This window comes from Methylobacterium sp. 285MFTsu5.1, assembly GCF_000383455.1.
GTDB lineage: Bacteria > Pseudomonadota > Alphaproteobacteria > Rhizobiales > Beijerinckiaceae > Methylobacterium.
This window is the reverse complement of the sequence record NZ_KB911292.1, coordinates 1-56,757: the sequence shown is the minus strand read 5'-3', so window position 1 is coordinate 56,757 and position 56,757 is coordinate 1. Positions and strand designations below refer to the sequence as shown.

Sequence of the window (56,757 nt, the reverse complement as noted above, 5' to 3'; positions counted from 1 at the left end):
CTGGTCGCCCGCGAGGGCTTCTCCGTCGTCCACCGCGACGTGGTCGACCGGCCGCGGCTGACGGGGGTGTCCAATTACGGCCTGTTCGACCGCCTCTGGGTCGGGCTCCTCGACCTCGCCGGCGTCTGGTGGCTGATCCGGCGCAAGCGCGCGGACCCGCGGCCCGAGGAGATCGCCGGCCCGGCCGGCGCGCCGGCGGAGCCGCCGGCCGGCCAACCCGCGGACCAGGACGTCGGATGCTGATCCAGCTCGCCCACGATCTGCCGGCCTATTTCTACGACGTGTTCGTCACCCGGCTCGACTTCTGGCTGGTGTTCGGAATCGTCGCCCAGGTGGTGTTCGGATCGCGCTTCATCCTGCAGTGGATCGCGAGCGAGCGGGCCGGGCGGAGCGTGATGCCGCTGTCGTTCTGGTTCCTGTCGATCCTCGGCGGGATGATGACGCTGGTCTACGGGTTCGTGCGCCGCGAGCCGGTGATCATCATCGGCCAGAGCCTCTCCACCGGCATCTACCTGCGCAACCTCGCGCTGATCTTCCGCGAGCGGCGGAGGAAGCGGGGCGCCGCATGACACGGACGCCGCTGCCCGCCTTCTACGACGACCTCGACGCCACCTTCGCGGAACTCTGGCGGCTGCTGGCGGACGGGGCCGCCCATGGCCGTGGCGGCGTCCACCTGCCGACCCTGGCGACGCTCGGGGCCGATGGCGGGCCGCGGCTGCGCACCGTGGTCCTGCGCGCCGCCGACCCGGGAGAGGGAACGCTCCGGTTCCACTGCGACCGCCGCTCCGACAAGGCCGCCGAGATCCTGGCCGCCCCCGCCTGCGCCCTCGCCGCCTACGACGCGGCCGCGAAGATCCAGATCCGCGTCGAGGGCCGCGCCGCGCTGCACACCGACGACGCTCTGGCCGAGGCGGCCTGGACCGGGTCCCGGGCGATGAGCCGGGTCTGCTACGGGGCCGAGCCCGGCCCCGGCACGTCGCTTCCGGCGGGGGACGCCTACAGCCTGCCGGACGAGACCGCGGCCGCGACGCTCGGCCGGCCGCACTTCGCCGCCGTTCTGGTTCGGGCCGAGCGGCTGGATTTCCTCTATCTCGACCGCCGCGGACACCGCCGGGCCGCCTGGCATCGGCTGGCCGGCGGGTGGTCCGGTGGCTGGATCGCGCCGTAGCCGGAGCGCCGTCCGCGAGCCGGGCCGCCCGGGGTCGGCTCGCCGGTCCAGATGGCAGCCCTGCACCGCCCGGCCTGTCGCGATCGGGCCGTCCGGGCTAAAGCCCGCGGACCCGGCCGCCCATCCGGGTCGACCGGGAGGACTCCGTGGGCCTCGTCTACGCGCTCGCCGCCTATCTGAGCTGGGGCCTCGTGGTCCCGGTGCATTTCCGGATGCTCGGGGCCTACACGCCGTACCACATCCTGTCGGAGCGGATCGTCTGGTCGAGCGTGTTCGCCGGCGCGCTGGCGCTGATCCTCGCGGCCCGCCACCGCCTCAACCTGCCGCTGCCGCTCCGGAAGCGCCACGCGCTGCTGGTGCTCTCGGCGGCGATGATCGGCGTGAACTGGCTGCTCTACCTCTACGCCGTCAGCGGCGGGCACCTGCTCGACGCGAGCCTCGGCTACTACATCAATCCCCTCGTGAGCGTGGCGTTTGGCCGGGTGGTGCTGGGCGAGCGCCTGCGGCCGGCGCAGGCCGTCGCGATCGGTATCGCCGCGACGGGCGTCGCCGTCGCGGTGGTGTGGGCCGGGGAACTGCCGCTGATGTCACTGTCGCTGGCGGTGAGCTTCGCCCTCTACGGGCTCGCCCGGAAGATCGTCGGCGTCGACGCGCTGGTCGGGTTCCTGGCCGAGACCCTGCTGCTGCTGCCGGCGGCGATCGTCTGGCTCGTCCTGTCGCCCGAGCCGTTCCTGCCGGCCGCGCCGGGGGACCGTGCCCTGCTGATGCTCACGGGGCTGACCACCGCGCTGCCGCTGATCTGGTTCGCCGCCGCGGCGGTGCGCCTGCGGCTCACGACCCTGGGCCTCCTGCAGTACGTGGCGCCGACCTGCCTGCTCGTTCTGAGCGTCCTCGTCTACGGCGAGCGCGTCGAGCCGCATCGGGCGCTGATGCTCGCGCTGATCTGGGTGGCGCTCGCGCTCTACACGATCGACGCCCTGCGGTTTCGCCGGCCGCCGGCCCCCGCGGCCCCGCGGTCGGATCCGGACGCGATGCGTGTATAAGGAATACTGGTTCAAGCCGCCGCGGGGCGGGTGACGGGACAGCGTCGGGTCGATGAGCGAGACTGAGAGCGGCCCAGGGTCCGTCACGGATGCCGATTACCGCAACCTCGCCGAGACGCTGCCGCAGCTCGCCTGGATCGCCGAGGCCGACGGCACCATCGTCTGGTACAATCAGCGCTGGTACGACTACACGGGCACCTCCCTCGACGAGATGCGGGGCTGGGGCTGGCGCACGGTCCACCACCCGGACCACGTCGCGTCGGTGACCGAGCGCTACCGCGCCGCGATCACGCTGGGCCGGTCCTGGGAAGACACGTTCCCGCTGCGCGGCCGCGACGGAAGCTACCGCTGGTTCCTGTCGAAGGCGCTGCCCTACCGGGACGAATCCGGGCGGATCCTGCGCTGGTACGGGACCAACACCGACATCACCGTCCGCCGCGCGGTCGAGGAGCGCCTGCGCCATTCCGAGCAGCGCTTCCGGGCGCTGGTGGACGCCTCGGCGGCTGTGATCTGGAACACGGATGCGGCGGGCGAGCTGATGCCGCCGCAGGTCCGGTGGAGCACCTATACCGGCCAGACCGAGGAGGCCTACCAGGGCTGGGGCTGGCTGGACGCCGTCCATCCCGACGACCGGGGTCACGCGGCCGATGCCTGGGCCGCCTGCGTGGAGGCGCGCGCGACCTACGAGGTCGAGTACAGGCTGCGCCGGCACGACGGGGCTTGGCGCGCCATGGAGGTGCGCGGCGTGCCGGTTCTCGCCGAGGACGGCTCCCTGCGGGAATGGGTTGGTACCTGCGTCGACGTCACCGAGCGCAAGGAGGCCGAGGAGGCGGTGGAGCGCGCCCGACAGGCCGCCGAGGCGGCCAACCGGGCCAAGAGCCAGTTCATCGCCAACATGAGCCACGAGCTGCGCACCCCGCTCTCGGCGGTGATCGGCTACTCCGAGATGCTCGGCGAGGAGCTGGAGGATATCGGCCAGGCCGCCCTGCTGCCGGACCTGCGCAAGATCGAGGCGGCCGCCCGTCACCTGCTGTCGCTGATCAACGACGTCCTCGACATCTCGAAGATCGAGGCCGGCCGCATGACCGCCTCGGCCGAGACCTTCACGGTGGCCGACCTGCTCCGGGACGTCACCGACTCCACCGGCTCCCTGGTCGAGAAGAAGGGCAACCGCTTCGTCCTCGACGCCGGCGCGGCGGGCGAGGCCGGCCTGGGCTCCATGCACCAGGACCAGACCAAGATCCGCCAGTGCCTGCTGAACCTGATCGGCAACGCCGCGAAGTTCACCGAGCGGGGGACGATCACCCTGACGGTGCGGCGGCACCGCGAGGCTGGGGCCGACTGGCTGTCCTTCGCGGTCGCCGACACCGGCATCGGCCTGACCGAGGCCCAGATCGACCGCCTGTTCGAGCGCTTCGTCCAGGCCGACGATTCGACCACCCGGCAGTTCGGGGGGACGGGCCTCGGGCTCGCCATCACCCGCGCGTTCTGCCGGACGATGGGCGGCGATATCGGCGTCGCCAGCACCCCGGGCGCGGGCGCGATCTTCACGATCCGCCTGCCCGCGACCCTGCGCCCGGAGGACGCGCCGCCGACCGAGGCCGAGGCGCACACGCCGGTGGAGCCGCACGAGGAGCACGAGACGGTGCTGCTGGTCGACGACGACCCGGCCGCCCGCGAGCTGCTCCAGCGCTTTTTGGAGCGCGAGGGCTTCCACGTCCGCAGCGCCAACGACGGCCGCGCCGGCCTGACGCTCGCCAGGGCCCTGAAGCCGCGGGCGATCCTGCTCGACGTCGAGATGCCGCGCATGGACGGCTGGGCGGTCCTGCACGCGGTCCGCAACGACCCCGACCTCGCCGGGACGCCGGTGATCATGACCTCGGTGGTGGCCGAGCAGGGGCTCGGCCAGGCGCTCGGCGCCACCGACTACTTCGTCAAGCCGATCGACTGGGACCGGCTCAAGGGCCTGATGGAGCGCTACCGGCCCGCGGCGCCGAACGAGGCGCGGGTCCTCGTAGTCGACGACGACGCGGATGCCCGGGAGCGCCTGCGCCGCTCGCTCGGCCGCGAGGGCTGGACCGTCGACGAGGCGGAGAACGGCCGGATCGCCCTGGAGCGGGTCAGCCAGGCGCGGCCGAGCCTGATCCTGCTCGACCTGATGATGCCCGAGATGGACGGGTTCGGCTTCCTGCGGGCGCTGCGGTCACGGCCCGACGGCGACGTGCCCGTGGTGGTGCTCACCGCCAAGGAGGTCACGGCGGCCGAGAAGGAGAGCCTGAACCGGCAGGCCGACCGGGTGATCGCCAAGGGCTCCATGAGCCTCGCGGAGATCGGCCGGCAACTGCGCGTCCTCTACGCGCGTTCGGCGACCGAGCCGGTGCCGGGGCAGCTCCAGGGATTGCTGGATCGGCTGGCCGAGAAGGACGCGGGAGAACCACGATGAGCGCGGACGGGATCGATCCGGAGAAGGCGGTGGCCATCCGGCTGCGGGCGCGGCTCGCGGTGGTGGAGCGGGCGGCGTGGTTCGGCTTCGTCCACGCGATGAAGACCCGGCCGGTCGAGACCGAGGCCTACATCGCCTCGGAGCGGGCGCGCTGCACGGACGGGTTCGGCAGCGGCGCCTGGGCCAAGGACCTCACCGACGCCGAGCGGACGATGCTCGCCGAGGAGGTCGACAGCGGGCTGGCGCAGCTGCTGGAGGATGCCCGCGCCGAGCTGTGAGGCTCGGCCGGCGGCGCGGAGCTGGTCCGCGCGTCCCGATGGCAACGAAAGACGATCTCCCGCTTTGACGGCGTGACGTCGACGGGACGACGTCGCCGAGGCGCCCATGCTGTACGAACTCGCGACCCTCTCGTGCCCGCTGCTCGCGGTGGGTCAGGTCTCGGCCGGCGTCGAGGCCTGGCTGGACGATCCCGACGCCAAGGGCGAGCTGGTCGGCTGCTGGCGCACCGAGATCGGGACGCTGGGGCGCCTGATCGTGCTGCGCGGCTTCGCGGCGCCCGAGGACATGACCGCCGAGCGCCGGCGCGCCCTGCTCAGCGCCAACCCGTTCAACGCCGGGCACGTGATCACCGCGCTGGAGATGGACAGCTACGCCCCGTTCCCCTTCCTGCCGCCGATCCGGACGGGCGACCGGGGCGGGGTGTACGAGATCCGGACCTATCGCCAGAAGCCGGGGGGCCTGCCGCCGACCCTCGCGGCCTGGGAGGCCGCGATCGAGCCGGCACGCGCCTACACGCAGCACCTCGTCGTCAACATGTACGCCCTCGACGGCGCGCCGCGCATCACGCACATCTGGGGTTTCCCGAGCCTCGAGGAGCGGGCCGCGCTGCGGTCCCGCGCCTACGAGGCGGGAATCTGGCCGCCGAAGGGCGGCCCGGACCAGATCGCCGAGGCGACCGCGACGATCGCGCTCCCCCAGGGGCGCTCGCCCCTGCGCTGACCGCCATCCCTCGAGAGCCGCAACCCGCGCTGGCGCCACCCCAGGGGGCGGCGCCAGCGCCGTCACTCAGCGGCGGCAGACGCCCCGCGGGCCGCGATAGAGGCCGGGCGGGCAGCCGCGGGGAGCGCCGGTGACGGCGCGGCGGATCGCACCGCGCGGGCCGCGATTCAGGCGGCAGCCGCCGTAGGCCCCGCGATGGGCGCCGAACCCGCAGCCGCCGCGGACGAGGGTGACGGCGGCGTCGCCGCCGGTCAGCGGTGCCACGGGCATCGCCTGGGCTCCGCCGGCGAACAGGGCGACGGACGCGGCGACGATCAGGCCGGTCATTCTCATGAGATTCTCTCCCGCTAAGCACAGGGCGCGGCCCGGTGCGATCCGGGCCGCGTCGCGGCCTCCGGCCGCGGCCAGTAACCCCGGGCCTGCGGCATCGTTCCGCGCGCGGGCGGGGCCGCCGATCAGGCGCCGAACAGGTCGCGCCAGGCCGGTGGAAGCCCTGTACCGGCCAGGGGCAATGACGGCGCGTGTCCGGGCAGGCTCGTCGCCGAGAACACGCCGCGGGCCACCGCCCGGGCCAGGACGCGCGCGGCGACGTCGCCGAGGCGGGCGAGGTCGACCACCGGTTCGGCGAGGGGCACGGCGCCGGTCGCCGCGGCGAAGACTAGGTCGCCGTCGAGGGGCGTGTGCGCCGGCACGAGCGCGCGGGCGAGGCCGTCCTGCGCGGCTACCGCGAGGCGCCGGCACTGCGCCTTGGTCAGCGCCGCGTCGGTCGCCACCACGGCCAGCGTCGTGGCGGCGCCCGGCAGCGCCCGGGCCGGGAAGGCGAGTGCCTCCGGCGGCACCCGGACCGGCGCGCCGAGACCACCGAACTCGTCGCCCTCTTCGAAGGGCGCCGCCCAGAAATGCGGCCCGGCGCCGATCGTCGCGTTGCCGAAGGCGTTCACGGCCGCGAGCGCCCCGACGCGGAAGCCCGTTCCCGGCACCTGCGCCGAGGCGGATCCGATCCCGCCCTTCAGTCGCCCGGTGCGCGCGCCCGTCCCGGCCCCGACCGAGCCCAGGGCGAAATCCTCCGCCGCGGCCGCGGCGGCCTCGAAGCCCAGCTCGCGATAGGGCGGATAGCGGCCCCAGGCCTTGTCCCCGCCGTTGGGGAGATCGAACAGGACCGCCCCGGGGACGATCGGCACCCGCATGGCGCCGACCGGGAAGCCGCGCCCGGCTTCGGCGAGCCACGCCGCCACGCCCGCCCCCGCGTCGAGGCCGAAGGCCGAGCCCCCGGAGAGCACGAAGGCGTCGACCCGCTCCACGGTGCGCTCGGGGTCGAGCAGGTCGGTCTCGCGGGTGCCCGGCCCGCCGCCGCGCACGTCGACCGCGGCGATGGCCGGCTCATCGAACACGATCGCGGTGACGCCGCTGGCGAGCCGCAGGTCGGTGGCGTGGCCGACCCGCAGGCCGGGAATGTCGGTGATGCGATTCTGCAGCATGGATCGAGCTTGCCACGCCGTGCGAGCGCCGCAAATCCGGCCGGGGCCGTTGACCGCCGGCCGGGATTTCCCAGTTGGCAGACGGCACAGCGCGTCGAGGAGCACGGCATGGACGTCGGATTCATCGGGATGGGGCGGATGGGTCGCGCCATGGCGGCCAATCTCGCCCGGGCCGGCCACACGGTGCGCGCCTGGAACCGCTCGCCGGAGGCCGCGCGCGGCATCGACGGCGTCACCCCCGTGGCGAGCGCCGCCGAGGCGTTCGCCGGGGACGCCGTGATCACCATGCTGGCCGACGACGCGGCACTCGAGGCCGTGATCGTGGCCGGCGGCCTCCTCGACCGGCCGGAGCGCCCCGGCCTGCATATCGGGATGAGCACGGTCTCGGTGGCCCTGGCGAAGCAGCTCGCCGCCGTCCACGCGCGGGCCGGCGTCCCCTACGTCTCGGCCCCGGTCTTCGGGCGGCCGGACGTGGCGGAGGCCGGGAAGCTCAACATCGTTGCGGCGGGAGAGGGAGCCCTTATCGACCGCGCCGGCCCACTCCTCGACGCGATGGGCGCCAGGACCTGGCGCTTCGGCGACGACCCGACGCGGGCGAACGCCGTCAAGCTCGCCGGCAACTTCATGCTGATCTCGGCGATCGAGGCCATGGCCGAGGCCTGCGCCCTGACGGAGGGCCACGGCGTCCCGGGCGCCGAGTTCCTCGACCTGATGACCAACACGCTGTTCGCCTCGCCGGTCTACAAGGGCTACGGCGCCTCGATCGCACAGAACCGCTACGAGCCGCCGGGCTTCATCCTCAGGCTCGGGGCCAAGGACGTGCGGCTCGCCCTGCAGGCGGCCGAGGGCGCCGGGGTGCCGATGCCCTTCGCCAGCGTGCTGCGGGACGGTCTCATCGAGGCGATCAGCCACGGCGACGGCGAGAAGGATCTGGCGGCGCTCGCCCGCGTCTCCGCCCGGCGCGCAGGGCAGGGTTGAAATCTGCGGCAATGGCTCGCCTTTCTGGCGAACCTTAACCCGTCATTTCAACCTCACGACAGAGTGTCCGGCCGGCTATAGGCACGGATACCAATAGATGCGCACACATTCCTATTCGCTGCGCAGGATGACTCTGTCGACGAAAGTCATCCTGCTGGCGATGCTCGCCGTGACACTCACCGCCGGCGCCATCTGGATTACGGTCTCGCGACAAACTTGGTCGCAGATGGAGGTGCGCCAGCGCACCAACGGCGAGCGCAACCTGAGAACTCTGGCGCTCGTCCTGGCGGCGCGGGTCGAGGGCGCGGCGGCGGATCTCGACGGCGCGCGCGTCGCCCGGGTGTCGACGCCGAGCCTGTCGGGCTTCGCCGATGCCCGCGTCGTGGACGACGCCGTCGCCTACTCGGGCGGCCTGGCGACGGTGTTCAGCTACGAGCCCGCCTCCGACAGCTTCGTACGGCGCCAGACCACCGTGCGCCGGGAGGACGGGACCCGCGCGGTCGGCACGGCGCTCGCCGCCGACAGCCCGGCCCAGGCCGCGATCCGCGCCGGGCGAACCTACGAGGGGCCGGCGACCCTGTTCGGGCGGCGCTACCACACGGTGTACCAGCCGACGGTCGACGCCGCCGGCAAGGTGAACGGCATCCTGTTCGTCGGCCTGCCGATCGAGATGTACTTCGACGCCCACGCCCAGACGATGACGAGCCTCAGCGTCGCCGCCCTGATCATCGCGGTGCTGGCCTGCGCCCTCGTGGGGCTGGCGGCGGCGCGACTGTTCCGGCCCTTCGCGACGATCGCCGCGCGGATCGAGGCCCTCGCGGCCGGCGACCTGGACTCGGCGATCCCCCACGCGGCGCGCGGCGACGAGATCGGCACGGTGGCGCGCGCCCTCGAAGTGCTGCGCGTCTCCGGCCTGCGGACCCGGGAACTCGAGAGCCTGCAGAGCGCGGGCGCGGCCGACGAGACGCGGCGGCGGGCCGCGCTCGACCGCGCCATCGAGGCGTTCCGGGGCCAGATCGTCCGCTTGAAGGACGCGCTGACCGCCAGCACCGGCGCGATGCGCGCCCGGGCCGGCGAGATGGCGGCCAGCTCCGCCGAGGCGGAGGCCGCCGTCGCCGAGACCGAGCGCGGCTCGCACGAGACCTCCGCCAGCGTCCAGACCGTCGCGAGCGCCGCCGAGGAGCTCTCCGCCTCCATCGCGGAGATCGGGACCCAGCTCGACCAGGCCGAGGCCCTGGTGGCCACGGCCGCCGCGGAGTCGGACGCCATGAACGCCGAGATCGGCGAGCTCGCCGAGGCCGCGGGGCGCATCGGCGCGGTGGTCGGGCTGATCCGCCAGATCGCCGAGCAGACCAACCTGCTGGCGCTCAACGCCACGATCGAGTCCGCCCGGGCGGGCGCCGCCGGCAAGGGCTTCGCCGTGGTGGCCGCGGAGGTGAAGGCGCTGGCGTCGCAGACCGCGCGGGCGACCGAGGAGATCGGCAGCCAGATCGCCGGCGTGCAGGCCTCGACGACGGCGGCCGTGGCGGCCATCGGCCGGATGGGCGAGCGGATGCGGGCGGTCAGCGCCACCACGGGCGGGATCGCGTCGGCGGTCTCGGCCCAGGGCGCGGCCACCGCCGAGATCTCCCGCAACGTCGCCGACACGGCCGGCGCCACCGAGGCCATCGCGGGCGGCCTGACCACGGTCGCCGGCGCCGCGCGGCGCTCGGCCCGCATGGCCGCCACGGTCACCGAGGCGGCTCAGACCGTCGACGCGGTCGCGGCCGACCTCGAGGGCGAGATCGAGCGCTTCCTCGGTCAGGTCGCGGCCTGAGCCCTCAGAGCCCGTAGCGGGCGAAGGCCGCGCGCTCCGCGAACGCGGCCATCGCCCCCTCGGCCAGGTCGATCCCGCCCGGCGCGCCGCCCCGGCGCAGGATGCGGGAGAGCAGGCCGCCGCGCGCCTCGGCGACGAGGCGCAGGTCGACCTTCTCGCCGAAGCGCGCGCGCATCGCGGTGCGCACGTCGCCCAGGGCGTCGACGAGGCCGAGGGGCAGCGCCTGCCGCCCGGTCCAGACCGCGCCGGTGAACAGGTTCTCGGACGTCGACAGGCCCGGGCGCCGGGCCGTGACGAGGCCGGTGAACAGGTCCTGCACGTCGGCCTGGATGCGCTTCAGGCGCTCCACGTCGGCGGGATCCTCCGGGCGGAACGGGTCGAGCATCGACTTCGCCTCGCCCTGCGTGTGCACCCGGCGCTCGACACCGAGCTTCTCCAGGAGGCCGTGGAAGCCGAACCCGGCCGAGACCACGCCGATCGAGCCGATGATCGAGGTCGGATCGGCGACGATCTCGTCGGCCGCGCAGGCGATCATGTAGCCGCCGGAGGCCGCGACATCCTCCACGAAGGCGATCACCGGCACGCCCTTCTCCTCGGCCAGCGCCCGGATGCGGCGGTGGATCAGGTGCGACTGCGCCGGCGAGCCGCCGGGCGAGTTGATCACCAGCGCCACCGCCTTCACCCCCGGCATCCCGAAGGCGCGCTCCAGGCTGCCCGCGACGCCCCCGATCGAGAGCCCCGGCCGGAGCGGCGAGACCGCCCCGATCGTGCCCGACAGCCGGACCACCGCGACCCGCGGGCGTCGGTCCCGGAAGCGGCGCGGGAGGAGGGCGCGGAATGTGTCGGGGAACGCGAACGCCATGGGAGTCTTACGCGGCTCGTCGGGAAGCCGGGCGGGAGACGGCCCGGAAGCGCCTGCTCCGGAAACTGGGCGCTTTCCGGCCCCGCGCAAGGGCGGTGCGCGAGGGTGGTGCGCGAGGGTGGTGCGCGAGGGCGGCGCGTCTGCGCAGTCGGAACGGATCGAACCGTTTGCCGACCTTGGCCGTTTCAGGCGACGGCGCGAGCCTCGTGCCGGCCCGGATCCGCTGGACTCGGACGGGCGCTCACACGGGAGAGAAACGATGCGACCCTGGCCGATCCTGGTCCTCCTCGCCGCGCTGCTCGGCGGGCTGGCGAGTGCGCCCGCGCGCGCGGCGCCCCTGCCGGTCCCCGCGAGCGCCGAGGCCGCCGCGCCCGCCCCCGCGGTGCAGCAGGCCCACTGGCGCCACCGCCGCCACTGGCACCGCCGCCACCACTGGCGCCGCCACTGGCACCACCGCCGCCACTACTGGCACCGTCGCCATCACTGGCACCGGCACCACCATTTCCGCCGGCACTGGCACCGCCACCACGTCTGGCATGGCCGCCCGTACGCCCGTCCGTACGGCCACCGGCACGTCACGTTCTACTGAGCGCAGCCCTGCGCGCCCCGGCCCGATCGGGCCGGGGCGCATAACTGCCGGGACGCGCGCCGGCAGCCGCGCTGCGACCTTGCGGGCGGCCTCGGAAAACCTTATTTAACCGTCTGATATCACTGCTCTTCCGAGAGGCCGTTCCGGCGCATCGCGCGCCACCCGGGAACGGCCGTGAGCACCGCCCGTCCGGGCTTCAGAACGGATACCGACTTGGCCGAGAACGATCCGACTGGCGCCGCCCCGCCCGCCAGCGACATCCGCCCCGTCTCCATCACCGACGAGATGCGCCGCTCCTACCTCGATTACGCGATGAGCGTGATCGTGAGCCGGGCGCTTCCCGACGCCCGCGACGGTCTCAAGCCGGTGCACCGGCGCATCCTCTACTCCGCCTTCGAATCCGGGCACCTGCCCGAGCGGAAATACGTCAAGTCGGCCCGCATCGTCGGCGACGTGATCGGTCTGTACCACCCGCACGGCGACCAATCGATCTACGACGCCCTCGTGCGGATGGCGCAGGACTTCTCCATGCGCCTCATGCTCATCGACGGGCAGGGCAATTTCGGCTCGGTGGACGGCGATCCGCCGGCCGCCATGCGCTACACCGAATCGCGGCTGGCCAAGCCCGCCACCGCGCTGCTCACCGATATCGACAAGAACACCGTCGATTTCGGACCGAACTACGACGAGTCGCGCGAGGAGCCGACCGTCCTGCCGGCCCGCTTCCCGAACCTGCTGGTCAACGGCGCGGGCGGCATCGCGGTCGGCATGGCGACCAACATCCCGCCGCACAATCTCGGCGAGCTGATCGACGCCTGCGTGGCGCTGATCGACGATCCGGGCCTGACCATCGAGCAGCTCACCGAGATCGTGCCCGGCCCGGACTTCCCGACCGGCGGCATGATCCTCGGCCGCGCCGGCACGCGGCAGGCCTACGCGACGGGCCGCGGCTCGGTGATCATGCGCGCGAAGTCGCATGTCGAGGAGCTGCGCAAGGAGCGCGAGGCGCTGATCTTCACCGAGATCCCCTATCAGGTGAACAAGGCGACGCTCGTCGAGAAGATCGCCGAGCTGGTGAAGGAGAAGCGCGTCGAGGGCATCTCGGACCTGCGCGACGAATCCGACCGGACGGGCATGCGCATCGTCGTCGAGATCAAGCGCGACGCGATGGCCGACGTGGTGCTGAACCAGCTCTACCGGTTCACGCCGCTGCAGAGCTCCTTCGGCTGCAACATGGTGGCGCTGAACGGCGGCCGCCCCGAGCTGATGAACCTGAAGGACCTGCTCCAGGCCTTCGTGGATTTCCGCGAGGAGGTCGTCTCCCGGCGGACCAAGTTCCTCCTCGGCAAGGCCCGCGAGCGCGCCCACGTCTTGTGCGGCCTCGCGATCGCGGTCGCCAACATCGACGAGGTGATCCGCCTGATCCGGACCTCGCCGGACCCGAACACGGCCCGCGAGGCCCTGATGGCCCGCGACTGGCCGGCCCACGACATCGCGCCGCTGATCGCGCTCGTGGACGACCCGCGCCACCGCGTCGCCGAGGACGGGACCTACCTCCTGTCCGAGACCCAGGCCCGCGCCATCCTCGACCTGCGCCTGCAGCGCCTCACGGCTCTCGGCCGCGACGAGGTCGGCGACGAGCTGAAGACGCTGGCCGACGAGATCGCCGACTACCTCGACATCCTGCGCTCGCGCGCCCGCATCCAGGGCATCGTCAAGGGCGAGCTAGCCGAGGTCCGCGAGCAGTTCGCCACCCCGCGCCGGACCGAGATCGTCGACTTCGACGGCAGCGTCGAGGACGAGGACCTGATCGCCCGCGAGGACATGGTGGTGACCGTGTCGCACGCCGGCTACGTGAAGCGCGTGCCGCTCTCGACCTACCGAGCCCAGCGCCGCGGCGGCAAGGGCCGCTCCGGCATGGCGACCCGCGACGAGGATTTCGTCACCCGCCTGTTCGTGGCCAACACCCACACGCCGGTGCTGTTCTTCTCCAGCCAGGGCCAGGCCTACAAGGAGAAGGTCTGGCGGCTGCCGATGGCCGCCCCGAACGCCCGCGGCAAGGCGCTGGTGAATATCCTGCAGTTGCAGGACACCTCCGAGCGCATCACCACGATCATGCCGCTGCCCGAGGACGAGGCGTCCTGGGAGACGCTCGACGTGATGTTCGCGACCGCGCGCGGCAACGTCCGGCGCAACAAGCTCTCGGACTTCACCACGGTGAACCGCAACGGCAAGATCGCCATGAAGCTCGACCCGGGCGACCACATCGTCCACGTCGAGATCTGCCGTCCGGACCAGAACGTGCTGCTGACCACGGCGCTCGGCCAGTGCATCCGCTTCCCCGTCGAGGACGTGCGCGTCTTCAAGGGCCGCGACTCCACGGGCGTGCGCGGCATCCTGCTGGCCAAGGACGACCGGGTCATCTCGATGACCATCCTGAACGCCTTCGACGCCAGCGCCGAGGAGCGGGCCGGCTACCTGAAGATGCGCCGCGCCGTGACCGGCGAGGCCGAGGAGAACGGCGACGCGGAGCCCGAGGACGGCGCCGAGGCGGCGGCGATCTCGCTCGACCGCTACAACGAGATGGGCGCGGCCGAGCAGTACGTGCTGACCCTGTCGGAGCGGGGCTTCGGCAAGCGCTCCTCGTCGTTCGAGTACCGGACCTCGGGACGCGGCGGGAAGGGCATCACGGCGATGCGGGTCAATGCCCGCAACGGCAGCCTCGTGGCGTCCTTCCCGGTCGAGGCCTCGGACCAGATCATGCTAGTCACCGACGGCGGCCAGCTGATCCGCGTGCCGGTGGACGACATCCGCATCGTCGGCCGCGCCTCGCAGGGCGTGACGGTGTTCAACACCGCCAAGGACGAGAAGGTCGTCTCGGTGGAGCACATCGAGGGCGAGGACGAGGGCGCCGAGGCCGGTCCCGAGGGCGGCGAGGAGGCCTGAGGCGCCGCCCGGTTCCGTCCGGCGCGAAAATGCTCTAGGTCGGGTCGCGATGACCCGCACTGCCCTCTACGCCGGCTCGTTCGATCCGGTCACGAACGGCCATCTCGACGTGGTCCGCCAGGCCTGCCGGCTGGTGGACCGCCTCGTGATCGCCATCGGCGTCCACCCCGGCAAGGCCCCGCTATTCTCCGCCGAGGAGCGGGCGGCGCTGCTGAGCGAGACCTGCGGGCCGGTGGCCCAGGCCGAGGGTGCGGCGCTGGAGATCGTCACCTTCAACGATCTCGCCGTCTCGGCCGCCCGGCGCTGCGGCGCCGCGATCTTCATCCGCGGCCTGCGCGACGGCACGGATCTCGACTACGAGATGCAGCTCGCCGGCATGAACGGCGCCATGGCGCCCGAGGTGCAGACCGTGTTCCTGCCCGCCTCGACGCAGGCCCGCCCGATCACCGCGACGCTGGTGCGCCAGATCGCCGGCATGGGGGGCGACGTCTCGCCCTTCGTGCCCGCGGCGGTCGCCGCGCGCCTCCGGCAGCGCTTCGCCGCCCATTCCTGACACCGGCCCGACCCTGGAAGGACTTCGATGAACCGACGCCACGCCCTCCTCGCGCTCGCCCTGACGCTCGGCACCGCTCAGGCGGCCCGGGCCGCCGACGCCAACACGGTCTATCTCCAGACCAAGGACGGGCGGATCACCATCGAGCTGCGGCCCGACATCGCGCCCAAGCACGTCAAGCAGATCAAGACCCTTGTCTCGCAGGGCTTCTACAACGGCCTCAAGTTCCACCGCGTCATCGACGGGTTCATGGCCCAGACCGGCGACCCGAAGGGCAACGGCACCGGCGGCTCCAGCCTGCCGAACATCCCGGCCGAGTTCACGCAGTCGGCCCAGTTCCGCCGCGGCACCGTGGGCATGGCCCGCTCGCAGGATCCGAACTCGGCGAACTCGCAGTTCTTCATCTGCCTCGGCGACGCGCCGTTCCTGAACGGCCAGTACACGATCGTCGGCAACGTCACGGACGGGCTCGACGTCCTCGACAAGATCAAGAAGGCCGCCCCGGGCGCGCCGGGCGGGGCCGTCCAGGATCCCGACAAGATCGTCAGCATGACGCTCGCCGAGAAGGCCAAGTAGCGGCCGCATGCCGGGCCGGCGCGCTGCCTCGATCCTCTTGCTGAGCTTGATCCCGGCGGCCGCCGCGGCCTATGACGGCGCGCCGTTCTACGGCTACGCCGAGGAGCCGGGGGGCGGCTACCCGCTGAGCCTGCCCCAGACCCTGCGCGCCACGGTCCCGGTCCCGGTCGCCCGGATGGCGACCAAGCCCGCCGACACCCTGGCCGAGCTCTACCCGGCGCTCGCCGCCTGCTGGCAGGCACCGGGCGGCCTCGGCCGCCCGAGCGGCGGGTCCGACGACATCGAGATCACCCTGCGGCTCGCGCTGCGGCGCGACGGCAGCCTGATCGGGCCGCCCCGCGTCACCTACGCGGCGGGGGTCGCGGGCGATCGGCGGAATACCCTGGTGCGCGGGACCCTCGACGCCCTCGCGCGCTGCACCCCGGTCCACATCACGCCGGGTCTGGGCCGGGCGATCGCGGGGCGGCCGGTGGCGCTCCGCTTCGTCTACCGCCCGCCGGCCTGAGCGCCGGCGAGACCGACACGGGCGCTGGCCGGATCCGGCACGCGCCGATACAGTTCCCCCAACCGGAAGGAAAGACTATGGCCGACAACGAGACCATCGTGCTGGAGACCACCAAGGGCCGCGTCGTGATCGCGCTGCGCCCCGACCTCGCCCCGGGCCACGTCGAGCGCATCAAGACGCTCGCCGCCCAGGGCTTCTACGACGGCGTGCCGTTCCACCGGGTGATCGACGGGTTCATGGCCCAGACCGGCGACCCGACCGGCACCGGCTCGGGCGGCTCCGACCTGCCGGACTTGAAGGCCGAGTTCAACGCCGAGCCGCACGTGCGCGGCACCTGCTCGATGGCGCGGACGAACTTCCCGCACTCGGCGAACTCGCAGTTCTTCATCTGCTTCGACGACGCCCGCTTCCTCGACAAGCAGTACACGGTGTGGGGCAAGGTCGTGGAAGGCATGGATGTGGTCGACACGATCAACAAGGGCGAGCCGCCGCGCTCGCCGGACAAGATCGTGAAGGCGACCGTCGCGGCGGCCTGAGCTCGGATCAAGCCTCACAGCCGAAGCCATCTCTCGATGGCTTCGGCTGTACCGTCTTTGCGAGCGGAGCGAAGCAATCCAGTAGCGCCGCGTCTTCACGCGTCGCGCTGCCCTGGGTCACTTCGCTTCGCTCGTGATGACGGCGGGCCGCATCACCCGCGGTCCAGGGCTTCCGCCGCCGCCAGATCCGCCGGCGAATTGATGTTGAGGAACGGGTCCACCGGCTCGATCGGCCAAGTCGCGACCGCGGCCCCGTGGCGCGCGATGAAGGCGCCGACGCGCCGCTCGCCGCGTTCGAGATAGTCCCGAAGCGCGTCGCTCAGAGCCGTCGGCCAGAGCGCGATCGTGTAGTGCTGCCGCTCCCCTGAGGCCGCGAGCGCGATGCCGGTCTCTGGTCCGGCCGCGCCGAGGCGCGCTACCAGATCCTCCGGCAGGAACGGCGCGTCGCCCGACACGCTCACCACCCGCGCGATACCCCGCGCGCCGGCGTGCTCCAGCCCGGCGAGGATGCCGGCGAGCGGGCCCGGCTGATCCGGCACGGGGTCCTGCAGGACCGGACCGGGAAAGCCGGAGAACCGCGCCGGGTCGCCGTTGGCGCTGAGCGCCAGTCCCGCCCCGCATTGCGGCCCGAGCCGCTCGACCACCCGCTCCAGCAGGGTCCGCCCCCCGAGCCGCAGCAGCGGCTTGTCGCCCCCGCCCATCCGCCGCGCCCGCCCACCGGCGAGGATCAGGCCCAGGACCGGCGGCGGAAGAGGCGGGGAGGGCACAGGATCACTCGAAGACGATCTTCGGCGCCGTCCGCCCGGCCGGAGCGCCGGACAGGTTCGCCCAGAGCTGAGCGGCGATGTCCCGGTAGACCTTGGCGTGCGGCCCCTCCGGATCGGTCGCCACCACCGGCCGACCGGCATCCGAGGTCTCGCGGATGGTCATGTTCAGCGGCACCTCGCCGAGGAACGGCACGCCGAGCCGCTGCGCCTCGTTCCGCGCGCCGCCGTGCCCGAAGATGTGCGAGGCGTGGCCGCAATTCGGGCAGACGAAGGTCGCCATGTTCTCGATCACGCCGAGGATCGGCACCGCGACCTTCTTGAACATGGTCACGCCGCGCCGCGCGTCGATCAGCGCGAGATCCTGCGGGGTGGAGACGATCACGGCGCCGGAGAGCGGCGTCGCCTGCGCCATGGTGAGCTGCGCGTCGCCGGTGCCGGGCGGCATGTCGACGAGCAGCACGTCGAGCTCGCCCCAGAGCACGTCGCGCAGCATCTGGGTGATGGCCGACTGCACCATCGGGCCGCGCCAGATCATCGCCGTCTCGGGCTCGATCAGGAAGCCGATCGACATGACCTTGAGGCCGTAGCCGACCATCGGCTCCATGGCCTTGTTGTCGACGACGTTAGGCTTGCCCGAGAGCCCGAACAGCTTCGGCACGGAGGGGCCGTAGATGTCGGCGTCGAGGAGGCCGACCTTCAGCCCCTGCGCCTGGAGCGCCAGGGCGAGGTTGCAGGCGGTGGTCGACTTGCCGACGCCGCCCTTGCCGGAGGCGACCGCCACGATGTGGCGCACGCCCGCGATCTGCGGGCCCTGGTTCGGCGGCGCGCCGGGCCGCGGCGGCGCGACCGGCGGCGGCGTCACGGGCCGGGGAGCGGCGCCGCTCTGGGCCGGGTGGCTCTGGTTCCGCTCGGAGGTGAGGCTCGCGAACACGCCCGAGACGCCCGGCATCTTCAGGACGCGCCCCTCGGCCTGGCGCCGCACCGGCTCGAACCGCTCGGCCTCGCTGGGATCGACGAGGATCGAGAACATCACGCGGCTGTTCGGATCGACCACGACCTGGGACAGCCGTCCCGAGCCGGGCAGGGTGGTGCCGGCGGCATCGACGGTGACGTCGGCGAGCGCCTTCAGCACGTCGTCGCGGGTGATCGCCAAAATCGTTCTCCACCGGGGCAAGCAGGTATGCCAGTGCATGTAACCGAGCGGGCCCAGAACACCAGACCCCGGGCCCGAGATCGGCGCGCGCCGGTGGCCCGCGTCCCCGCGGCCATCCCGCGCCGGAGCGGGGCGCCGCCTGGACCGTGCCGGCGTCAGTGCGGCCGGGCGATGAGGTTGCACGCCTCCATCGGGCCGCGCACCACGGTCCCGTCGCCGCGCCGGTAGAACCCATGCCGCAGGCGACGGCAGCCGAGGGGGCCGCGCAGGCGCTTCACGCGCTCGATGTGGACGCTGCCGTAGCGGCGGTTCGAGAAGTCGTGGCCGCCGATGCGCACGCCCGGGCCGAAGCGCACCTCGGCGCCGGCCGGCCGAGCGCCGAGACAGAGCGCGCCCAGCGCCAGCGCCGCGGCCGTACGCCCCAATCTCCGAACACCTCGCATCCGAACCTCCTCACCGCACGGGCAAGCTGAACCAACCGGAGACTGATCCGTTGTCGGGGCAGCCTTCGGGCGGGGCTCCCTCCGGAGACCCCGCCGGGACCGAAACGACGCGTAGGAGACCACTTTCATGCATCAGGGCAACCACCGCGACCACGAGGGCGCGAAGAAGCTGTTCGAGCTCATCAAGGACGTGAAGATCGCCATGATGACCACCGTCGACTCCGACGGCACGCTCAACAGCCGCCCGATGTGGAACAACGACGCCGACGAGAACGGCGACCTGTGGTTCTTCACCAAGCTGCACTCGCCCAAGACGGCCGAGATCAGCAAGGACAATCAGATCAACCTCGCCTATTCCGACCCGTCGAGCCAGAACTACGTCTCGGTAGCCGGCAAGGCGGAGATCGTCCGCGACCAGTCGATCATCGACGCGAAGTGGAATGAGAGCCTGAAGACCTGGTTCCCGAACGGGAAGAACGACCCGGAGGTCGCTCTGATCCGCGTCCACCCGGAGAAGGGCGAGTACTGGGACAGCCCCAACAGCACGATGCTGCACCTCTACGGCTACGTGAAGGCCTCGCTCACCGGCGAGAGCCCGAAGACCGAGATCAAGAAGGTCGACCTCGCCTGAGGATCGGTCGTCAGGATCGGCGCTTTCGCGGGCGGTCTCCGGGCGGAGGCCGCCCGTCTTCTTGACGTGTGCGGTCCCGGCATGCGCTCTGCGCGTTCCAAGCGCGGCAGAGTGCCTGACGAATGCTCGATCTGGCGAAACGGGTCTACGATCACAGTTTCCGCATCGACCCGATCGTGCGGTCGCTCCTCGACACCGATTTCTACAAGCTCCTGATGGCGCAGACGATCCTGCGCCGGCACCCCGACATCCAGACCACCTTCGGCATCACCAACCGCACCCGCCGGATCCGGATCGCCGACGAGGTCGATGCCGGGCTGCTGCGGGAACAGCTCGACCACGCCCGAACGCTGCGCCTCAGTAAGGGCGAGATCACGTGGCTGCGGGGCAACGTGTTCCGCGGCCAGGGACGCATCCTCGGCCCCGAATTCGTCTCCTGGTTCGAGACCTTCCAGCTCCCCGAATACGGGCTCGCCGTCCATGACGGCCAGTACGAGCTGACTTTCCACGGCCCCTGGGTCGAGACCACCATGTGGGAGGTCCCGGCGCTCGCGATCCTGAACGAGCTGCGGGCGCGGGCCGTGCTGCGGGGCCTCGGCAAGCTCGACCTGCAGGTGCTCTACGCCCGCGCCATGACCCGGGTCTGGGAGAAGATCGAGCGGCTGCAGAGGCTTCCGGACCTGTCGGTGGCGGATTTCGGCACGCGTCGGCGCCACGGATTCCTGTGGCAGGACTGGTGCGTCCAGGCCATGGCGGAGGGCCTGGACGGCGCGTTCCTCGGCACCTCCAACTGCCTGATCGCGGCCCGGCAGGAGGTCGAGCCGGTGGGGACGAACGCCCACGAATTGCCGATGGTCTACGCGGCGCTCGCCGAGGACGACGCGGCGCTCGCCGCCGCGCCCTACGCGGTGCTCGCCGACTGGCAGGAGGATTACGGCGGCAACCTGCTGGTGATCCTGCCCGATACCTACGGAACCACCGGATTCCTGGCGAACGCCCCCGACTGGGTCAGCGACTGGACCGGCATCCGCATCGACTCGAAGGACCCGATCGAGGGCGGCGAGGAGGTCATCCGCTTCTGGCAGGATCGCGGGCACGACCCGCGGGAGAAGCTCGCGATCTTCTCGGACGGCCTCGATATCGACGAGATCGAGCGCATCCACGCCCGGTTCCACGGGCGCATGCGCATCGGCTACGGCTGGGGCACGCTGCTCACCAACGATTTCCGCGGGCTCCTGCCGGACGGCAAGCTCGACCCGGTCTCCATCGTCTGCAAGGTCACGCAGGCCGACGGCCGGCCGACCGTGAAGCTCTCCGACAATCCCACCAAAGCGCAGGGCCCGGCCGACGAGGTCGCCCGGTACCGGCGCGTCTTCGGCGTGGGCGCGCAGGAGGCCCTCCCGGTAGTGGTGTGAAGGGGGTTCGTACCGTTTTCGGTTGATCAGATCGGTTCCGCCGTCCTTGCGAGCGGAGCGAAGCAATCCAGATAGCGCCACGCCCCCTGCTGTCCCGCAGCCCTGGGTTGCTTCGCTGCACTCGCAAAGACGGAGCGGGCCGCACCGACCGAAGCGTTCAACCGGAAACGGTATCAGACCCGCCGCGGTGAAACACGGAGGCCGCCGCCCCAGGGATGAATTCATTATCATGTCCGGCAATCGGGGCGCCTCGGGCGGCCCTGTCCGGGAGAACGCCATGTCGATGAATCGCCGCTCGCTCATCGGGGCCGCGGGCCTCGCCCTGACGGCGCCCGCCCTGCAGGGCGCGCAGGCGGCCGAGGCCGCGAAGCCGGCCGCGAAGGCAGCGCCGCCGCACGTCACGAAGATCCTCGCGCAGTGGATCCTGGGATCCTCCTACGACACCCTGCCGGAGCCCGTCCGCCGCGAGGGCGTGCGCAGCTTCCTCAACTGGGTCGGGGTGGCCATCGGCGGCTCGCACCACGAGACCGTCGACGTGGCGGTCTCGGCGCTGCAGCCCTTCTCCGGGCCGCCGCAGGCCGGGCTGTTCGGACGGACCGAGCGGTTCGACATCATGAACGCCGCCTTCCTCAACGGCGTGTCGAGCCACATCTTCGACTTCGACGACACCCACCTGAAGACGATCATCCACCCGGCCGGCCCGGTTGCCTCGGCGATCCTGGCCTACGCGGCGATGAAACCGGTCTCCGGCAAGGACTTCCTCGAAGCCCTGGTGGTCGGGATCGAGGCCGAATGCCGGATCGGCAACGCGGTCTACCCGAACCACTACGATGCCGGGTGGCACATCACCGGCACCGCGGGCGTGTTCGGATCGGCCGCCGCCGCCGGCAAGCTGATGGGCCTCACCGAGCAGCAGATGGTCTACGCCCTCGGGCTCGCCGCCTCGCAGCCGGTGGGCCTGCGCGAGTCGTTCGGCTCGATGAACAAGAGCTTCAACCCGGGCCGGGCCGCGTCCAACGGCCTGTTCGCCGCGATCCTGGCGGCCAAGGGCTTCACCTCGTCGGACGGCATGATCGAGGCCAAGCGCGGCTGGGCCAACACGATCTCCACCAAGCAGGACTGGTCGCAGATCACCGACGGCCTCGGCACCCGCTACGAGGCGCAGCTCAACACCTACAAGCCCTTCGCCTGCGGGATCGTCATGCACCCGACGATCGACGCGGCGATCCAGATCCGCGACCAGGACCACGTCAGGCCGGAGGACATCCAGCGCGTCGACCTGAAGGTCCACCCGCTCGTCCTGGAGCTGACCGGCAAGACCGCGCCGAAGACCGGCCTGGAGGGCAAGTTCAGCATCTACCACGCCGCCGCGGTGGCCTTCGTGGAGGGCGCGGGCGGCGAGAAGCAGTTCAGCGACCGGTCGGTGAACGATCCGCGGGTGGTGGCCCTGCGCCAGAAGGTGGTCCCGGTGATCACCCCCGGCGTCGATCCCGCGCAGGTCGACATGACCGTGACGCTGAACGACGGGCGGACCTTCCACCGGCATATCGAGCACGCCATCGGAAGCGTCGAGAAGCCGATGTCGGACGCGCAGCTGGAGGCGAAATTCACCGACCTCGCCGCCGGCATCCTGCCGGACGCGCAGGCCAGGAAGGTGATGCAGCTGTGCTGGTCTCTGCCCGAGCTGAAGGATGCGGGCGACGTGGCGCGGGCCGGCGTCGCGGGCGCCTAACATGAACGCGAAACCCTCGGGATCGATTTCGCGTCCTGTGCCGTTCCCCGTCCGCGAGGCTTCCGCCGCTCCCGGCGGCCGCCCGCGCGTGGCGTTCGGGACGTGGATCACGGTATGGGCACGAGAACCCCGGTCGGGGTCGAACCGGCAGTGCGGCCCGGGACTCCCCTGATCCCGCCGCGGCCGACCCGCGTCGCCGCGGCCGAGACGCCGCGGGCCGCCATGGCGTCGCCGGTCGTGGTCGGCGCCACCATCATCGCCGCCCTGTATTTCGGCCGCGAGATCTTCATCCCGATCGCGATCGCGCTGCTGCTGTCGTTCGTGCTGACGCCGCTGGTGAACCGCCTGCGGCGGCTGCGGCTGCCGCGGCTGGTGGCGGTGGGCGTCAGCGTGCTCCTGACCGTGGGCATCGTGGCCTCCCTGGCGACGCTGATCGGCATCCAGGCGGCCGATCTCGCGGGGGACGTCCCGCGTTACCGGGCCACGATCGAGCGCAAGATCAACGGCCTGCGCGACTCGCCCGTGGGCCACGTCACGGAATACGTCGCCAATATCGGCCGGGCGCTGCACGGCGGCGCCAAGGAGGCCGGGAGCCCGGAGGCGCAGCCGGCCGCGCCACCGCCGTCAACGTCGCCGGCATCGCCGCCGTCGACGCCCTCGGCGGCTCCCGAGCCGGCCCAGGCCGCGCCCAAGCCCGTCCTCGTCGAGGTCGCCACGACCCCGCCGGGCTCCCTGGAGATGCTCTCGACCGTGCTCACGCCGGTGATGCATCCCCTGGCCACGGTCGGCATCGTCTTCGTGGTGCTGCTGTTCGTGCTGATGCAGCGCGAGGACCTGCGCGACCGCATGATCCGGCTGGCCGGATCGAGCGACCTGCACCGGACCACCGTGGCCATCGACGACGCGGCCAAGCGCCTGAGCCGCTACTTCGTGGTCCAGCTCGCCCTCAACGCCGCCTTCGGCGTGGTCATCGGCATCGGCCTCTACCTTATCGGCGTGCCGAACCCGGTGCTCTGGGCGATCTTCGCGGCCCTGATGCGCTTCGTGCCGTATCTCGGGGCGGTCCTGTCGGCGATCCTCCCGATGGCGCTCGCCGCGGCGGTCGATCCCGGCTGGAACATGATGATCGCCGTGGCGATCCTGTTCGTCGTCCTGGAGCCGCTGACCGGCCAGGTCTTCGAGCCGATCTTCTACGGGCAATCCACCGGGCTCTCGCCCTTCGCGGTCCTGGTCTCGGCCCTGTTCTGGACGTGGCTGTGGGGGCCGGTCGGCCTGCTGCTCTCGACGCCCCTGACCGTCTGCCTCGTGGTGCTCGGACGCTACGTCGAGCACCTGGAGTTCCTGGACGTGCTGTTCGGCGACCGGCCGGCGCTGACGCCCGTCCAGAACTTCTACCAGCGCATCCTGGCGGGCGATTCCGAGGAGGTGCTGGGCCATGCCGAGCTGATCCTGCAGCAATGCTCGCTCTCGTCCTACTACGACGACGTCGTGCTCAAGGCGCTGGAACTCGCGGCCCGCGACGCGGCCCGCGGGGTGCTGACCGCGCAGCAGAAGGGCGCGATGCGCGCCGCGCTCACCGAGCTGATCGCCGACCTCTCCGACCGGAGCGACGCCGTCGCGGGGGCGACGGGCGACGGCGAGGAGAGCGCCTGCAGCCCGCTCCCGATGGGGCCGCCCGCGGAGGCGCTGCCCGCCGCCTGGACGCGCGAGGGCGCGGTGCTGTGCGTGGCGGGGCGCGGCTTCCTGGACGAGGCCGCGGCCGCGATCCTCGCGCAGATCCTGGAGAAGCGCGGCCTCGGCGTCCGCACGGTCCCGTTCGCCGAGACGGCCTCCGTGCGGATCGGCCGGTTCGAGACCGGGCCGGCGCGGATCGCCTGCGTGGTCTCCCTGGCGCTCGACGGCGAGCCGACGCACCTGCGCCGCCTGATCCGCCGGCTGCGCGGCCGGGTCCCGGGCGTTCCGGTCCTGCTCGGCCTGTGGCTCGCCCAGGACAGCGGGGCGAACCGCCTCGCCGGCGGGCCGGGGGGCGCCGAGGCCGACGCGCAGGTCGGATCGCTGCGCGAGGCCGTCGAGGCTATCCTGGCGGCCGCGCAGGAGGACGCGACCTGCGCGACCGCGACGGACGCATCGACGGACGCATCGGAGGGCACGTCGGACGCCCGCGGCCAGGCGGCGCGTCTGCCCGCGCCGGCCGGGGCGTGAGTCGCGGATGCGCGGGGGCGGGGGCTTGACGGGCAGGGGCGCGCGCCGGTTTCGTCGGGACGGGCCGTTTGGCCGGGCGGCCTTCGGGCGCAACAGGGGACGGAACGGATGAGCGTCGTCGAACTCGGCCGGTTCATGGACGACCTCGCGGACGCGTCCGGGAAGGCGATCCTGCCGTTCTTCCGCGCCCAGTTCGGCCTGGACGACAAGGCCCGCGGCGGGGCGCCGTTCGATCCGGTCACCGAGGCCGACCGGGCCGCCGAGGTCGTCCTCCGGGCGATGATCGGCCAGACCTTCCCGGGCCACGGCATCCTCGGCGAGGAATTCGGCGCGGAGCGCACCGACGCCGAGTGCGTCTGGGTCCTCGACCCGATCGACGGCACCCGCGCCTTCATCGGCGGCCTGCCGACCTGGGGAACCCTGATCGGGCTGACCCGCAACGGCGTGCCGGTGCGAGGGATGATGCACCAGCCCTATCTCGCGGAGCGGTTCACCGGGGACGGGCGCAGCGCCAAGCTCCGCGCGCCGGCGGGCGAGCGGACCCTGCGCACCCGCCGCTGCGGTGACCTCGCCCAGGCGATCCTGGCGACCACGGATCCCCGGCTGTTCGCGGCCGGCGACGAGGCCGAGCGATTCCGGGCGCTGGAAGGCCAGGTGCGGATGTCCCGCTACGGCGCGGATTGTTACGCCTACTGCATGCTGGCGGCCGGCCAGATCGACCTCGTGGTCGAGGCCGGGCTGAAGCCCTACGACATCGTCGCGCTGATCCCGATCGTCGAGGGGGCGGGGGGGCGGGTCACCGCCTGGGACGGCGGCTCGGCCGCCGGCGGCGGCCGCGTGATCGCGGCCGGCGACCCGCGGCTGCACGAGGCCGCGCTCAAGGTTCTGAACCCGTGACGCGCGTCCGCATCGAGCCCGTCCGCCGCCGCGAAGGCCCGACCGCGTGCTGCTGAACGCGCTGATCCTGATCACGACCCTGGTGCCGAGCGCCGAGGCCGGCGCGGACGCCCTCGCGCGCGCCCTTCCGCCCCCGGCGACCGTTTCCGCTCAGGCCGGCAGCCCACCCCCGCGCTTCGACCCCGCGACCCGCTCCGTGTCCAACTGGCACGCCCAGACCGGCGCGCAGCTGACGCCGCGGGCGCTGGCGATCACCGCCTCGCTGACCGACGATCCGCCCTACGTCGCCCGCTGCGTGCGGCTCAACAACGGCTGGTGCATCAAGTCCGCCCGCTGGTCCGGCGAGATCGGCGCCGACGGGGAGGGCCACACCGCCTTCGCCACCCTCGACGACGGCGCCGACGCCGCCGCGAGCCTGCTGCGGCGCTACTACCGCGACTACGGCCGTCGCACGGCGCTGGCCATCGTGCGCCGCTGGGCGCCGGCCGAGTGCCGCGTCGGTGCCGCGCCCGCGCGGCCGGGCCGGCCGGCGGCGGCGCCGGTCGTCTCGGCGGCCCTCGCGCCCCGCGGGCTCGGGCGGACCCTGCGGGCGCGCTACCTCGCCGCGCACCGCCCCGGCGGCGCGCCGCGGGGCCGGGCGGCCCTGCGGGTTCAGCCCTGGTCGCCGCTCGCCCGGATGGCCGGCCGCCCGACCCGACGCCCGGCCGCCATCCCGCGGGTGGCGATGCTCCAGCCGGTTCCCGACATCGCCGCGGGCATCTCCGCCTCCACCGGCCGCCCGGCCGGGAGCGTCGCCGACCCGTCGGCGCTGCTCGACCGGAAGCCAAGTCGCGTCCCGAGTGCCGACCGGATGGTCGCAGAATCCGCGCTGCTGCCGGCGATCGCGGCCGGCCTGCCTGTCCTCGACCTACGCCTGCCGGCTCCGCTCTGCACCGGCGACGAGGTCCGGATCCAGGCCTACGCCAACCGCATCAGCGCCAGCGTCGGCCTGAAGCCCGGCGACGACCTCGACCTGTTCGGGCCGGACGGCGCGCCGCGCGCCAATCTGGCGCCCGTGATGCTGGCGATGTCGGCGGTGGAGCTCGGCACGCTGCGCGCCGGCCCGGACCTCGTCGCCGGGGCGATCGCCCGGCTGAAGCCGCCCACGCCGGCCGCCAGCACCGCGCCGCCCTAGGGGCGGCTTCCCGGGCGGCAAGCCTTGCGGTTCCGGCCCGCCCGCGCCACCTCTGCCCGGCCCGTTCCCCTCACCACGAGCCCGCCCGTGCCCCTGATCGACCTTGCCGCGCGCGCCGGCTCGGCCGTCAAAGCCTTCGCCGAAGCCTCGCACGACCTGCTGGTCCAGCCGACCCTGCGGCTGGGCGTGACCGGGCTCGCGCGCTCGGGCAAGACCGTGTTCACCACGGCGCTGATCCACCACCTCGTGGAGACCCACGCGCTGCCGGCCTTCGCGCCCGCCCAGGAGGGTCGCCTGCGCCGCGCCAAGCTGGTGCCCCAGCCCGACGACGACGTGCCGCGCTTCCCCTTCGAGGAGCATTTCGCGACGCTCACCGAGGCGCGGCGCTGGCCGCGCTCCACCGACCGGATCAGCCAGTTCCGCCTGGAGATCGCCTACGAGCGTGCCGCCGGCTGGCGCTCCGGCCCCGCGACCCTGATGCTCGACGTGGTCGACTACCCGGGCGAATGGCTCCTCGACCTCGCGCTGATCGAGACCAGCTACACGGCGTGGTCCCGGGCCACGATCGGCGGCACCCGCCGGCCCGGCCGCGCCGCCGTGGCGGCGCCCTGGCTGGAGGCGCTCAAGGGCTTCGACCCGAACGGCCCCCTCGACGAGGTCGCGGCCGAGCGGGCGAGCGACGCCTTCAAGACCTACCTCGCGGGCCTGCGCGCCGGCCCCGAAGCCGTGGCGACGACGCCCCCGGGCCGGTTCCTGATGCCGGGCGACCTCGCGGGTTCCCCGGCGCTCACCTTCGCGCCCCTCGACCGGCTCACCGAGACGATCGCCCCCGACAGCCTCGCCGGGCTGATGGAGCGGCGCTTCGAGGCCTACAAGGCCAAGGTCGTGACGCCGTTCTTCCGCGACCATTTCCAGCGGGTCGACCGGCAGATCGTGCTGGTGGACGTCCTGTCGGCGGTCGATGCCGGGCCGACCGCCCTGGCGGAGCTGGAGGAGGCGCTGGACGCGGTGCTGCTCAGCCTCAACATCGGCCGCAACACGGTGCTGTCGCGGCTGTTCGCGCCACGGGCCGACCGCGTGCTGTTCGCCGCCACCAAGGCCGACCATCTCCACCAGACGAGCCACGACCGGCTCGACGCGCTGCTGCGGCTGCTCGTGTCGCGGGCCATGCGGCGGACCGAGGCCGCGGGCGCCCGGGTCGGTACGGTGGCGCTCGCCTCGGTGCGCGCCACCCGCGAGACCACCGTCCACGACGGGTCGGAGACGCTGCGGGCGGTGGCCGGCACGCCGGAAGCCGGCGAGGTGGTTGGCGACGAGGTCTTCGACGGCAACAGCGAGGCCGCGATCTTCCCGGGCGAGCTGCCGGCCCGCGCCGAGGCGGTGCTGGAGGGGGCGGTCGAGCCGGGCTCGCTGCGCTTCCCGCGCTTCCGGCCGCCGCTGGTGCGCCCGGACGGGCTCGGCCGCGCGGGGCACCTGCCGCAGATCCGGCTCGACCGGGCGATGCAGTTCCTGATCGGCGACCGGCTGGCGTGACGATGTGTGCGATGCGGAGCCCGCGACCATGACCTCCGGCCAGAAACCCCGCGCCTTCCGGATCAGCCCCGAACCGGTCGGCGAGCCGAGCGTGACCACGACGCCGCTCGGACCGCGGCCGCCGCAGGCCCGGATCGTCGAGGAACCCTTCGAGATCCTCGACGCCGCCGACGGCGTCGCCGTGCCGGTGGCGCCGCGCTCGCGCTCGCCCTGGGGTGCCCTGTTCTTCTCGGCGGTGGGCGGCCTCGTCTCCCTGGGCGTCGGCCTGTCGGTCGAGCGGATGATCAGCGACCTGTTCCAGGCCGCCCCCTGGCTCGGCTGGGTCGCGCTCGCGCTGCTGGGCCTCGCCGCGCTGGCGCTGCTGGCGATCGTGGTGCGGGAACTCGCCGGCCTGCGGCGCGAGCGCAAGATCGAGCGGCTGCGCCAGTCGGCGCTGGACGCCCTCGCCACCCGCGACCACACCGGCGCGCAGGCGGTGGTGCAGGCGCTCTCGACCTTCTACGCGGACCGCGACGCCCTGTCGGCGGGCCGCGCCCGGATCGACGCCGCCGCCGACGCGATCCTCGACGTCGACGACCGGATCGGACTGGCCGAGCACGAACTGCTCGCCGGCCTCGACCGGCAGGCGCGCAACGCCATCGCGACGACGGCCAAGCAGGTCTCGGCGGTGACGGCGCTGAGCCCGCGGGCGATCGTCGACGTGGCCTTCGTGGTGTTCGCGGCGGTGCGTCTGCTGCGCCGGATCGCCGCGATCTACGGCGGCCGGCCGGGCTTCCTGGGCTTCCTGCGACTGGGGCGCGCGGCGCTCGCGCATCTCACGGTCACCGGCGGCATGGCGGTGGGCGAGAGCGTGATGCAGCAGGTTCTGGGGCTCGGGATCGCCGCCCGGGTCTCCGCCAAGCTGGGGGAGGGCGTGCTCAACGGGCTGATGACCGCCCGGTTCGGGCTCGCGGCGCTCAACGTCTGCCGGCCGCTGCCGTTCGTGCGGGAGGCCCCGCCGCGGCTCGCCGACGTTGCCGGCGAGCTGCTGCGCTCGGCCGGGGCCGAGCCGAAATAGGGGCGGGACTACTTGGCGCCCGCGGCGGCGCGGCGGTTGGCGATGCGCGAGAACATGTTGCCGGTGTAGTCGGCGGTCTTCGGCTTCTCGGGCTCGCCGAGCTTGGCCTCGAAGGCCTCGATCCGCTTGAGCAGCGTCACGTCGTTGAACAGCGAGCTGTTGAAGTTGCTCTGGGCCCGGGGGCCGAGGGCGGTCTGCACCGCTTCGAGTCGTTCGAGAAGCTCTTTGCGCGTCACGGTGCTCTCCAGGGGCGGCTTCGGGACGAAGGACCGCCCGTGCCGCCACTGAAGAGGGCGGTGGTAAACAGCGCGTTAATACGACCCGTGCCGGTCCCATCCCGCCGAGCCCCGGGGACGCCGATCGTCCTCGCGCGCCGCAGGGCTCGCAGGCTCAGAGCCCCTTCAGGAACCCGGCGAGCCGCATCAGTCCCTCGGGCCAGGGGCCGTGCCCGCTCGCCACGTTGAGGTGGCCGGATTCGCCCGCGTCGACCGTGAGCGCCCCCCAGGCATGGGCGAAGTCGTCCGCCCGCTCGTAGCGGCAGTACGGGTCGGTACGGCTGGCGACCAGCAGGGCCGGGAAGGGCAGGGGATCGCGCGGCACCGGCGCGAAGGCCCGGACCGCGTCGGGCAGGCCCGGCGCCTCCTCGACGTCCGGGAGCGCCACCAGGAGGGCGCCGCGCACCACCCCCGCGGGGAAGCGCGGCACCGCCTCGACGCACGCCACCACGCCGAGGCTGTGGGCGATCAGGATGACCGGCCGCGTCGCCGCCGCGACCGCCTCGGCGATGCGGCCGCACAACGCCTCCGGGGTCGGTTCGTGCCACTGGTCCTGCTCGACCACGCGCGCGGTAGCGAGGCGGCCCGCCCAGCGGGCCTGCCAATGGTCCTCCTCGGAGCCCCCGAGCCCCGGGACGATGAGGATGTCGCAGTCGGCGGTCTTCATACCGGGATGCCTAGTGCGGACCGACGGACGCGTCGAGACCGTCCCGTCATTCGGCCGCGATCGGCGCCGCTCCCTCGAGGGCCAGGATGTGTCGGGCGATCTGCACGGAGGCGCGGTTCTTCGCCTTGGCCTCGATCTCGAAATCCGCCCAGGCGAGGTGCCGGGCGACGAGGTCGTTCACCGCCCGGTTCCACATCATGTCGGAATGGGCCGCGAGGTCCCGGACCGCGTGGCCGGCCGCGCGCAGGGCCGGGAAGTCGGGCAGGGCGTCCGGATCGCAGGCGGCGGAGACCGCCTCGCGCGACACGCTGATATGGGCCACGGGCCGGACGCCGCGCCAGGATTCCTGCACCCGGGCGATCCGGGCATCGTCCGGCTCGAGATACTCCCCGCCGCTCTCGACCCAGTGGTGGTGCAGGTCGAGCACCACGGGCACGAGGTCGGCGAGCCGCAGCACCGCGTCGAGGCCGAACACGTTCTCGTCGTTCTCGACCGTCACCAGGTCGCGCGCCACCCGGCTCGCCCGGGGCAGGGTCTCGCGGAAGCCCTCGACCCCCGGGTCGCCCGCGCCGACATGGATGTTGATATGGGCGCCGTGCGGATGCCAGCCGCCGCCGTAGCCCATCCGGTCGAAGATCTCGGCGTGGTAGTCGAGCTCGGACAGGCCGTTGGCGATCGCCGCCGGGTTGCGGCTCGCCAGCAGGCAGAACGGTCCCGGGTGGAAGCTCAGGCGCACCCCGAGCCGGCGGGCCAGCGCGCCGGCCTCGGCGAGGCCGCGCTCGACCAGCGCCGCCATCTCGGGCTCGGCGTAGAGCGGCTGCGCGATCGGGTGGGTGTAGCCCGGAAGGACGTTGCTCGCCATGCGCAGGAGACGCTCCAGCGGCGGCCGGGCCCCGACCCAGGCGATCTGGCGGGCGAGGGCGTCGAGGTTGTGGGCGACGAGCCCGGTGAGCTTCACCCGCCGGGCGGCCGGCTCCAGCTTCGTGAGATGGGCCATGGTCACGCTGGTGAGGTTCATGTGCAGCGTGGCCTCCCGCTCCGCCTTGAGGGTGGCATGGGTGCCGGGCGGCTCGTCCAGGACGAACTTGCAGCAGAATCCGAGACGGGGCTGATCGCGCATAACGAGCACAACGCGCGGAGGGCCGCGGCGTCCCCGCGCGACGCGCGGAACGGCCGCGGCACGACGACGTTGGGAGTCCCGAGCGCGGCAGTTCCGCGCACTGGCCCCGATCCATGCCCCCGTCACCGTCGCGTTCGACCGGCCCCTCGGAGGGCGGCTCGATCCTCTGGATCCTGATGCTCGGTTCGGCACTGGTCGCCCTCGCGGCGGCGCCGGCGCGGCGCCGCGTGCCGGCGGCTCTCCCCGCCGACGCGCCGCCGCTCGACCGCGATCCGTCCTGCGACGATCGGGGCCTGCGGAAGGGCGTCGCCGCGGGGGCGCGCTCGATCTCGGGGCGCGCCGCGCAGCTCACCGCCGCGACCCAGCCGGAGCGCGGCCGCGCCGCCGACAGCCCCGTCGAGATGACGCGGTCCGGCTGGAAGGACATCGTCGTCCGGGTCTACCTGGAGTTCAACAAGGACCGGGTCCTGGCGGTCGCCGCCGGGGTGACCTTCTACACGCTGCTGTCGCTGTTCCCCGCCATCGCCGCGCTGGTCTCCTGCTACGGCCTCTTCGCCGACGTGACCGTCATCAACGATCACCTCGCCCAGCTGCACGCGGTCCTGCCGTCCGGCGCGGTCGAGCTCATCGGCGACCAGGTCAAGCGCATCGCCGCCAAGGGCAGCGGCTCCCTCAGCATCACGTTCTTCTCCAGCCTGCTCCTGTCGATCTGGAGCGCCAACGCGGCCATGAAGGCGATGTTCGACGCGCTGAACGTCGTCTACGAGGAGGAGGAGAAGCGGAACTTCTTCTGGCTCAACCTCCGCTCGCTCACTTTCACGGTCGGCGCCCTGCTGTTCATCATCGTCGCGCTCAACGTGATCGTCGTCGTGCCGGTGATGCTGAACTTCCTGGGCCTCGGCTCGACCGCGTGGCTGCTCGCGGCCCTGCGCTGGCCGGCGATCCTGATCGTCCTGCTCGGCGGCCTGTCGGTGCTCTACCGGTTCGGGCCGAGCCGGGAGCACGCCCGCTGGCGCTGGGTCGGGTTCGGCAGCGTCGTCGCGGGCCTGCTCTGGCTCGCCGCCTCGCTCCTGTTCTCCTGGTACGTCGCCAATTTCGGCACCTACAACGAGACCTACGGGTCGCTCGGCGCCGTGATCGGCTTCATGACGTGGATCTGGATCTCCTCGACGATCGTGCTGCTCGGAGGCGAGATCAACGCGGAGCTGGAGCACCAGACCGCCCGCGACACCACCACGGGCGCGCCGCTGCCGATGGGCGCGCGCCGGGCGCGGATGGCCGACACCGTCGGCGCCGCCGCCTGAACGCCGCGTCTCCGATCCCGGAGACGCCCTGCGGCATCCTCCGGGACTGCCGGATAGGGCGCGCGATCCCTATATAGCGTGGCGAGAAGGGAGATCGCCATGGCCGACACGCCGACCACTAGCCCGGAGACCCGCAGCGACGCCGAGTGGCGCTCGGCGCTGACACCGGAGCAGTACCGGGTCCTGCGCGAGCACGGCACGGAGCGGGCCGGCACGAGCTGTCTGCTCGCCGAGAAGCGGGCCGGGACCTTCACCTGCGCCGGCTGCGGTCAGCCGCTGTTCGAGCAGGGCACCAAGTTCGAGTCCGGAACGGGCTGGCCGAGCTTCTTCGAGCCCCTCGACGGCGCCGTCGAGACCACGGTGGACCGCAGCCACTGGATGGTCCGCACCGAAGTGCACTGCGCCCGCTGCAAGGGCCATCTGGGCCACGTCTTCGACGACGGCCCGGCGCCGACCGGCCTGCGCTACTGCATGAACGGCGCGGCGATGAATTTCGAGCCGGCTGAATGAATCGCGGGGGCCGCTAACCTGGGTTCGGAAACGCGGCGCGAAAGCCGGGATATCGGGGACAGGGACCGCCGGGGCCGGATCCTCGGCCGGATCCGGTCTTGATTTCGTCGCGTTTTTGCTTAGCGCTCTATAGTCTCAGGATGTCGCTGTCCGGTGATTGGCGACGGAAGTGGTCAGGCTCTGGCGAATACGGCGTGGCAGTCAGCTTATACGCCGTGCGGGCCGGCTCCACGTGTCCTCTTCCGTGCAGCCCGGCGGCGCTGAGGGCTGTCCGCCGGATCGGCGCGCCGCCGACCAAGCGGGAGGGGTTTTGAGTTCATGAGCACCGTTCGCCGATTTCTGGTCGCACCATCCCTGGTCCGCCTGATCCGCAAGGAGCGGGGTGGCGCCCGCATCACCGAGGGTCACTTCGCGCCCCAGGGCGGCCGGGCCTCCTACGTGCGCGTCGACGGCCAGGTCTGCCAGCTGGTCCTGGTGAACAAGGGGCCGGACGGCGTCCCGGTCGAGGAGCGCACCGACGTCCCGCGAGCCCACGGCGACGCCCTGCTGGACGTGTGCCCCGGCAAGGCCGCCTACGACCGCACCACGCTGAATGCCGGCGGGCGCGAGATTGCCATCGACCGCTACGTCACCCCCGGCAGCCTGGACCTGATCAGCGTCACCTTCGACGATGACGGCGAGGCCGCCGGCTTCCACGCCCCGAGCTGGTTCGGCCGCGAGGTCAGCAGCGAGCCGGCCTTCGAGCGGGCGGCCCTGGCCATCCAGGGCGTGCCGGCGGCCGAGGAGGTGGCGCTGAGCAACGCCGCGCTGGACGCGGTGCTGGACCTGATCGAGCCGCGCTTCGGCTTCGGCCGTTACGGTAGCAGCAGCAGCAGCCGGAGCACCGAGTCCGACGAGGGCGCGATGGGTGCTATGCGCCGGGCCGCGGCTCCCGCGGCGCTGGCCACCGCCGCGCCGGTCGTCGCCGCCCCGCCGCCGGCTCCTGAGCCCGCCGCGGCCGCCCCGCGCCCGCCCGAGCCGGCCCCGGAGCATCACCCCGAGCCCGAGCCGCAGCCGGAGCCCGCGCCGGAAGCGGCCGCGCACGCCGCGCCGGCCGCCGAGACGCCAGCCCCGCAATCCGGCAGCGGCGACGCCCTGCACGGGGATGCCCGCATCGACGACGTCATCGAGAGCCTGTCGCAGGCCCTCGGCGCGGCGATCCACCAGCAGCCTGATCCCGCCGCCGAGAACAAGGACGGGAAGAGCGAGGATCCCGCCTCGATGTTCGAGCGCTGGACCGTCCGCCCCCGCCGGACCCAGCAGCAGACCTGACCCGCGTCGCAACGACGCGAGGCACGGCCGGGCCGCAGCGCAGATCGCGCTGCGGGCCGTCTGTTTTCGCGGGTCCGCGGCTCTCGGATACGAGAGATCTTCGTCCGGGAATGACAGGTTTTTGTCACGGATGGTTCCGGGCGGATAAGCGTGCAGCCGTTGAGGCGCCGGGTGATAGTCGCTAGCGTGCCGGCAAATCGGGAGGGTGCGCGGTCGTCGCACGGGATGGACATGGCACAGGCAATCCAGGCGACGGCTCCCGCCGCAGCGCCCCGCGAGCCCTGGTACAAGGTGCTCTACATCCAGGTGCTGATCGCCATCGCGCTCGGCGTCCTGCTCGGCTGGTACGACCCGGCCACCGGCAAGTCGATGAAGTGGCTCGGCGACGCCTTCATCGGCCTGATCAAGATGATGATCGCGCCGATCATCTTCTGCACGATCGTCCACGGCATCGCGTCGATTGGCGACCTGAAGAAGGTCGGCCGCGTCGGCCTGAAGGCGCTGGTCTACTTCGAGGTGGTGTCCACCATCGCGCTGCTGATCGGCGTCATCGTCGGCGAGGTGATCCGGCCCGGCGCCGGCTTCAACGCCGACCCGTCGAAGCTCGACGCCAGCAAGGTCGCGACCTACGCCAGCAAGGCGGCCGCCGATTCCACCGTCGCCCACATCCTGGCGATCATCCCGAAGAGCTTCCTGGACCCCTTCGCCACCGGCGACCTGCTGCAGGTGCTGCTGATCTCGATCCTCACTGGCGTCGTGGTGACGAATCTCGGCGAGCGCGCGGCCTCGGTGAACCACGCGATCGACACCGCCGGCCAGATCTTCTTCCGGATCATCGGCATCGTCGTGAAGCTCGCCCCCGTCGGTGCCTTCGGTGCCATGGCGTTCACGATCGGCGAGTACGGCATCCAGAAGGTCTACGACCTCGCGTGGCTGGTCGGCACCTTCTACATCACGGCGATCCTGTTCGTGCTCGTGGTGCTCGGGACGATCGCCCGGGTCGCGGGCTTCTCGATCCTGCGCTTCCTCGCCTACATCAAGGACGAGCTGCTGATCGTGGTCGGCACGTCGTCCTCCGAGACGGTGCTGCCGCAGCTCATGACCAAGATGCGCCGCCTCGGCGCCTCGGACTCGGTCGTCGGCCTCGTGGTCCCGACCGGCTACTCGTTCAACCTCGACGGCACCAACATCTACATGACGCTGGCGACGCTGTTCCTGGCGCAGGCCGTGGGCGTGGACCTGTCGATCAGCCAGTACGCGACCATCATCCTGGTGGCGATGCTGACCTCGAAGGGCGCATCGGGCGTCACGGGTGCCGGCTTTATCACCCTGGCGGCGACGCTCTCGGCGATCCCCAACAGCCCGGTGCCGGTCGCCGCCATGACCCTGGTCCTCGGCATCGACAAGTTCATGTCCGAGTGCCGCGCGCTCACCAACCTCGTGGGCAACGGCGTCGCCTGCGTGGTGGTCAGCCGCTGGGAAGGCGAGCTCGACGTCGCCAAGCTCAACGAGGTGATGGCCCACCCGGTCGCCATCGGCACCCACATCGCCGACGAGTCGCCGCAGCCGATGGGCACCGACAGTAAGGTCGCCGCCGCCGAGTGATGGGATCGCCGACGGCGAAGAACGCGGGTCGCCCGCGCCTCGGCATCGATCTCGGCGGCACCAAGATCGCCGGGATCGTGCTCGGCCGGGACGGGTCGACCCTGGCCGAGGCGCGGATGCCCGCCCCGCGGGGCGCCTACCGGGCCACCGTCGAGGCCGTGGCCGACCTCGTCCTGCGTCTCGAGGCCGAGGCCGGCACGCCCTGCAGCGTCGGCATCGGCATGCCCGGGAGCCTGTCCCCGGCGACGGGCCTCGTGCGCAACGCCAACTCGCACTGGCTCAACGGACACCCGTTCGCGGCCGATCTCGGCGCGCGCCTGGAACGCCCGCTCCGGATCGAGAACGACGCCAACTGCCTGGCGGTGTCGGAGGCGATCGACGGCGCCGGCGCCGGGGCCCGCGTGGTCTGGGCGGTGATCCTGGGCACCGGCGTCGGGTCCGGCATCGCCCTCGACGGTCGGGTGCTCACGGGCCGCAACGGCATCGCGGGCGAGTGGGGCCACGGCCCCCTGCCGGCGCCCCGCGACGACGAGCGGCCGGGCGCCGCCTGCTATTGCGGCCGCCGGGGCTGCGTCGAGACCTGGCTGTCCGGTCCCGGGCTGGCCGCCGACCACGCGCGGCGGCACGGCGGCGACCTCACCGCCGAGGCGGTCGTCGCCGAGGCCCGCGCCGGAAGCCCGGCGGCGCGGGAGACGCTCGCCGTCCACCTCGAGCGCCTCGGGCGTGCGGCCGCCCAGGTGGTGAACCTCCTCGACCCGGACGTGATCGTGATCGGCGGCGGCCTGTCGCGCATCCCGGAGCTGATCGCGGGCCTGCCGGCGGCGATCGCCCCCCACGTCTTCTCCGACGCCTTCGACACGCCCGTGCGAGCGAGCCTGCACGGCGACGCGTCGGGCGTGCGCGGCGCGGCGTGGCTTTGGGAGGCGGAGACCGTCTGAGACCCGTCCGCGGCCCGGCCTTGGTCGATCGAACTGCCGAGCTCACAGAGACGTCGGTTGCGGGACCGGAGGGCGCAGGGCAGGACGGCAGCACCGCATCGCCGAAGTCCCGATGATCGTCCGCACCCGGCCCAACCTGCTGACCCTGCTGTTCACCCTGCGCGGCTCGATCGTGCCGCGGGTGGCGCCCAAGCTCGCGGGGATCGTCGCGGTCTCGTGCGCGGTGGTGTGGGCGGAATCGCGGTGGCCCGCGCTGTTCCCGGTCAGCGCGGGGGTGACGCCGTTCACCGTGGTCGGCCTCGCCCTCTCGATCTTCCTGAGCTTTCGCAACAACGCCTGCTACGAGCGCTGGTGGGAGGCCCGGAAGCACTGGGGCAACCTGATCGGCGAGGTGCGCAACCTCGCCCGCGCCCTCCCGGCCCTGCTGCCCGAGCGGGAGGCCGCGCTCCAGCTCCGGCGCCTGTCGGCCTTCGCGCACGGCCTCCACGCCCGGCTGCGCGACCTGGACGAGGCCGCCGCCGTCGACCGGACGAGCCCGGGATCGGACCTGTCCGGCCCGAACCCCACCGACTCGGTCCTGGCCGCCATCACCCGCGATCTCGCCTCGCTGACGCGCGCGGGCCGGCTCAGCGACATCCAGTTCGGCATCCTCGAGGCCCGGATCGAGGCGCTGTCGGGCGTGCACACCGCCTGCGAGCGGCTCGCCAACACGCCGCTGCCCTTCGCCTACACGTTGCTCGTGTACCGGACCGCGTGGCTCTACTGCCTGCTCCTCCCGGTGGGCCTCACCGGCGCCCTGGGCTGGGCGACTCCGATCGTGGTGGCGCTCGTGGCCTACACGTTCTTCGGACTCGACGCCCTCGGGGACGAGCTCGAGGAGCCGTTCGGCACCGAGCCCAACGACCTGCCCCTCGACGCCATGGTCCGCGCCGTGGACCGCATCGTCCACCACGCCCTCGGCGAGCCGATGCCCCAGGCGCTGGCGCCCGACGGGTACTGGCTGCGCTAGCGCCTACCCGTTCCAGGCGCGCAGCACCGGCTCGGTGCGGTCGTGCTCGTAGCCGAGCACCGAGACGCTCGCGGTGCCGAGGACGAGGAGCGCGCCGCACCGCGGCTCCAGGCCGATCCAGCGCGCTGCGAGCACGCGCAGAAGGTGTGCGCTGGAGAACACGATGAGGTCGGCGTCGCGGGCGCGGGCCCGGGCGATGACCCGATCCGCGCGGGCACCGACATCCGCCGCCGTCTCGCCGCCGGGGCAGCCGTCGCGGAACAGCCGCCAGTCCGGCCGCTCGGCCAGGATCGCCTTCGTGGTCCGGCCCTCGTAGGCGCCGTAATCCCATTCCGCGAGATCCGGATCGATCGCGCGGCGGTCGCCGAAGCCCGCCAGCGCGCAGGTCGTGGCCGCCCGGCCCGACGGGCTCGACCACACCTCCGCGTAGGCGCGGCGCGCCAGGCGCGGTGCGAGGGCGCGCGCCGCGTCCTCACCCTCCGGCGTCAGGGGGATGTCGCTGCGCCCGGTATGCTGACCGGACCGGCTCCAGGCGGTCTCGCCGTGGCGGACCAGCGTGATCTGCGGGAACGGGCTCTCGGCCATGCGTGCCTCCCCGGGCACGCGGTCCGCGGCCCTGTCATCGATCCAGTCATCGATCCAGTCATCGACCCTGCCATCAACGCCGCCGCCGCGCTTCGGTCTCATCGGTTCGGCAATGCCGTCGGGAGCCGTCACGCGCCGACGTGGACCCGATCAAGATCGTGCTTGCGCCCGCGGGAAAACGGACATAAACATATCTTTATGTCTATCGAACGCAGGCAAGAAGCGGGGTCGATCCCCTTTCCGGAAGCTCTGGGCGTCCTGCGTGCCGCCGCGGAGGAGACGCGCCTGCGCATCCTGGCGCTGCTCGTCGAGGGGGAACTGTCGGTGTCCGACCTCACCGACATCCTGGGTCAGTCGCAGCCGCGGATCTCTCGCCACCTCAAGCTCTTGGTGGAGGCCGGGCTGGTCGAGCGCCACCGCGAGGGGGCCTGGGCGTTCTTCCGGCTGTCCGACGCCCGCGCCGGCCTGGCGGACCCGCTCCTGTCCGGTCTCGACCGGACCGCGCCGCCCCTGTCGGAGGACCGCGCGCGCCTCGACGCCGTCCGGGCGCAGCGGGCGGATGCCGCCACGACCTTCTTCGCCCGGCTGGCCCCCAAATGGGACGAGCTGCGCTCCCTGCACGTGCCCGAGGCGATCGTGGAGGCCGCGGTGCTCGACGCCCTGGGCGACCGCCCGATCGGCAGCCTGATCGATCTCGGCACCGGCACCGGCCGGATGCTCGGCCTGCTGGCGCCCCGGGCCGGCCGCGCCACCGGGCTCGATTCGAGCCACGCCATGCTGTCCGTCGCCCGGGCCAACCTGGAGCGCCAGGGCTTGGCAAGGGTGGACCTGCGGCAGGGCGACATCCACGCGCCGCCCTTCGCGCGGGCGAGCTTCGACCTCGTCGTGGTCCATCAGGTGCTGCACTATCTCGACGACCCGGCCCGGGCGCTCCGCGGGGCCGCGCGGCTCGTGGCGCCGGGCGGCCGCCTGCTGGTGGTGGACTTCGCGCCGCACGAGCTGGAATTCCTCCGCACCGGGCAGGCCCACCGGCGCCTCGGCTTCTCCGCCGAGCAGGTCTCCGGCTGGCTCGCCGAAGCCGGCCTCGCGACGGTCGCCACCCGCGATCTGACGCCGCGCGAGTCGGGCCAGCTCACCGTCACCCTCTGGCTGGCCCAGGACGGGCTGGCTCAGGACGGGTTGGCCGACACCGACACAGAACAGCCTCAGCGCGCCGTCGCCTGAGACACTGACCTCCGCAGACTTCGTCTGAACCGACCGACATAGAGGACGAGACCCCGATGCGCCGCTCCACACACCGCGCCAGCCGCGACGGCTACCACCCGATCCGCGTCTCGATCGAGTTCTTCCCCCCGAAGACCGACGAGATGGAGAAGATCCTCTGGAACTCCATCGAGCGCCTCGCGCCGCTGCAGCCGAGCTTCGTCTCGGTGACCTACGGCGCCGGCGGCTCCACCCGCGAGCGCACCCACAACACGGTCGCCCGCATGGTCCGCGAGACCGGCCTCAAGCCCGCCGCCCACCTCACCTGCGTGGACGCCTCTCGCGACGAGATCGACGCGGTGGTCCAGTCCTACTGGGACGCGGGCGTGCGCCACATCGTGGCGCTGCGCGGCGACCCGGCCGAGGGTGTCGGCCACGCCTACCGGCCGCACCCGGAGGGCTACGCCTCGACCGCAGAGCTGGTGAAGGGGATCAAGCGGATCGGCGACTTCAAGGTCTCGGTCTCGGCCTATCCTGAGAAGCACCCCGAGGCGGCCTCCCTCGACGCCGACATCGACGCCCTGAAGGCCAAGGTCGATGCCGGGGCCGACCAGGCGATTACCCAGTTCTTCTTCGAGAACGAGATCTACCTGCGCTACCTGGACAAGGTCCGGGCCGCCGGGATCACGATCCCGATCATCCCGGGCATCCTGCCGGTGCAGAACTTCAAGCAGGCGGCGAACTTCGCCCGCCGCACCGGCGCCTCGGTGCCCTACTGGCTGGCCGCCCGGTTCGAGGGGCTGGAGGACGACGTCGAGACCCGCCGGCTCGTGGCCGGCGCGGTGGCGGCCGAGCAGGTGCTCGACCTCGTGGACGAGGGCGTCAACGACTTCCACTTCTACTCGATGAACCGCTCCGACTTGGTCTACGCGATCTGCCACCTGCTCGGCCTGCGCGCCCAGGCGCCGAAGCTGGCGGCCGCGAAGGCCGCGGCTTAAATTCTCGGGGCCGCGGTCCGTCATCGCGAGCGCAGCGAAGCGACCCAGGGTAGCGCGACATCCGTGAGCGTGGCGCGGCTGGATTGCTTCGCTGCGCTCGCAAAGACGGCTTGTGTCCGAGACAGCAGCCAGGGCACGCACGAGAGACCGAAGATCCCCCTCCACCTCGTCCTGAGGGGCCGCGTGAGCGGCCCCGAAGGAGGGCTCCAGGGAACACCGAGATATCTGGAGGCCTCCAAGGCCTCCGCTTCGCTCCGGCACCTCAGGACGAGGTGATCTGACAGGACGCACGATGACCGATTTTGCCCCCGTCGACGGCACCGAGATCGCGAAGGCCCTGCGCCAGCGCGCCGCGGAGAAGATCCTCGTCCTCGACGGGGCGATGGGCACCGTCATCCAGCGCCTGAAGTTCTCGGAAGAGGACTTTCGCAGCGACCGGTTCAAGGATCACGGGCACGATCAGAAGGGCAACAACGACCTGCTGATCCTGACCCAGCCCGACGCGATCCGGCAGATCCACCTCGACTACTTCCTGGCCGGCGCCGACGTCTGCGAGACCAACACCTTCTCGGGCACCACCATCGCCCAGGCCGATTACGGAATGGAGTCGATCATCCACGAGCTGAACGCTCAAGGAGCGCGGCTCGCCCGCGAGGCGGCCAAGCTCGCCGAGGAGAAGGACGGCCGCCGCCGCTTCGTGGCCGGTGCCATCGGCCCGACGAACCGCACCCTGTCGATCTCGCCCGACGTGAACAACCCGGGCTTCCGGGCGGTCACCTTCGACCAGGTCAAGCAGGCCTACGTGGAGCAGGTTCGCGGCCTGATCGACGGCGGCGCCGAGCTGATCCTGATCGAGACGATCTTCGACACGCTGAACGCCAAGGCGGCGGTCGCGGCGGCGTGGCAGGTCTTCGACGAGACCGGCATCCGCCTGCCGATCCAGATCTCCGGCACGATCACAGATCTCTCGGGCCGCACCCTGTCGGGCCAGACCCCGGCGGCCTTCTGGCACTCCCTGCGCCATTCCGAGCCGCTGACCTTCGGCCTCAACTGCGCGCTGGGCGCGCGCGAGATGCGCGGCCACATCGCCGAGCTGGCGCGGATCTGCGACACGCTCGTCTGCGCCTACCCGAATGCCGGCCTGCCGAACGAGTTCGGACTCTACGACGAGAGCCCGGAGGCGATGGGCAAGCTGGTCGGCGAGTTCGCCGAATCCGGCCTCGTCAACATGGTCGGCGGCTGCTGCGGCACCACCCCGGACCACATCCGTGCCATCGCCGAAGCGGTGGCCGGCAAGGCGCCGCGGCCGATCCCCGAGGTGCCGCGCCTGATGCGTCTGTCGGGCCTCGAGCCCTTCGTGCTCACGCCGGAAATCCCGTTCGTGAACGTGGGCGAGCGCACGAACGTCACCGGCTCGGCCAAGTTCCGCAAGCTCATCACCAACGGCGACTACGCGGCGGCGCTGGACGTCGCCCGCGATCAGGTGGCGGCCGGTGCCCAGGTGATCGACGTCAACATGGACGAGGGCCTGCTCGACTCACAGAAGGCGATGGTCGAGTTCCTGAACCTCGTCGCCGCCGAGCCCGACATCGCCCGGGTGCCCGTGATGGTCGATTCCTCGAAGTTCGAGGTGATCGAGGCCGGCCTCAAGTGCATCCAGGGCAAGCCGATCGTGAACTCGATCTCCATGAAGGAGGGCGAGGAGAAGTTCGTCGAAGCCGCCAAGATCTGCCGCTCCTACGGGGCCGCCGTGGTGGTGATGGCCTTCGACGAGCAGGGCCAGGCCGATTCGTACGAGCGCAAGGTCGAGATCTGCACCAAGGCTTACCGGATCCTGACCGAGCAGGTCGGCTTCCCGCCCGAGGACATCATCTTCGATCCGAACATCTTCGCCGTTGCCACGGGCATCGAAGAGCACAATCCGTACGGCGTGGCCTTCATCGAGGCGACCCGCACGATCCGCGAGACCCTGCCGCACGCCCACATCTCGGGCGGCGTCTCGAACCTCAGCTTCGCCTTCCGCGGCAACGAGCCGGTACGCGAGGCCATGCACGCGGTGTTCCTGTTCCACTGCATCAAGGCCGGCATGGACATGGGCATCGTCAATGCCGGCCAGCTCGCCGTCTACGACGAGATCCCGGCGGAGCTGCGCGAGCTGTGCGAGGACGTCGTCCTCAACCGCCGCGAGGATTCGACCGAGCGCCTGCTGGAGGCCGCCGAGCGCTTCAAGACCGGCGCCTCGGCCCAGGCCAAGACCGCCGACCTGACCTGGCGCGAGGCTCCGGTCGAGAAGCGGATCGAGCACGCGCTGGTCAACGGCATCACCGAGTACATCGTGGCCGACACCGAGGAGGCGCGGGCCTCAGCCGAGCGCCCGCTCCACGTCATCGAGGGCCCGCTGATGGCCGGCATGAACGTGGTCGGCGACCTGTTCGGCTCCGGCAAGATGTTCCTGCCGCAGGTGGTGAAGTCAGCCCGGGTGATGAAGCAGGCGGTCGCCTATCTCGAGCCGTTCATGGAGGAGGAGAAGCGCGCCAACGGCGGCGACGGCAAGCGCCAGGCCGCCGGCAAGGTGCTGATGGCGACCGTGAAGGGCGACGTCCACGATATCGGCAAGAACATCGTCGGCGTCGTGCTGGCCTGCAACAACTACGAGATCATCGATCTCGGCGTGATGGTGCCGGCCGCCAAGATCCTGGAGACCGCCAAGACCGAGAAAGTCGACATCGTCGGCCTGTCGGGCCTGATCACCCCGTCGCTCGACGAGATGGTCCACGTGGCCGGCGAGATGGAGCGCGAGGGGCTCGACGTGCCGCTGCTGATCGGCGGCGCCACCACCAGCCGCGTCCACACGGCGGTGAAGATCCACCCGGCCTACGCCAAGGGTCAGGCGGTCTACGTCACCGACGCGAGCCGCGCGGTCGGCGTGGTGTCGAGCCTGATCTCGAAGGAGACCCGTGGGCCGACGATCGAGAAGGTCCGGGCCGAGTACGCCAAGGTCGCCGACGCCCACAGGCGCTCGGAGGCCGACAAGCAACGGCTGCCGCTCGCCAAGGCGCGGACCAACGCGTTCAAGATCGACTGGTCGGGCTACAAGCCGGCGAAGCCCTCCTTCACCGGCACGAGGGTCTACGGCTCCTACGAGGTCGCCGACCTCGTGCCCTACATCGACTGGACGCCGTTCCTGCAGACCTACGAGTTCAAGGGCCGCTTCCCGGCGCTCCTGGACGATCCCGAGCAGGGCCCGGCCGCCCGCGCCCTCTACGAGGACGCGCAGGCGATGCTGAAGCAGATCGTCGAGGAGCGCTGGTTCAATCCGAAGGCGGTGATCGGCTTCTGGCCGGCCAACAGCGTCGGCGACGACATCGCGCTCTACACGGGCGAGAGCCGGTCGGAGCGGCTCGCCACCTTCCACGGCCTGCGCCAGCAGCTCTCGAAGCGCGACGGCCGGTCGAACACCTGCCTGTCGGACTTCGTGGCGCCGGCCGAGACCGGCATCGCCGACTATGTCGGCGGCTTCGTGGTGACGGCGGGCCTGGAGGAGGTGCGGATCGCCGAGCGGTTCGAGCGGGCCAACGACGATTACCGGGCGATCCTCGTGAAGGCGCTCGCCGACCGCATCGCCGAGGCCTTCGCCGAGCGGATGCACGAGCGGGTGCGCAAGGAGTTCTGGGGCTACGCGTCCGACGAGGCCTACGCCCCCGAGGAGCTGGTGCTGGAGAAGTACGACGGCATCCGCCCGGCCCCGGGCTACCCGGCCCAGCCCGACCACACCGAGAAGACCACCCTGTTCGACCTGCTGAAGGCGGAGAGCCGGATCGGCGTGAAGCTCACCGAGTCCTACGCGATGTGGCCGGGTTCCTCGGTATCGGGGATCTACATTGCCCACCCGGAGGCGCACTATTTCGGCGTCGCCAAGGTGGAGCGGGATCAGGTCGAGGATTACGCCGCCCGCAAGGGGATGGATGTCCGCGACGTCGAGCGCTGGCTCGGCCCGATCCTGAACTACGATCCGACGCGGTACATGCCGCAGGCGGCGGAGTAGGGGCGGGGCACCACCGTCATCGCGAGCGTAGCGAAGCGAGCCAGGGCCGCACGACATCTGTCGGCGTGACGCCCCTGGATTGCTTCGCTCCTCTCGCAAGGACGGCAGGGCGGCGCGAGCCGCCCATCCAACCTCAGCAGGTCCCCGCACCCCGCGTGTTCACGTACAGTGAATAGACCGAGTGCGTGGACGTCATCAGCAGCAGGTTGCGGTTGAGTCCGCCGAAGCACAGGTTGGCGCAGCGCTCCGGCAGGCGGATCCGGCCGATCAGCTTGGCCTGAGGCGAGAGCACGATGACCCCGTCCTCGGCCTCGCTCATCCCCCAGCCGCACCAGAGATTGCCGTCGACGTCGACCTTAAAGCCGTCCGGCGTGCCGGTCCCGGCATCGTAGAAGACGCGGCCGTTGGCGGTCCTGGTGCCGTTCTCGACCACGTCGTAGACGCGGATCAGGCGGTTGGGCTTCGCCCGGGCCTCGATCACGTAGAGCTTCGACTCGTCCGGCGAGAAGCACAGGCCGTTCGGCCCCGCCACGCCCTCAACCGCGACGCTGGCCTGTCCCGTCTTCGGATCGATCCGGTAGATGTAGCCCGGTAGCTCCGGCGCCGCCATCGACTCGTGCGGGTTCGGCCCGAAGGCCGGATCGGTGAACCAGATCGCCCCATCGGAATGGCAGACCACGTCGTTCGGCGAGTTCAGCGGCTTGCCGTCGAACCGGTCGAGCAGCGTGGTGATGGTGCCGTCATGCTCGGTGCGGGTGACGCTGCGGGTCCTGTGCTGGCAGGTGATCAGCCGGCCCTGCCGGTCGCGGGTGTTGCCGTTGGCGTAGTTCGACGGCTTGCGGAACACCGAGAGCGCGCCGGACGCCTCCTCCCACTTCATGATCCGGTCGTTGACCACGTCGCTGAACAGCAGCGATCCCATGTCGCCGAACCAGACCGGCCCCTCGGCCCAGCGGAAGCCCGTGGCGACCCGCTCGACCGTCGCCGAGGCGAGCCGGTACTTGGCGAAGGCCGGGTCGAGGATCTCGACGGCCGGGTCGGGCACCCGCTGCGACGGCTCCCAGCCCGCCCCGGCCGCCCGCGCGGCGCCGAGCAGGGCCGCTCCGGCGAGCAGGCCCCTGCGCGCGATCGTCACCATGTTACCTCCCTGTGATGGGGCCCGCCGCCTGTTGCCGACGGCTCGGGCCGGTCAGTGAATCTCGGGTTCCGGGATCCCCCCGGCGCCCTCCAGAAAGTCGAAGTCGCAGCCCTCGTTGGCCTGCCGCACGTGCTGGGCGAACAGCCGGTTGTAGCCCCGCGGATAAGACCGGTCCGGCGGCCGGAACGCCTTCACCCGCGCCGCGATCTCGGCGTCGTCGAGGTGCAGGTGGATCCGCCGCCCGGGCACGTCCACGGTGATGAGGTCGCCGTCGCGCACGGCCGCGAGCGGGCCGCCCGCGGCCGATTCCGGCGCCACGTGCAGGATGCAGGCGCCGTAGCTCGTGCCGCTCATCCGCGCGTCCGAGATGCGGACCATGTCGCGCACGCCCTGCCGGAGCAGGACCTTCGGGATCGGAAGCATGCCCCATTCGGGCATGCCGGGGCCGCCGATCGGGCCGGCATTGCGCAGGATCATCACGTGGTCGGGCGTGACGTCGAGGTCGAGGTCGTTCACCGCCGCGCTCATCGCGTCGTAGCTGTCGAAGACCAGCGCGGGACCGGTGTGCTGCAGCAGCCGCGGGTCGGCGGCCGGCGGCTTGATCACGCAGCCGTCCGGGGCGAGGTTGCCGTACAGGATCGCGGTCCCGCCCATGGCCACGATCGGTCGGTCGAGCGGGCGGATCACGTCGTCGTTGAACACCCGCATGCCGGCGAGCCCGTCGCCGATCGTTCCGCCGGTGACCGAGCGGGCGTCGAGGTGAAGGAGGGGGGACAGGCGCGCCATCAGGGCGCGGATGCCGCCCGCGATGTGGAAATCCTCCATGAGCCACTGACCCGAGGGCCGGAGGTTGGCGATGACCGGCACCTTCTGGGCGAACTCGTCGAACTCGGTGAGCTTGACCGGGATACCGGCCCGACCGGCCATGGCCACGAGGTGGATCATCGCGTTGGTGGAGCCGGCGAGCGCGTTGTGGACCACCAGCGCGTTGTCGACCGAGCGGCGGTCGAGGATGTCGGACGGCTTCAGGTCTTCCCAGATCATCTCGACGATGCGCCGGCCGCAGGCGCCGGCCATGCGCGGATGGTCGGCGTCGGCCGCCGGGATCGAGGCCGAGCCGGGCAGGGACAGCCCCAGGGCCTCGGTGATCGCCGTCATGGTCGAGGCCGTGCCCATGGTCATGCAGGTTCCGGCGGAGCGGGCGATGCCCGCCTCCATGTCGTTCCATTCCTGCGTGGTGATGTTCCCGGCCTCCTTCTCGGCCCAGTACTTCCAGACATCCGAGCCCGAGCCCAGGATCGTCCCGCCGAAATGGCCGCGCATCATCGGTCCCGCCGGCAGGAACACCATCGGCAGGTTCATGGAGATCCCGCCCATCACCGTGCCGGGTGTGGTCTTGTCGCAGCCGCCCATCAGCACCGCGCCGTCCACGGGGTGCTGGCGCAGCAGTTCTTCCACCTCCATGGCCAGGAAATTGCGGTAGAGCATCGTGGTCGGCTTGACGAAGTTCTCCGACAGCGACAGCGCCGGCAGCTCGATCGGGAAGCCGCCCGCCTGCCAGACGCCGCGCTTCACGTGCTCGACGCGCTCGCGGAAATGCTGGTGGCAGGGGTTGATGTCGCTCCAGGTGTTGATGATGCCGACGATCGGCTTGCCGGTGAAATCCGCCCGCTCGTAGCCCATCTGCAGCATGCGGGAGCGGTGGCCGAAGCTGCGCAGGTCGGTGGCGCCGAACCAGCGCTGGCTGCGCAGATCCTCCAGGGTCTTCTTGCGCGCGGTCATCGCTCTGTCTCCGGTCTCACGCGTTCGACCCGGCCGGGCGGCCCGCGACGAGCGTGATCGCCGCGGCGGCGAGCGCGCAAGCCGCCAGGAAATAGAGGCCGGCCTCGTAGGTCCCGGTGTAATCCTTCAGCCAGCCCAGGACGTAGGGGCCGACGAAGCCGCCGAGATTGCCGATCGCGTTGATCAGCGCGATCCCCCCGGCGGCCGCGGGCCCGGCCAGGAACTCCCCCGGCATCGCCCAGAAGGCGGGCTTGCTCCCATAGAGCCCGATCGTGGCCACCGACATCGCCGCGAGCGCCCAGAGGCTGCCGAGCATGGGGCCGGAGACGACGAGGCCGAGGGCGGCGACCAGCGCGGCGATCGCGAAGTGCCAGCGGCGCTCGTCGCGCCGGTCCGACGACCAGCTCCAGGCGATCATGCCCAGGGTCCCGACGCCGTAGGGCACCGCCGTCGCGACCCCCGTCTCCCAGTCGGTGAGGTGCAGGCTCTTCAGGATCGGCGGCAGGAAGAAGGTGATGCCGTAGGTGGCGGTACCGATGCTGAAGTACATCGCGCCCAGCGCGAGCACGCGCCGGTCGGTCAGGACCTGCCCCAGAGTGAAGGGCCCGTGGGCCCGGACCGTGCCGTCCCGCTCCGCCGCGATCGCGGTCCCGAGCCACAATCGCTCCTCGGACGTGAGCCACGCGGCCTGTTCGGGCCGGTCGGTCATCAGCGCCAGGACCGCGAAGGCCAGCAAGATCGAGGGCGCCGCCTCGAGGAGGAACAGCCACTGCCAGCCGTGCAGGCCGAGCGCCCCGTCGAGCTGGAGCAGCGCCCCCGAGATCACCGCCGTGAGGGCGTTCGAGCCCGGGACCGCGAGGAACAGCGCGGCGACCACGCGCGCCCGGTACCGCTTCGGGAACCAGTAAGTGAAGTAGAGGATCACGCCGGGGAAGAAGCCGGCCTCGGCCACGCCCAGCAGGAAGCGCAGGGCGAGGAAGCTCGCCGGGCCGGTGATGAGCGCCATGCTGCCCGCCACCAGCCCCCAGGTGACCATGATCCGGGCGATCCAGAGCCGCGCCCCGGCGCGCTCCAGGAGGACGTTGCTCGGCACTTCGAAGATGACGTAGCCGAGGAAGAAGATGCCGGCCGCCCAGCCGTAGACCGTGGCGGAGAACCCGAACTCCCGGCTCAGCCCGAACGCCGCGAAGCCCACGTTGGTCCGGTCCATGTAGGCGACGAAGTAGATCAGGACGATCAGCGGCAGCAGACGCCGCGACACCTTGGCGACCGTCCGCCGCTCGATCTCCGGCGCCGCATCGCCCCCGCGCAACCTCGCCGCCATGGCGTCCCCCCGAGCCGAATCCGACGCGTCCCGGCCCTTTGCCGATCGCGGGCCGGGCCGGAGCGGGCCGGTGCGGCACGCTCAGCGGCCGGTCCGCGTCCGCCAGGCGGCGAAATCGGCGAGGCTCTGCTCGTCGGTGGCAGGGTAGAGGCCGAGGATTGTGCGGCCCTTGCGTACCTCCTCGGTGACGAAATCCTCGTAGGCGGTCATCTCCACGGCCTCGTCGGCGACCGCGTCAGCGAGGTGGGCCGGGATCACCGCCACCCCGTCGCCGTCGCCGACGATCACGTCGCCGGGGAAGACGGGCGCGTCGCCGCAGCCGATCGGCACGTTGATGTCGATCGCCTGGTGGACCGTGAGGTTCGTCGGCGCCGACGGGCGCGCGTGGTAGCTCGGCATCTCCAGCCGGGCGATCTCGTCGGCATCGCGGAAGCCGCCGTCGGTGACGAGCCCGGCGCAGCCGCGCACCATCAGCCGGGTCGCCAGGATCGAGCCCGCGGAGGCGGCCCGGGCGTCCTTCCGGCTGTCGATCACCATCACGGCGCCGGGCGGGCACTCCTCCACGGCCTTGCGCTGCGGGTGCGCGCGGTCGCGGAACACCGTGATCGGGTTCAGGTCCTCCCGGGCCGGGATGTAGCGCAGGGTGTAGGCCTCGCCGACCATCGTCGGGCCGCCGGCCTTCAGGGGCAGCACGCCCTGGATCATCTGGTTGCGGAAGCCGCGCTTGTAGAGGGCGGTCATCAGCGTGGCCGTGCTGACGGTCTTCAGCTTGGCGCGCGTCTCAGGGGACAACCCGGACATCCGCTTCTCCTCCCCGGGCCTCGGTCTCGGCACCCGCGGACGGTGACAATCACGCGTCGCTTGCGCCGGCCTTGGCTCCCGTCCGCGCTGGGCGCGGACTGATATCCCAGCTCTTGAGTAACACGGGGCGCCGCGCCATTGTCAACCGGCGCGGGTCGCGACCGACCCGAGCGGAGATCGACGGGGAAGCCCTTGGCCGAATTGGACTTTGCGGGCGGCAGCGCCTCGGCGGCGGAGGCGCGCAGGCCGCGCTCGCTCGCCGAGACCGCCTACGACGCCATCGAGCAGATGATCATCAGCCGCCGCCTCGCGCCCGGCGCGATGGTCTCCGAAGGCGAACTCGGCGCGGAGCTGGGCCTCGGCCGGACCCCGGTCCGCGAGGCCCTGGCACGGCTGAAGACGATCGGGTTCGTGGAGGTCCACCCGCGCCGCGGCGTCCTCGTCACCCAGGTCGACATCATCAGGCACCTCGAGCTGCTGGAGGTGCGGCGGCCCCTCGACGAGACCGTGGCCCGCTGCGCCATCGCGCGGGGCACCGAGGACGACATGGCGCGGCTGCTGGATCGCGTCGGCGGGCTGCGCCGCACCGCCGAGGCCCGCGACCGGGAAGCGTATTTCCGGCACAAGCGCGCCCTGCACGAGGGGCTGGTCGGCGCCGCCTACAACCCGACGCTCGCCGGCACCATGGCGGCGCTGCACGCGCAGTCGCGACGGTTCTGGTACACCTACGAGCCGACCGCGAGCTTCCCGGACTGCGCGGCGATCCACGCGGCGATCGTGTCGGGCATCGCGGCGCGCGACGCGGAGGCGGCCCTTGCCGGGATCGGGACGCTGTTCGACTTTCTCGACCGGATGACCCGCCGGGCCCTCGACCGGCGCCCCCTGGTCTGACAGGTTGACCGCCCCGAACCCGCCCCTATCCTGAGACTGGGATATCAGACGCATCTCAGCGGCGGGCGGATCCACGGCCGATCCCGGCGCCATGCCCCGGACGCGGCCCGAGCGCCAGGGAGGAACGGCTTGAGCGGATTGCCCCCACGCACCGGCGCGCAGGTGCTCGTCGACCAGCTCCGCGCGCAGGGCGTCGAGCGCGTGACCTGCGTCCCCGGGGAGAGCTACCTCGCGGTGCTCGACGCCCTGCGCGACAGCGGCATCGACGTGCTGGTCTGCCGGCAGGAGGGCGGCGCGGCGATCATGGCCGAGGCCGCCGGCAAGCTCACGGGCCGCCCTGGCATCTGCTTCGTGACCCGGGGGCCCGGCGCCACCAACGCCTCCGCCGGCGTGCACATCGCCCGCCAGGATTCGACGCCGATGATCCTGTTCGTCGGCCAGATCGCCCGGCGCATGCGCGACCGCGAGGCCTTCCAGGAGGTCGACTATCGCCAGATGTTCGGCGGCGTCGCCAAGTGGGCGGTGGAGATCGACGACGCGGCGCGCATCCCGGAGATCCTCGCCCGGGCCTTCCGGGTCGCGCTGCAGGGCCGCCCGGGCCCCGTCGTGGTCGCCCTGCCGGAGGACATGCTCGACGACGTCGCGGCCGTGCCGGACGCGCCGCGCGTCGTCCCGGCCGCGCCGGCCCCGTCGGGGGACGATCTCGCGCACCTGCGGGCCATGCTGGCGGAGGCGCGGCGGCCGGTGGTGCTGCTCGGCGGCTCCCGCTGGACGGAAGGCGCCGTCGCCGCCCTGGCCGCCTGGGCCGAGCGCCACGATCTGCCGGTGGCGGTCTCGTTCCGGCGGGCCCAGCTCTTCCCCGCCGACCACCCGAACTTCGCGGGCGAGCTCGGGATCGGGCCGAACCCGGCGCTGCTCGCCCGGATCCGAGAGGCCGACCTGCTGCTGATGGTGGGCGGGCGCCTCTCCGAGATGCCGGCGCAATCCTACGGCCTGCTCGGCATCCCCGATCCCGGCCTGCCGCTGGTCCACGTCCACGCCGACGCGGCGGAACTCGGCCGGGTCTACCAGCCGGCGCTGGCGATCGAGGCGGCGCCCGAGACCTTCTGCGCGGTCCTGCCGGAGTTCGAGGCCACCGGCACCGGCCGCGCCGCCGAGGCCCATGCCGCCTACCGCGCGTGGTCCGAGACGCCTGAGCCGAAGCCCGGCGCGTTCCAGTACGGCGCGGCGATCGCGTGGCTGCGCCAGCGGCTGCCGCCGGACGCGGTGATCTGCAACGGCGCCGGCAACTTCGCCACCTGGGTCCACCGCTATTACCGGTTCCGCGCCTTCGGCACGCAGCTCGCACCGACCTCCGGCTCGATGGGCTACGGCCTGCCCGCCGCCGTGATGGCGAAGCGCAGCCGCCCGGAACGGATCGTCGTGGCGCTGGCCGGCGACGGCGACGTGATGATGACCGTGCAGGAATTCGCGACCGCGGTTCAGTACGGGATCGCCGTCGTGGTGGTGGTGCTCGACAACGGCATGTACGGCACGATCCGGATGCACCAGGAGCGCGAGTATCCCGGCCGCGTCTCGGCGACCGAGCTGCGTAACCCCGACTTCGCGGCGCTGGCCCGCGCCTTCGGCGGCCACGGCGAACGGGTGGAGCGCACCGAGGAGTTCGCCCCCGCCTTCGAGCGCGGCCTCGCCTCCGGGCTGCCGGCCATGATCCACTGCCTCGTCGATCCCGAGGCGCTGACCCCGACCATGACCCTCGCGGCCATCCGCGAGAAGGCCCTGGCGGCGCAGCGGGGCTGACCGCCCGCGCGCGCCGTCCCGGTGCGGCCCGCCCGCACCCCCACCGAGAGGAGCAGCTCATGACCCTGCGCGGCGAGAACCTGATCGGCGCCGAGGCGCGGCGCGGCACCGAGGCGGCCTTCCGGGCCGTCGAGGCGGCCACCGGACAGGCCCTGGAGCCGGATTTCCCGGGCGCGAGCCGGGGCGACCTCGACCGGGCCTGCGCGCTCGCCGAGGCCGCCTTCGACACCTTCCGCGAGACCGACCCGGAGGCGCGGGCCGGCTTCCTGGAAGCGATCGCCGCGAACATCCTGGAGATCGGGGACGACCTCGTCACCCGCTGCATGGCCGAGACGGGGCTGCCCCGGCCGCGGATCGAGGGCGAGCGCGCCCGGACGGTCGGCCAGCTGCGCCTGTTCGCCGGCGTCGTCCGCGAGGGCAGCTACGTCGAGGCGCGGATCGACCCGGCCCTTCCGGACCGCAAGCCGCTGCCCCGTCCGGACCTGCGCCTGCGCCGGATCGCCGTCGGCCCGGTGGCGGTGTTCGGCGCCTCGAACTTCCCGCTGGCCTTCTCGGTGGCGGGCGGCGACACCGCCTCGGCCCTGGCGGCGGGCTGCCCGGTGGTGGTCAAGGCGCATCCCGCCCATCCCGGCACCTCGGAGCTCGTCGGCCGCGCCGTCCAGAAGGCGGTTGCGTCCTGCGGCCTGCCGGAGGGGACCTTCTCGCTGCTGTTCGATGCCGGCCAGTCGATCGGGCAGGGGCTGGTGGCCGATCCCCGGATCGCGGCAGTCGGCTTCACGGGCTCGCGCCGGGGCGGCACCGCCCTGATGGCGATCGCGGCCGGGCGCCCGTCGCCGATCCCGGTCTACGCCGAGATGAGCAGCATCAACCCGGTGCTGCTGTTCCCCGGCGCGCTCGCCGCGCGGGGTGCCGCGATCGGCAAGGCATTCGCGGCCTCGCTGACGCTCGGCGCCGGGCAGTTCTGCACCAATCCCGGCCTGCTCCTGGCGCTGCCGGGTCCGGGTCTCGACGCCTTCCTCGAGGCGGCCGGCGCGGCCCTGCGCGAGAGCCCGGCCGCGACCATGCTGACGCCCGGCATCCAGCGCGCGTACCGCGAGGCCGTGGCGCGGGTGGCCGGCCACGCCGCCGTCACCCGCATCGCCGAGGGCACGGAGGGCGGGGCGACCCAGGGCCGGGCGACCCTGTTCGCCGCGGACTCGGACGTGTTCCTGGCGGATCCCGAGCTGCAGGAGGAGATGTTCGGCGCCTCGGGGCTCGTGGTGCGCTGCGCGGACTTCGCCGCGATGCGGGCGGTCCTGGAGCGTCTGGAGGGCCAGCTCACGGCCTCGCTGCACCTCGCGCCGGAGGATCACGCGGCCGCCCGGGACCTGCTGCCGCTCCTGGAGCGCCGCGTCGGCCGGATCCTGGTGGACGGGTTCGGAACCGGTGTCGAGGTGGCGCACGCCATGGTGCATGGCGGGCCTTACCCGGCGACCTCGGACGGGCGCACGACCTCGGTGGGCAGCCTCGCGATCGACCGGTTCCTGCGGCCGGTGAGCTACCAGGACGTCCCCGACGCCCTGCTGCCGGCGGCGCTCCAGGCCGCCAACCCGCTGGGCCTGCCCCGCCGGATCGACGGCACGCCCGAGCGCCGCTGAGCCGCTTCGGGCAGGGGCCGGACGGCCGCGATCCGCCGCTTGCCAGGGGCGGGCGCGGCGTCTAGACAGCCTCCGCTCACCTTGGGGCGTCGCCAAGTGGTAAGGCAGCGGTTTTTGGTACCGCCATTCCCAGGTTCGAATCCTGGCGCCCCAGCCAAATTTCCCAAGGGAAACAGGACCTTCGGTGCCGGGACTGAGCGGGTCCGCCGGAACGCGCGGTGTCGCCCCGCGGCACGAGAATCCGCACGGTCCCGAACGGCCCGCGGGCCGTCCGGCGCCGGCGCTCCGCACCGTGAGGCCGAGACGACCGCTGTGGAGAGCGAGACCGCGACGGCTGAGCCCTTCACGATCCCGACAGGCCACCACGTCGACGTGGCCGAGGCCATCGAAATGCGCTCTCAGGCGACGAGCCTCCGCGCCGGCGCTGCGCTGCACGTGGCCGAGAGCGCGATCAACATGAGTTTCCCGAGGACGACATGAGCGACGTGCCCGATCCGAAGCGGAAGGCGATCGCCGACAGCGTGCTGGTTCGTCTCAGCACGTTCGCGTTGGGCATCGGCCTGTACGACGGCATCGCCCGGAGCATCGTCGAGAAGGCGGTCGCCGACATGCCGGAGGCCACCGTCGAGCAGGTCGCGGCGGCGGCGCGGATGATGATGCTGTTCGTGTCGGGCTGAGAGCGGTACATGGCCGGGACAGCGACCCTGCTGGCGTATCCGGTGAAGGGATGACCGCGTGATCCTGCCTCCCCTCCGCCGGACCGCGGCCGACGCGCGGACGGTGGCCACCGTCGCCCACGACGGCCAAGTCGACAAGGCCGGCAGGCCGTATATCGAGCATCTTGCGCGCGTGGCTGCCGGCGTGCTCGGGCTGTCGGAAGGGTGCCCGTTCTGGTCCGACCTGGAGCGGGACGAGGCGCTGCAGGCCGCGTGGCTGCACGATGTGGTCGAGGACACCCGCTACGGGTTCGGGGACTTGGCCAAGGAGGGCTTCAGCGACAACGTGCTGACCTCGGTCGCCATGCTCACGAAGCCCGGAGGTCGCGTCACCTACGCGGCCTGGATCAACAACATCGCGAAAGTGGGCACCCTCCGGGCGACCCTCGTCAAGCTCGCCGACCTCGAGGACAATTCGGATCCCGGGCGTCTGGCGCTCCTGCCCGCGGAGACCCGCGAGCGGCTTCATCTCAAGTACGAGCCTGCCAAGGCAATCCTGCGCGCGGCGGCGGCGGCGAAGGGCTGGCTCGGTTCACCGACGACGGTCGAAGGCAGCGGGCCGCGTTAGCCCAGCGCCTTGCCCATGCGGCGAAGCTTCGCGCGACCGGCGCCGTCCCGCTGTCACGGCCGCGGCATGCGCGGCGACCCGCGCCGCGACACCCCTGATAGCTCGGCGCCGAACCGCCCGCGCGCGTGCACCGCGACAGCGAAGCCGCCGTCGACGGTCAGATGGAGAAGCCGCTCGTCCATCTCGGTCAGCATGGGGTCGGGCTTCACGCGATCGACCAGCCCGTCATCGATCGAGGTCGGCCAGACGACGTGCACCTCCCGGAATGTCACAGCGAACAGGATCGTCAGCATGAACGGCACCCGGTGGCCGAAGCTGTCCCCGAAGAGCAGCGGCCGCCCGCGACCAAGGCCCGGACAATCGAGGGAAGGTCAAATCATCCTCTTCCTAGATCTTGGACGTGCGCCAGCGCACGCGATTTACAATGCTCGCGGTTCGCGCGCGGATGAAGAGCCGATCATGTGAACGTTAATACAAGGGGCCTCGATCTCTGGGGGCATCGCGTGAGCCGTACGTATCCGAACACTCGCAGAGGGCGAGCTTTGCTGTTCAGCCGTCAAGCTGAGCCGACCATTCGGACGTCGGATCTGGTGGGAGCCACGGCCGGGGTCGCACTCTTGGGCGGCCTGTGCTTGCTGCTCGTGGCCCTGCTCACGAGCGAGGCCCAGGGGTTCACGGATCTCACGTCGATCCTCACGGACAGCTAGGAGCCTGTCCGAGTAACGGGGTTTGAAGCCTGGTAGAGGGGGCAAGACGGGAGCCAATGAGGGCGGACCAGCGGCTTCAGCGGCCTGACTGTGCCAGCTTCAGCAGGTTGTGGGCGGTGCAGATCATCGCCCACTCGCCCCGGACCTGATCGAGCCCTCTCATCAGGAACTGTCGGAAGCCTCGGGCCTGCTTGATCTGTCCGAACACCGGCTCGACGACCTGCTTTCTAAGACGGTACCGACTGCGGCGCCCAGCCCGCTTCAGGCGGGCGGCCATCGCGCTCATCAACGGCATCTTGGTCAGCCTCCGGCGGCCGGCTGCGTCCG

54 protein-coding genes and 1 tRNA gene (1 of these 55 only partly in view) are annotated in these 56,757 nt (G+C 72.1%); 39 read left to right on the top strand and 16 right to left on the bottom strand.

Annotation, left to right across the window (positions count from 1 at the left end):
• From H288_RS0125475 to H288_RS0125445, 7 genes are all read left to right on the top strand, one after another.
• Positions 1-243, top strand: partial view of a glycosyltransferase gene (locus H288_RS0125475; protein WP_020095405.1) — the 3' portion only. 549 nt of this gene lie to the left of the window's left edge; the window shows 243 of its 792 coding nt (coding positions 550-792); its start codon lies beyond the left edge, outside the window; its stop codon occupies positions 241-243.
• Entirely contained in the window at positions 237-569 is a 333-nt protein-coding gene (locus tag H288_RS0125470; protein WP_020095404.1) for a lipid-A-disaccharide synthase N-terminal domain-containing protein, read from the top strand. The genes H288_RS0125475 and H288_RS0125470 overlap by 7 nt, the downstream gene beginning before the upstream one ends.
• Positions 566-1,168, top strand: coding sequence for a pyridoxamine 5'-phosphate oxidase family protein (locus H288_RS0125465; protein ID WP_020095403.1), 603 nt, complete (start codon positions 566-568; stop codon positions 1,166-1,168). The genes H288_RS0125470 and H288_RS0125465 overlap by 4 nt, the downstream gene beginning before the upstream one ends.
• A gap of 146 nt (positions 1,169-1,314) precedes the next feature.
• Positions 1,315-2,211: an EamA family transporter RarD gene (gene rarD / locus H288_RS0125460; protein WP_020095402.1), complete on the top strand. Its 897-nt coding sequence runs from the start codon at positions 1,315-1,317 to the stop codon at positions 2,209-2,211.
• 52 nt (positions 2,212-2,263) lie between these two features.
• Positions 2,264-4,654: a response regulator gene (locus tag H288_RS0125455; protein WP_020095401.1), complete on the top strand. Its 2,391-nt coding sequence runs from the start codon at positions 2,264-2,266 to the stop codon at positions 4,652-4,654.
• On the top strand, positions 4,651-4,932 hold the full coding sequence (locus H288_RS0125450; RefSeq protein WP_020095400.1) for a hypothetical protein: 282 nt from the start codon (positions 4,651-4,653) through the stop codon (positions 4,930-4,932). The genes H288_RS0125455 and H288_RS0125450 overlap by 4 nt, the downstream gene beginning before the upstream one ends.
• A gap of 106 nt (positions 4,933-5,038) precedes the next feature.
• Entirely contained in the window at positions 5,039-5,653 is a 615-nt protein-coding gene (locus tag H288_RS0125445) for an NIPSNAP family protein (RefSeq protein ID WP_020095399.1), read from the top strand.
• Between the two features lie 66 nt (positions 5,654-5,719).
• Here H288_RS0125445 and H288_RS32810 read toward each other — a convergent pair whose 3' ends face one another.
• Both H288_RS32810 and H288_RS0125435 read right to left on the bottom strand, forming a co-directional pair.
• Positions 5,720-5,986, bottom strand: coding sequence for a hypothetical protein (locus H288_RS32810; RefSeq protein ID WP_100252347.1), 267 nt, complete (start codon positions 5,984-5,986; stop codon positions 5,720-5,722).
• Between the two features lie 122 nt (positions 5,987-6,108).
• Positions 6,109-7,131, bottom strand: a complete 1,023-nt coding sequence (locus H288_RS0125435) for a P1 family peptidase (protein ID WP_020095397.1) — start codon at positions 7,129-7,131, stop codon at positions 6,109-6,111.
• On the opposite strand from H288_RS0125435, the gene H288_RS0125430 reads away from it, so the two are divergent.
• Positions 7,084-8,109 (top strand): NAD(P)-dependent oxidoreductase, encoded by a 1,026-nt coding sequence (locus tag H288_RS0125430; RefSeq protein WP_326491901.1) that lies wholly within the window; start codon positions 7,084-7,086, stop codon positions 8,107-8,109. The genes H288_RS0125435 and H288_RS0125430 overlap by 48 nt on opposite strands.
• A 97-nt stretch (positions 8,110-8,206) precedes the next feature.
• Positions 8,207-9,925 (top strand): methyl-accepting chemotaxis protein, encoded by a 1,719-nt coding sequence (locus H288_RS0125425; protein ID WP_020095395.1) that lies wholly within the window; start codon positions 8,207-8,209, stop codon positions 9,923-9,925.
• A gap of 4 nt (positions 9,926-9,929) precedes the next feature.
• Here the strand turns inward: H288_RS0125425 and H288_RS0125420 are convergent, their stop codons facing one another.
• Positions 9,930-10,787: a S49 family peptidase gene (locus H288_RS0125420; RefSeq protein WP_020095394.1), complete on the bottom strand. Its 858-nt coding sequence runs from the start codon at positions 10,785-10,787 to the stop codon at positions 9,930-9,932.
• Positions 10,788-11,046: 259 nt separating this feature from the next.
• Here H288_RS0125420 and H288_RS0125415 point away from each other — a divergent pair, with 259 nt between their 5' ends.
• From H288_RS0125415 to H288_RS0125390, 6 genes are all read left to right on the top strand, one after another.
• Positions 11,047-11,376 (top strand): hypothetical protein, encoded by a 330-nt coding sequence (locus H288_RS0125415; RefSeq protein ID WP_020095393.1) that lies wholly within the window; start codon positions 11,047-11,049, stop codon positions 11,374-11,376.
• 213 nt (positions 11,377-11,589) lie between these two features.
• Positions 11,590-14,322 (top strand): DNA gyrase subunit A, encoded by a 2,733-nt coding sequence (gyrA, locus tag H288_RS0125410; protein ID WP_020095392.1) that lies wholly within the window; start codon positions 11,590-11,592, stop codon positions 14,320-14,322.
• Between the two features lie 49 nt (positions 14,323-14,371).
• Positions 14,372-14,875: a pantetheine-phosphate adenylyltransferase gene (gene coaD / locus H288_RS0125405; protein WP_020095391.1), complete on the top strand. Its 504-nt coding sequence runs from the start codon at positions 14,372-14,374 to the stop codon at positions 14,873-14,875.
• A 27-nt stretch (positions 14,876-14,902) separates the two neighbouring features.
• On the top strand, positions 14,903-15,451 hold the full coding sequence (locus tag H288_RS0125400) for a peptidylprolyl isomerase (RefSeq protein ID WP_020095390.1): 549 nt from the start codon (positions 14,903-14,905) through the stop codon (positions 15,449-15,451).
• A gap of 7 nt (positions 15,452-15,458) precedes the next feature.
• Positions 15,459-15,956 (top strand): hypothetical protein, encoded by a 498-nt coding sequence (locus H288_RS0125395; protein WP_020095389.1) that lies wholly within the window; start codon positions 15,459-15,461, stop codon positions 15,954-15,956.
• Between the two features lie 77 nt (positions 15,957-16,033).
• A complete protein-coding gene (locus H288_RS0125390) occupies positions 16,034-16,492 on the top strand; it encodes a peptidylprolyl isomerase (RefSeq protein WP_010686120.1) in 459 nt (152 codons plus the stop codon).
• A gap of 152 nt (positions 16,493-16,644) precedes the next feature.
• Here H288_RS0125390 and mobA read toward each other — a convergent pair whose 3' ends face one another.
• The 3 genes from mobA to H288_RS0125375 all read right to left on the bottom strand — a co-directional run bounded on the left by mobA (position 16,645) and on the right by H288_RS0125375 (position 18,855).
• Positions 16,645-17,193 carry a molybdenum cofactor guanylyltransferase MobA gene (gene mobA / locus H288_RS0125385; RefSeq protein WP_020095388.1) on the bottom strand — a complete coding sequence of 183 codons (549 nt, stop codon included), beginning with the start codon at positions 17,191-17,193 and terminating at the stop codon, positions 16,645-16,647.
• A 70-nt stretch (positions 17,194-17,263) separates the two neighbouring features.
• Entirely contained in the window at positions 17,264-18,412 is a 1,149-nt protein-coding gene (gene apbC / locus H288_RS0125380) for an iron-sulfur cluster carrier protein ApbC (protein WP_020095387.1), read from the bottom strand.
• A 155-nt stretch (positions 18,413-18,567) separates the two neighbouring features.
• Complete coding sequence (locus H288_RS0125375; RefSeq protein ID WP_026605283.1) at positions 18,568-18,855, bottom strand: hypothetical protein; 288 nt, start codon at positions 18,853-18,855, stop codon at positions 18,568-18,570.
• 127 nt (positions 18,856-18,982) lie between these two features.
• Here H288_RS0125375 and H288_RS0125370 point away from each other — a divergent pair, with 127 nt between their 5' ends.
• The 8 genes from H288_RS0125370 to H288_RS0125335 all read left to right on the top strand — a co-directional run bounded on the left by H288_RS0125370 (position 18,983) and on the right by H288_RS0125335 (position 29,496).
• Positions 18,983-19,486: a pyridoxamine 5'-phosphate oxidase family protein gene (locus tag H288_RS0125370; RefSeq protein WP_020095385.1), complete on the top strand. Its 504-nt coding sequence runs from the start codon at positions 18,983-18,985 to the stop codon at positions 19,484-19,486.
• A 122-nt stretch (positions 19,487-19,608) separates the two neighbouring features.
• Positions 19,609-20,901: a nicotinate phosphoribosyltransferase gene (locus tag H288_RS0125365; RefSeq protein ID WP_020095384.1), complete on the top strand. Its 1,293-nt coding sequence runs from the start codon at positions 19,609-19,611 to the stop codon at positions 20,899-20,901.
• Positions 20,902-21,178: 277 nt separating this feature from the next.
• The gene (locus H288_RS0125360; protein ID WP_020095383.1) at positions 21,179-22,633 is read left to right on the top strand and encodes an MmgE/PrpD family protein; all 1,455 of its coding nucleotides are present in this window, start codon (positions 21,179-21,181) and stop codon (positions 22,631-22,633) included.
• A 114-nt stretch (positions 22,634-22,747) separates the two neighbouring features.
• On the top strand, positions 22,748-24,835 hold the full coding sequence (locus tag H288_RS0125355) for an AI-2E family transporter (protein WP_020095382.1): 2,088 nt from the start codon (positions 22,748-22,750) through the stop codon (positions 24,833-24,835).
• Between the two features lie 108 nt (positions 24,836-24,943).
• Positions 24,944-25,732 (top strand): histidinol-phosphatase, encoded by a 789-nt coding sequence (hisN, locus tag H288_RS0125350; RefSeq protein ID WP_012319114.1) that lies wholly within the window; start codon positions 24,944-24,946, stop codon positions 25,730-25,732.
• A gap of 46 nt (positions 25,733-25,778) precedes the next feature.
• A complete protein-coding gene (locus H288_RS0125345; protein ID WP_020095381.1) occupies positions 25,779-26,906 on the top strand; it encodes a hypothetical protein in 1,128 nt (375 codons plus the stop codon).
• Between the two features lie 87 nt (positions 26,907-26,993).
• Positions 26,994-28,439, top strand: a complete 1,446-nt coding sequence (locus tag H288_RS0125340; RefSeq protein ID WP_020095380.1) for a YcjX family protein — start codon at positions 26,994-26,996, stop codon at positions 28,437-28,439.
• A gap of 28 nt (positions 28,440-28,467) precedes the next feature.
• Positions 28,468-29,496, top strand: a complete 1,029-nt coding sequence (locus H288_RS0125335; protein ID WP_020095379.1) for a TIGR01620 family protein — start codon at positions 28,468-28,470, stop codon at positions 29,494-29,496.
• 8 nt (positions 29,497-29,504) lie between these two features.
• Here the strand turns inward: H288_RS0125335 and H288_RS0125330 are convergent, their stop codons facing one another.
• The 3 genes from H288_RS0125330 to H288_RS0125320 form a co-directional block, all read right to left on the bottom strand.
• A complete protein-coding gene (locus H288_RS0125330; protein WP_012319110.1) occupies positions 29,505-29,732 on the bottom strand; it encodes a hypothetical protein in 228 nt (75 codons plus the stop codon).
• Between the two features lie 154 nt (positions 29,733-29,886).
• Positions 29,887-30,438 (bottom strand): alpha/beta hydrolase, encoded by a 552-nt coding sequence (locus H288_RS0125325; protein WP_020095378.1) that lies wholly within the window; start codon positions 30,436-30,438, stop codon positions 29,887-29,889.
• 46 nt (positions 30,439-30,484) lie between these two features.
• Complete coding sequence (locus H288_RS0125320) at positions 30,485-31,558, bottom strand: UV damage repair endonuclease (RefSeq protein ID WP_020095377.1); 1,074 nt, start codon at positions 31,556-31,558, stop codon at positions 30,485-30,487.
• 113 nt (positions 31,559-31,671) lie between these two features.
• Between H288_RS0125320 and H288_RS0125315 the strand changes: the two genes are divergently transcribed.
• The 6 genes from H288_RS0125315 to H288_RS0125290 all read left to right on the top strand — a co-directional run bounded on the left by H288_RS0125315 (position 31,672) and on the right by H288_RS0125290 (position 38,235).
• Positions 31,672-32,862, top strand: coding sequence for a YihY/virulence factor BrkB family protein (locus H288_RS0125315; protein ID WP_020095376.1), 1,191 nt, complete (start codon positions 31,672-31,674; stop codon positions 32,860-32,862).
• A gap of 99 nt (positions 32,863-32,961) precedes the next feature.
• A complete protein-coding gene (msrB, locus tag H288_RS0125310) occupies positions 32,962-33,372 on the top strand; it encodes a peptide-methionine (R)-S-oxide reductase MsrB (protein ID WP_020095375.1) in 411 nt (136 codons plus the stop codon).
• A 318-nt stretch (positions 33,373-33,690) separates the two neighbouring features.
• Entirely contained in the window at positions 33,691-34,683 is a 993-nt protein-coding gene (locus H288_RS0125305) for a hypothetical protein (protein ID WP_020095374.1), read from the top strand.
• A 231-nt stretch (positions 34,684-34,914) separates the two neighbouring features.
• The gene (locus H288_RS0125300) at positions 34,915-36,288 is read left to right on the top strand and encodes a dicarboxylate/amino acid:cation symporter (RefSeq protein WP_026605282.1); all 1,374 of its coding nucleotides are present in this window, start codon (positions 34,915-34,917) and stop codon (positions 36,286-36,288) included.
• A complete protein-coding gene (locus tag H288_RS0125295; protein WP_020095372.1) occupies positions 36,288-37,226 on the top strand; it encodes an ROK family protein in 939 nt (312 codons plus the stop codon). The genes H288_RS0125300 and H288_RS0125295 overlap by 1 nt, the downstream gene beginning before the upstream one ends.
• A 112-nt stretch (positions 37,227-37,338) precedes the next feature.
• Positions 37,339-38,235: a bestrophin family protein gene (locus H288_RS0125290; RefSeq protein WP_020095371.1), complete on the top strand. Its 897-nt coding sequence runs from the start codon at positions 37,339-37,341 to the stop codon at positions 38,233-38,235.
• A gap of 3 nt (positions 38,236-38,238) precedes the next feature.
• Here the strand turns inward: H288_RS0125290 and H288_RS0125285 are convergent, their stop codons facing one another.
• On the bottom strand, positions 38,239-38,820 hold the full coding sequence (locus H288_RS0125285; protein WP_020095370.1) for a histidine phosphatase family protein: 582 nt from the start codon (positions 38,818-38,820) through the stop codon (positions 38,239-38,241).
• A 198-nt stretch (positions 38,821-39,018) separates the two neighbouring features.
• On the opposite strand from H288_RS0125285, the gene H288_RS0125280 reads away from it, so the two are divergent.
• The 3 genes from H288_RS0125280 to metH all read left to right on the top strand — a co-directional run bounded on the left by H288_RS0125280 (position 39,019) and on the right by metH (position 45,066).
• Complete coding sequence (locus H288_RS0125280) at positions 39,019-40,044, top strand: metalloregulator ArsR/SmtB family transcription factor (RefSeq protein WP_020095369.1); 1,026 nt, start codon at positions 39,019-39,021, stop codon at positions 40,042-40,044.
• 56 nt (positions 40,045-40,100) lie between these two features.
• A complete protein-coding gene (gene metF / locus H288_RS0125275; RefSeq protein ID WP_020095368.1) occupies positions 40,101-41,021 on the top strand; it encodes a methylenetetrahydrofolate reductase [NAD(P)H] in 921 nt (306 codons plus the stop codon).
• 292 nt (positions 41,022-41,313) lie between these two features.
• Positions 41,314-45,066 carry a methionine synthase gene (metH, locus tag H288_RS0125270; RefSeq protein WP_020095367.1) on the top strand — a complete coding sequence of 1,251 codons (3,753 nt, stop codon included), beginning with the start codon at positions 41,314-41,316 and terminating at the stop codon, positions 45,064-45,066.
• Between the two features lie 133 nt (positions 45,067-45,199).
• Here the strand turns inward: metH and H288_RS0125265 are convergent, their stop codons facing one another.
• The 4 genes from H288_RS0125265 to H288_RS0125250 form a co-directional block, all read right to left on the bottom strand.
• Positions 45,200-46,204, bottom strand: a complete 1,005-nt coding sequence (locus H288_RS0125265; protein WP_020095366.1) for an SMP-30/gluconolactonase/LRE family protein — start codon at positions 46,202-46,204, stop codon at positions 45,200-45,202.
• A gap of 51 nt (positions 46,205-46,255) precedes the next feature.
• Positions 46,256-47,986, bottom strand: coding sequence for an L-arabinonate dehydratase (gene araD, locus H288_RS0125260; protein ID WP_020095365.1), 1,731 nt, complete (start codon positions 47,984-47,986; stop codon positions 46,256-46,258).
• 16 nt (positions 47,987-48,002) lie between these two features.
• Positions 48,003-49,310, bottom strand: a complete 1,308-nt coding sequence (locus tag H288_RS0125255) for an MFS transporter (protein ID WP_020095364.1) — start codon at positions 49,308-49,310, stop codon at positions 48,003-48,005.
• Positions 49,311-49,391: 81 nt separating this feature from the next.
• Entirely contained in the window at positions 49,392-50,111 is a 720-nt protein-coding gene (locus tag H288_RS0125250; RefSeq protein ID WP_012319094.1) for a ribonuclease activity regulator RraA, read from the bottom strand.
• Between the two features lie 192 nt (positions 50,112-50,303).
• On the opposite strand from H288_RS0125250, the gene H288_RS0125245 reads away from it, so the two are divergent.
• From H288_RS0125245 to H288_RS36300, 7 genes are all read left to right on the top strand, one after another.
• Positions 50,304-51,002, top strand: a complete 699-nt coding sequence (locus tag H288_RS0125245; RefSeq protein ID WP_026605279.1) for a GntR family transcriptional regulator — start codon at positions 50,304-50,306, stop codon at positions 51,000-51,002.
• Between the two features lie 129 nt (positions 51,003-51,131).
• Positions 51,132-52,802, top strand: coding sequence for a thiamine pyrophosphate-binding protein (locus H288_RS0125240; RefSeq protein ID WP_026605278.1), 1,671 nt, complete (start codon positions 51,132-51,134; stop codon positions 52,800-52,802).
• Between the two features lie 59 nt (positions 52,803-52,861).
• Positions 52,862-54,439 carry an aldehyde dehydrogenase (NADP(+)) gene (locus H288_RS0125235; RefSeq protein ID WP_020095361.1) on the top strand — a complete coding sequence of 526 codons (1,578 nt, stop codon included), beginning with the start codon at positions 52,862-52,864 and terminating at the stop codon, positions 54,437-54,439.
• Positions 54,440-54,521: 82 nt separating this feature from the next.
• Positions 54,522-54,596, top strand: a tRNA-Gln gene (locus H288_RS0125230).
• A 155-nt stretch (positions 54,597-54,751) separates the two neighbouring features.
• Positions 54,752-54,919: a hypothetical protein gene (locus H288_RS35245; protein ID WP_020095360.1), complete on the top strand. Its 168-nt coding sequence runs from the start codon at positions 54,752-54,754 to the stop codon at positions 54,917-54,919.
• A complete protein-coding gene (locus tag H288_RS0125220) occupies positions 54,916-55,116 on the top strand; it encodes a hypothetical protein (protein ID WP_020095359.1) in 201 nt (66 codons plus the stop codon). The genes H288_RS35245 and H288_RS0125220 overlap by 4 nt, the downstream gene beginning before the upstream one ends.
• A gap of 58 nt (positions 55,117-55,174) precedes the next feature.
• Complete coding sequence (locus H288_RS36300) at positions 55,175-55,723, top strand: HD domain-containing protein (RefSeq protein ID WP_020095358.1); 549 nt, start codon at positions 55,175-55,177, stop codon at positions 55,721-55,723.
• A gap of 53 nt (positions 55,724-55,776) precedes the next feature.
• On the opposite strand, the gene H288_RS0125210 is transcribed toward H288_RS36300, so the two are convergent.
• Both H288_RS0125210 and H288_RS0125200 read right to left on the bottom strand, forming a co-directional pair.
• Positions 55,777-56,016 (bottom strand): hypothetical protein, encoded by a 240-nt coding sequence (locus H288_RS0125210; protein WP_128083280.1) that lies wholly within the window; start codon positions 56,014-56,016, stop codon positions 55,777-55,779.
• 490 nt (positions 56,017-56,506) lie between these two features.
• Positions 56,507-56,757 (bottom strand): transposase (locus H288_RS0125200; RefSeq protein ID WP_020095355.1); only part of this gene is annotated, 251 nt, incomplete at its 5' end.

Coding starts and splice junctions, on each gene's coding strand:
- H288_RS0125470 (WP_020095404.1), top strand. CDS start 237: ATGCTGATCCAGCTCGCCCACGATCTGCCGGCCTATTTCTACGACGTG.
- H288_RS0125465 (WP_020095403.1), top strand. CDS start 566: ATGACACGGACGCCGCTGCCCGCCTTCTACGACGACCTCGACGCCACC.
- H288_RS0125455 (WP_020095401.1), top strand. CDS start 2,264: ATGAGCGAGACTGAGAGCGGCCCAGGGTCCGTCACGGATGCCGATTAC.
- H288_RS0125450 (WP_020095400.1), top strand. CDS start 4,651: ATGAGCGCGGACGGGATCGATCCGGAGAAGGCGGTGGCCATCCGGCTG.
- H288_RS0125445 (WP_020095399.1), top strand. CDS start 5,039: ATGCTGTACGAACTCGCGACCCTCTCGTGCCCGCTGCTCGCGGTGGGT.
- H288_RS32810 (WP_100252347.1), bottom strand. CDS start 5,986: ATGAGAATGACCGGCCTGATCGTCGCCGCGTCCGTCGCCCTGTTCGCC.
- H288_RS0125435 (WP_020095397.1), bottom strand. CDS start 7,131: ATGCTGCAGAATCGCATCACCGACATTCCCGGCCTGCGGGTCGGCCAC.
- H288_RS0125425 (WP_020095395.1), top strand. CDS start 8,207: ATGCGCACACATTCCTATTCGCTGCGCAGGATGACTCTGTCGACGAAA.
- H288_RS0125420 (WP_020095394.1), bottom strand. CDS start 10,787: ATGGCGTTCGCGTTCCCCGACACATTCCGCGCCCTCCTCCCGCGCCGC.
- H288_RS0125415 (WP_020095393.1), top strand. CDS start 11,047: ATGCGACCCTGGCCGATCCTGGTCCTCCTCGCCGCGCTGCTCGGCGGG.
- coaD (WP_020095391.1), top strand. CDS start 14,372: ATGACCCGCACTGCCCTCTACGCCGGCTCGTTCGATCCGGTCACGAAC.
- H288_RS0125400 (WP_020095390.1), top strand. CDS start 14,903: ATGAACCGACGCCACGCCCTCCTCGCGCTCGCCCTGACGCTCGGCACC.
- H288_RS0125395 (WP_020095389.1), top strand. CDS start 15,459: ATGCCGGGCCGGCGCGCTGCCTCGATCCTCTTGCTGAGCTTGATCCCG.
- H288_RS0125390 (WP_010686120.1), top strand. CDS start 16,034: ATGGCCGACAACGAGACCATCGTGCTGGAGACCACCAAGGGCCGCGTC.
- mobA (WP_020095388.1), bottom strand. CDS start 17,193: ATGGGCGGGGGCGACAAGCCGCTGCTGCGGCTCGGGGGGCGGACCCTG.
- H288_RS0125375 (WP_026605283.1), bottom strand. CDS start 18,855: ATGCGAGGTGTTCGGAGATTGGGGCGTACGGCCGCGGCGCTGGCGCTG.
- H288_RS0125370 (WP_020095385.1), top strand. CDS start 18,983: ATGCATCAGGGCAACCACCGCGACCACGAGGGCGCGAAGAAGCTGTTC.
- H288_RS0125365 (WP_020095384.1), top strand. CDS start 19,609: ATGCTCGATCTGGCGAAACGGGTCTACGATCACAGTTTCCGCATCGAC.
- H288_RS0125360 (WP_020095383.1), top strand. CDS start 21,179: ATGTCGATGAATCGCCGCTCGCTCATCGGGGCCGCGGGCCTCGCCCTG.
- H288_RS0125355 (WP_020095382.1), top strand. CDS start 22,748: ATGGGCACGAGAACCCCGGTCGGGGTCGAACCGGCAGTGCGGCCCGGG.
- hisN (WP_012319114.1), top strand. CDS start 24,944: ATGAGCGTCGTCGAACTCGGCCGGTTCATGGACGACCTCGCGGACGCG.
- H288_RS0125335 (WP_020095379.1), top strand. CDS start 28,468: ATGACCTCCGGCCAGAAACCCCGCGCCTTCCGGATCAGCCCCGAACCG.
- H288_RS0125325 (WP_020095378.1), bottom strand. CDS start 30,438: ATGAAGACCGCCGACTGCGACATCCTCATCGTCCCGGGGCTCGGGGGC.
- H288_RS0125320 (WP_020095377.1), bottom strand. CDS start 31,558: ATGCGCGATCAGCCCCGTCTCGGATTCTGCTGCAAGTTCGTCCTGGAC.
- H288_RS0125315 (WP_020095376.1), top strand. CDS start 31,672: ATGCCCCCGTCACCGTCGCGTTCGACCGGCCCCTCGGAGGGCGGCTCG.
- msrB (WP_020095375.1), top strand. CDS start 32,962: ATGGCCGACACGCCGACCACTAGCCCGGAGACCCGCAGCGACGCCGAG.
- H288_RS0125305 (WP_020095374.1), top strand. CDS start 33,691: ATGAGCACCGTTCGCCGATTTCTGGTCGCACCATCCCTGGTCCGCCTG.
- H288_RS0125300 (WP_026605282.1), top strand. CDS start 34,915: ATGGCACAGGCAATCCAGGCGACGGCTCCCGCCGCAGCGCCCCGCGAG.
- H288_RS0125295 (WP_020095372.1), top strand. CDS start 36,288: ATGGGATCGCCGACGGCGAAGAACGCGGGTCGCCCGCGCCTCGGCATC.
- H288_RS0125290 (WP_020095371.1), top strand. CDS start 37,339: ATGATCGTCCGCACCCGGCCCAACCTGCTGACCCTGCTGTTCACCCTG.
- H288_RS0125285 (WP_020095370.1), bottom strand. CDS start 38,820: ATGGCCGAGAGCCCGTTCCCGCAGATCACGCTGGTCCGCCACGGCGAG.
- H288_RS0125280 (WP_020095369.1), top strand. CDS start 39,019: ATGTCTATCGAACGCAGGCAAGAAGCGGGGTCGATCCCCTTTCCGGAA.
- metF (WP_020095368.1), top strand. CDS start 40,101: ATGCGCCGCTCCACACACCGCGCCAGCCGCGACGGCTACCACCCGATC.
- metH (WP_020095367.1), top strand. CDS start 41,314: ATGACCGATTTTGCCCCCGTCGACGGCACCGAGATCGCGAAGGCCCTG.
- H288_RS0125265 (WP_020095366.1), bottom strand. CDS start 46,204: ATGGTGACGATCGCGCGCAGGGGCCTGCTCGCCGGAGCGGCCCTGCTC.
- araD (WP_020095365.1), bottom strand. CDS start 47,986: ATGACCGCGCGCAAGAAGACCCTGGAGGATCTGCGCAGCCAGCGCTGG.
- H288_RS0125255 (WP_020095364.1), bottom strand. CDS start 49,310: ATGGCGGCGAGGTTGCGCGGGGGCGATGCGGCGCCGGAGATCGAGCGG.
- H288_RS0125250 (WP_012319094.1), bottom strand. CDS start 50,111: ATGTCCGGGTTGTCCCCTGAGACGCGCGCCAAGCTGAAGACCGTCAGC.
- H288_RS0125235 (WP_020095361.1), top strand. CDS start 52,862: ATGACCCTGCGCGGCGAGAACCTGATCGGCGCCGAGGCGCGGCGCGGC.
- H288_RS0125220 (WP_020095359.1), top strand. CDS start 54,916: ATGAGCGACGTGCCCGATCCGAAGCGGAAGGCGATCGCCGACAGCGTG.
- H288_RS0125210 (WP_128083280.1), bottom strand. CDS start 56,016: ATGCTGACGATCCTGTTCGCTGTGACATTCCGGGAGGTGCACGTCGTC.